Annotated in this window: 52 protein-coding genes, 1 tRNA gene and 1 pseudogene (1 of these 54 only partly in view); 25 read left to right on the top strand and 29 right to left on the bottom strand. The window is 66.7% G+C overall.

All coding sequences use genetic code 11. The annotated features are described in order from the left end of the window. The 3 genes in view from HPC46_RS18565 to HPC46_RS18555 are tightly spaced (at most 37 nt apart) and all read left to right on the top strand, a layout consistent with a single transcriptional unit that may run on beyond the window. On the top strand, positions 1-159 hold the 3' end of the coding sequence (locus HPC46_RS18565) for a TldD/PmbA family protein (RefSeq protein WP_179472530.1). 1356 nt of this gene lie to the left of the window's left edge; the window shows 159 of its 1515 coding nt (coding positions 1357-1515); its start codon lies off the left edge, out of view; it ends in the stop codon at positions 157-159. Between the two features lie 37 nt (positions 160-196). Continuing rightward, the gene (locus HPC46_RS18560; protein WP_179472528.1) at positions 197-1558 is read left to right on the top strand and encodes a metallopeptidase TldD-related protein; all 1362 of its coding nucleotides are present in this window, start codon (positions 197-199) and stop codon (positions 1556-1558) included. A gap of 7 nt (positions 1559-1565) precedes the next feature. Beyond that, positions 1566-2414: a carboxymuconolactone decarboxylase family protein gene (locus HPC46_RS18555; RefSeq protein ID WP_179472526.1), complete on the top strand. Its 849-nt coding sequence runs from the start codon at positions 1566-1568 to the stop codon at positions 2412-2414. On the opposite strand, the gene HPC46_RS18550 is transcribed toward HPC46_RS18555, so the two are convergent. Both HPC46_RS18550 and HPC46_RS18545 read right to left on the bottom strand, forming a co-directional pair. Further along, positions 2411-2974: a histidine phosphatase family protein gene (locus HPC46_RS18550; protein WP_179472524.1), complete on the bottom strand. Its 564-nt coding sequence runs from the start codon at positions 2972-2974 to the stop codon at positions 2411-2413. The genes HPC46_RS18555 and HPC46_RS18550 overlap by 4 nt on opposite strands. An 11-nt stretch (positions 2975-2985) precedes the next feature. After that, complete coding sequence (locus tag HPC46_RS18545; RefSeq protein WP_179472522.1) at positions 2986-4032, bottom strand: threonine aldolase family protein; 1047 nt, start codon at positions 4030-4032, stop codon at positions 2986-2988. A 49-nt stretch (positions 4033-4081) separates the two neighbouring features. Between HPC46_RS18545 and HPC46_RS18540 the strand changes: the two genes are divergently transcribed. From HPC46_RS18540 to HPC46_RS18520, 5 genes are all read left to right on the top strand, one after another. Continuing rightward, positions 4082-4155: transfer RNA gene (locus tag HPC46_RS18540), tRNA-Ile, on the top strand. A 164-nt stretch (positions 4156-4319) separates the two neighbouring features. Then, a complete protein-coding gene (locus HPC46_RS18535) occupies positions 4320-5042 on the top strand; it encodes a DUF4189 domain-containing protein (RefSeq protein ID WP_179472520.1) in 723 nt (240 codons plus the stop codon). 156 nt (positions 5043-5198) lie between these two features. Next, positions 5199-6335: a zinc-binding dehydrogenase gene (locus HPC46_RS18530; RefSeq protein ID WP_179472518.1), complete on the top strand. Its 1137-nt coding sequence runs from the start codon at positions 5199-5201 to the stop codon at positions 6333-6335. Positions 6336-6361: 26 nt separating this feature from the next. Continuing rightward, a complete protein-coding gene (locus HPC46_RS18525; protein WP_179472516.1) occupies positions 6362-9175 on the top strand; it encodes an ATP-binding protein in 2814 nt (937 codons plus the stop codon). Positions 9176-9272: 97 nt separating this feature from the next. Continuing rightward, entirely contained in the window at positions 9273-9929 is a 657-nt protein-coding gene (locus HPC46_RS18520; protein ID WP_179472514.1) for a hypothetical protein, read from the top strand. Positions 9930-9992: 63 nt separating this feature from the next. Here the strand turns inward: HPC46_RS18520 and HPC46_RS18515 are convergent, their stop codons facing one another. The 5 genes from HPC46_RS18515 to HPC46_RS18495 form a co-directional block, all read right to left on the bottom strand. Next, entirely contained in the window at positions 9993-10658 is a 666-nt protein-coding gene (locus HPC46_RS18515) for a hypothetical protein (RefSeq protein WP_179472512.1), read from the bottom strand. Positions 10659-10731: 73 nt separating this feature from the next. After that, entirely contained in the window at positions 10732-14103 is a 3372-nt protein-coding gene (locus HPC46_RS18510; RefSeq protein ID WP_179472510.1) for an ATP-binding protein, read from the bottom strand. Next, complete coding sequence (locus tag HPC46_RS18505) at positions 14096-14800, bottom strand: DUF4194 domain-containing protein (RefSeq protein ID WP_179472508.1); 705 nt, start codon at positions 14798-14800, stop codon at positions 14096-14098. The genes HPC46_RS18510 and HPC46_RS18505 overlap by 8 nt, the downstream gene beginning before the upstream one ends. Then, the gene (locus HPC46_RS18500) at positions 14797-16293 is read right to left on the bottom strand and encodes a DUF3375 domain-containing protein (protein WP_179472506.1); all 1497 of its coding nucleotides are present in this window, start codon (positions 16291-16293) and stop codon (positions 14797-14799) included. The genes HPC46_RS18505 and HPC46_RS18500 overlap by 4 nt, the downstream gene beginning before the upstream one ends. Positions 16294-16520: 227 nt before the next feature. Then, entirely contained in the window at positions 16521-16961 is a 441-nt protein-coding gene (locus HPC46_RS18495) for a nitroreductase/quinone reductase family protein (RefSeq protein ID WP_179472504.1), read from the bottom strand. Positions 16962-17053: 92 nt separating this feature from the next. Between HPC46_RS18495 and HPC46_RS18490 the strand changes: the two genes are divergently transcribed. Then, positions 17054-17623 carry a TetR/AcrR family transcriptional regulator gene (locus tag HPC46_RS18490; RefSeq protein ID WP_179472488.1) on the top strand — a complete coding sequence of 190 codons (570 nt, stop codon included), beginning with the start codon at positions 17054-17056 and terminating at the stop codon, positions 17621-17623. On the opposite strand, the gene HPC46_RS18485 is transcribed toward HPC46_RS18490, so the two are convergent. The 7 genes from HPC46_RS18485 to HPC46_RS18455 form a co-directional block, all read right to left on the bottom strand. After that, the gene (locus HPC46_RS18485; RefSeq protein WP_218894358.1) at positions 17616-20501 is read right to left on the bottom strand and encodes an MMPL/RND family transporter; all 2886 of its coding nucleotides are present in this window, start codon (positions 20499-20501) and stop codon (positions 17616-17618) included. The genes HPC46_RS18490 and HPC46_RS18485 overlap by 8 nt on opposite strands. A gap of 43 nt (positions 20502-20544) precedes the next feature. Continuing rightward, positions 20545-23406: an MMPL/RND family transporter gene (locus HPC46_RS18480; protein WP_179472486.1), complete on the bottom strand. Its 2862-nt coding sequence runs from the start codon at positions 23404-23406 to the stop codon at positions 20545-20547. 188 nt (positions 23407-23594) lie between these two features. Next, positions 23595-23981, bottom strand: coding sequence for a DUF2237 family protein (locus HPC46_RS18475; protein ID WP_179472484.1), 387 nt, complete (start codon positions 23979-23981; stop codon positions 23595-23597). Continuing rightward, positions 23974-24720, bottom strand: a complete 747-nt coding sequence (locus HPC46_RS18470; protein WP_179472482.1) for a TVP38/TMEM64 family protein — start codon at positions 24718-24720, stop codon at positions 23974-23976. The genes HPC46_RS18475 and HPC46_RS18470 overlap by 8 nt, the downstream gene beginning before the upstream one ends. Further along, complete coding sequence (locus HPC46_RS18465; protein WP_179472480.1) at positions 24721-25533, bottom strand: acyl-CoA thioesterase; 813 nt, start codon at positions 25531-25533, stop codon at positions 24721-24723. After that, positions 25530-26021, bottom strand: coding sequence for a winged helix-turn-helix transcriptional regulator (locus tag HPC46_RS18460; protein WP_179472478.1), 492 nt, complete (start codon positions 26019-26021; stop codon positions 25530-25532). The genes HPC46_RS18465 and HPC46_RS18460 overlap by 4 nt, the downstream gene beginning before the upstream one ends. 74 nt (positions 26022-26095) lie before the next feature. After that, positions 26096-27724, bottom strand: coding sequence for a glycoside hydrolase family 183 protein (locus tag HPC46_RS18455; RefSeq protein ID WP_179472476.1), 1629 nt, complete (start codon positions 27722-27724; stop codon positions 26096-26098). 303 nt (positions 27725-28027) lie between these two features. On the opposite strand from HPC46_RS18455, the gene HPC46_RS18450 reads away from it, so the two are divergent. Beyond that, entirely contained in the window at positions 28028-28309 is a 282-nt protein-coding gene (locus HPC46_RS18450) for a hypothetical protein (RefSeq protein WP_179472474.1), read from the top strand. Here HPC46_RS18450 and HPC46_RS18445 read toward each other — a convergent pair. After that, positions 28293-28766, bottom strand: coding sequence for an SRPBCC family protein (locus HPC46_RS18445; protein WP_179472472.1), 474 nt, complete (start codon positions 28764-28766; stop codon positions 28293-28295). The genes HPC46_RS18450 and HPC46_RS18445 overlap by 17 nt on opposite strands. A gap of 91 nt (positions 28767-28857) precedes the next feature. Here HPC46_RS18445 and HPC46_RS18440 point away from each other — a divergent pair, with 91 nt between their 5' ends. Further along, positions 28858-29982, top strand: a complete 1125-nt coding sequence (locus HPC46_RS18440) for a phosphotransferase family protein (protein WP_179472470.1) — start codon at positions 28858-28860, stop codon at positions 29980-29982. Between the two features lie 2 nt (positions 29983-29984). On the opposite strand, the gene HPC46_RS18435 is transcribed toward HPC46_RS18440, so the two are convergent. The 3 genes from HPC46_RS18435 to HPC46_RS18425 form a co-directional block, all read right to left on the bottom strand. Beyond that, positions 29985-30272, bottom strand: a complete 288-nt coding sequence (locus tag HPC46_RS18435) for a hypothetical protein (protein WP_179472468.1) — start codon at positions 30270-30272, stop codon at positions 29985-29987. Positions 30273-30391: 119 nt separating this feature from the next. Further along, a complete protein-coding gene (locus HPC46_RS18430) occupies positions 30392-33277 on the bottom strand; it encodes an MMPL/RND family transporter (protein WP_179472466.1) in 2886 nt (961 codons plus the stop codon). After that, positions 33274-33705, bottom strand: a complete 432-nt coding sequence (locus tag HPC46_RS18425) for an MmpS family transport accessory protein (protein WP_179472464.1) — start codon at positions 33703-33705, stop codon at positions 33274-33276. The genes HPC46_RS18430 and HPC46_RS18425 overlap by 4 nt, the downstream gene beginning before the upstream one ends. A 316-nt stretch (positions 33706-34021) precedes the next feature. On the opposite strand from HPC46_RS18425, the gene HPC46_RS18420 reads away from it, so the two are divergent. Continuing rightward, a complete protein-coding gene (locus HPC46_RS18420) occupies positions 34022-34360 on the top strand; it encodes a DUF732 domain-containing protein (protein ID WP_036423077.1) in 339 nt (112 codons plus the stop codon). A gap of 6 nt (positions 34361-34366) precedes the next feature. Then, positions 34367-34822: an SRPBCC family protein gene (locus HPC46_RS18415; protein WP_179472462.1), complete on the top strand. Its 456-nt coding sequence runs from the start codon at positions 34367-34369 to the stop codon at positions 34820-34822. A 20-nt stretch (positions 34823-34842) separates the two neighbouring features. On the opposite strand, the gene HPC46_RS18410 is transcribed toward HPC46_RS18415, so the two are convergent. Genes HPC46_RS18410 through HPC46_RS18385 form a run of 6 tightly spaced genes read right to left on the bottom strand, consistent with a single transcriptional unit; the run spans position 34843 to position 40976 of the window. Beyond that, positions 34843-35583, bottom strand: a complete 741-nt coding sequence (locus HPC46_RS18410) for an SDR family NAD(P)-dependent oxidoreductase (RefSeq protein ID WP_179472460.1) — start codon at positions 35581-35583, stop codon at positions 34843-34845. A gap of 23 nt (positions 35584-35606) precedes the next feature. Beyond that, positions 35607-36038 (bottom strand): hypothetical protein, encoded by a 432-nt coding sequence (locus tag HPC46_RS18405; RefSeq protein WP_179472635.1) that lies wholly within the window; start codon positions 36036-36038, stop codon positions 35607-35609. A gap of 30 nt (positions 36039-36068) precedes the next feature. After that, positions 36069-37661, bottom strand: a complete 1593-nt coding sequence (locus HPC46_RS18400) for a dipeptide ABC transporter ATP-binding protein (RefSeq protein ID WP_179472458.1) — start codon at positions 37659-37661, stop codon at positions 36069-36071. Next, complete coding sequence (locus HPC46_RS18395; RefSeq protein ID WP_179472456.1) at positions 37658-38515, bottom strand: ABC transporter permease; 858 nt, start codon at positions 38513-38515, stop codon at positions 37658-37660. Before HPC46_RS18395 ends, HPC46_RS18400 begins: the two co-directional genes overlap by 4 nt. Next, entirely contained in the window at positions 38512-39456 is a 945-nt protein-coding gene (locus HPC46_RS18390; protein ID WP_179472454.1) for an ABC transporter permease, read from the bottom strand. The genes HPC46_RS18395 and HPC46_RS18390 overlap by 4 nt, the downstream gene beginning before the upstream one ends. After that, the gene (locus HPC46_RS18385) at positions 39453-40976 is read right to left on the bottom strand and encodes an ABC transporter substrate-binding protein (protein WP_179472452.1); all 1524 of its coding nucleotides are present in this window, start codon (positions 40974-40976) and stop codon (positions 39453-39455) included. Before HPC46_RS18385 ends, HPC46_RS18390 begins: the two co-directional genes overlap by 4 nt. 174 nt (positions 40977-41150) lie before the next feature. Between HPC46_RS18385 and crtI the strand changes: the two genes are divergently transcribed. The 9 genes and pseudogenes from crtI to HPC46_RS18340 all read left to right on the top strand — a co-directional run bounded on the left by crtI (position 41151) and on the right by HPC46_RS18340 (position 50227). Beyond that, positions 41151-42665 (top strand): phytoene desaturase family protein, encoded by a 1515-nt coding sequence (gene crtI, locus HPC46_RS18380; protein ID WP_179472633.1) that lies wholly within the window; start codon positions 41151-41153, stop codon positions 42663-42665. Between the two features lie 2 nt (positions 42666-42667). Continuing rightward, on the top strand, positions 42668-43600 hold the full coding sequence (locus HPC46_RS18375) for a phytoene/squalene synthase family protein (RefSeq protein WP_179472450.1): 933 nt from the start codon (positions 42668-42670) through the stop codon (positions 43598-43600). Between the two features lie 12 nt (positions 43601-43612). Next, a complete protein-coding gene (locus HPC46_RS18370; protein WP_407665520.1) occupies positions 43613-43762 on the top strand; it encodes a hypothetical protein in 150 nt (49 codons plus the stop codon). After that, positions 43759-44088 carry a lycopene cyclase domain-containing protein gene (locus HPC46_RS18365; RefSeq protein WP_179472448.1) on the top strand — a complete coding sequence of 110 codons (330 nt, stop codon included), beginning with the start codon at positions 43759-43761 and terminating at the stop codon, positions 44086-44088. Before HPC46_RS18370 ends, HPC46_RS18365 begins: the two co-directional genes overlap by 4 nt. Next, complete coding sequence (locus HPC46_RS18360; RefSeq protein WP_179472446.1) at positions 44079-44780, top strand: class I SAM-dependent methyltransferase; 702 nt, start codon at positions 44079-44081, stop codon at positions 44778-44780. The genes HPC46_RS18365 and HPC46_RS18360 overlap by 10 nt, the downstream gene beginning before the upstream one ends. Further along, entirely contained in the window at positions 44777-46312 is a 1536-nt protein-coding gene (locus HPC46_RS18355) for an FAD-dependent oxidoreductase (protein WP_179472631.1), read from the top strand. Before HPC46_RS18360 ends, HPC46_RS18355 begins: the two co-directional genes overlap by 4 nt. Beyond that, positions 46309-47307 (top strand): Rieske (2Fe-2S) protein, encoded by a 999-nt coding sequence (locus HPC46_RS18350; RefSeq protein ID WP_179472444.1) that lies wholly within the window; start codon positions 46309-46311, stop codon positions 47305-47307. The genes HPC46_RS18355 and HPC46_RS18350 overlap by 4 nt, the downstream gene beginning before the upstream one ends. A 44-nt stretch (positions 47308-47351) precedes the next feature. After that, positions 47352-48421 (top strand): annotated as a pseudogene (locus HPC46_RS18345) (NAD(P)H-dependent amine dehydrogenase family protein). A 93-nt stretch (positions 48422-48514) separates the two neighbouring features. Then, entirely contained in the window at positions 48515-50227 is a 1713-nt protein-coding gene (locus HPC46_RS18340) for an Hsp70 family protein (protein WP_179472442.1), read from the top strand. Here the strand turns inward: HPC46_RS18340 and HPC46_RS18335 are convergent. Genes HPC46_RS18335 through HPC46_RS18325 form a run of 3 tightly spaced genes read right to left on the bottom strand, consistent with a single transcriptional unit; the run spans position 50219 to position 52567 of the window. Further along, positions 50219-51331, bottom strand: a complete 1113-nt coding sequence (locus tag HPC46_RS18335) for a class I SAM-dependent methyltransferase (RefSeq protein ID WP_179472440.1) — start codon at positions 51329-51331, stop codon at positions 50219-50221. The two genes, HPC46_RS18340 and HPC46_RS18335, sit on opposite strands and share 9 nt — an antisense overlap. Position 51332: 1 nt before the next feature. Next, positions 51333-51572 (bottom strand): Loki-CTERM sorting domain-containing protein, encoded by a 240-nt coding sequence (locus HPC46_RS18330; protein WP_179472438.1) that lies wholly within the window; start codon positions 51570-51572, stop codon positions 51333-51335. A gap of 47 nt (positions 51573-51619) precedes the next feature. Further along, complete coding sequence (locus HPC46_RS18325) at positions 51620-52567, bottom strand: SDR family oxidoreductase (RefSeq protein ID WP_179472436.1); 948 nt, start codon at positions 52565-52567, stop codon at positions 51620-51622. 65 nt (positions 52568-52632) lie between these two features. On the opposite strand from HPC46_RS18325, the gene HPC46_RS18320 reads away from it, so the two are divergent. From HPC46_RS18320 to HPC46_RS18310, 3 genes are read left to right on the top strand one after another with little or no spacing between them, the layout of a single operon-like run. Next, positions 52633-53307, top strand: coding sequence for a TetR/AcrR family transcriptional regulator (locus HPC46_RS18320; RefSeq protein WP_179472434.1), 675 nt, complete (start codon positions 52633-52635; stop codon positions 53305-53307). Positions 53308-53321: 14 nt separating this feature from the next. Beyond that, positions 53322-54059: an SHOCT domain-containing protein gene (locus HPC46_RS18315; RefSeq protein WP_179472432.1), complete on the top strand. Its 738-nt coding sequence runs from the start codon at positions 53322-53324 to the stop codon at positions 54057-54059. A 20-nt stretch (positions 54060-54079) separates the two neighbouring features. Then, entirely contained in the window at positions 54080-55228 is a 1149-nt protein-coding gene (locus tag HPC46_RS18310; protein ID WP_179472430.1) for a zinc-binding dehydrogenase, read from the top strand. Here the strand turns inward: HPC46_RS18310 and HPC46_RS18305 are convergent. Together HPC46_RS18305 and HPC46_RS18300 are read right to left on the bottom strand one after the other, a co-directional pair. Further along, positions 55225-55848 (bottom strand): MBL fold metallo-hydrolase, encoded by a 624-nt coding sequence (locus HPC46_RS18305; protein ID WP_179472428.1) that lies wholly within the window; start codon positions 55846-55848, stop codon positions 55225-55227. The genes HPC46_RS18310 and HPC46_RS18305 overlap by 4 nt on opposite strands. Continuing rightward, positions 55845-56930 carry an S-(hydroxymethyl)mycothiol dehydrogenase gene (locus tag HPC46_RS18300; RefSeq protein ID WP_179472426.1) on the bottom strand — a complete coding sequence of 362 codons (1086 nt, stop codon included), beginning with the start codon at positions 56928-56930 and terminating at the stop codon, positions 55845-55847. Before HPC46_RS18300 ends, HPC46_RS18305 begins: the two co-directional genes overlap by 4 nt. Positions 56931-57072: the final 142 nt, after the last annotated feature.

Genomic DNA, 57072 nt, shown 5'->3' with positions numbered 1-57072 from the left:
ATGGAAGCCGTCGGCGGGCCGTCCACGTGGCGCCTCGGTGGGGCGTTCAACTGCGGCAAGGCCCAGCCTGGTCAGGTCGCCGCGGTCAGCCACGGCTGCCCGTCGGCGTTGTTCCGCGGTGTGAACGTGCTGAACACCCGTGAGGAGGCCGGTCGATGAGCGCCAGCGAAGAGACCAAATCGGGGTGGAGTCGCGCATGATCCCCGCGCAGCAGGTCGTCGAACTGGCGCTGCAGGCCGCCACCGTCGACGAGACGATCGTCATCGTGACCGATACCGCCGAGGCATCGCTGCGGTGGGCCGGCAACTCGATGACCACCAACGGCGTCTCGACCACCCGTACGACCACCGTGATTTCCGTTGTGCGCAAAGGCGATACCTCGCATACCGGCGCAGTCCGCAGCAGCGACGTCAACCCGGCCGCGATCCCGGTGTTGGTGGCCGCCGCCGAACACGCCGCGCACGCCGCCCCCGACGCCCGCGACAGCGCACCGCTGTTGAGCGGCAACGGAATCCCCGACGACTGGAACGCCCCGGTGCCCGAGACAGGTGCGGCGGTGTTCGCCGATGTCGCCGAATCCCTGTCGCGCGGATTCGGACGCACTGACCGGCTCTACGGCTACGCGCATCACGTCGTCGAGACGACGTTCCTGGCCACCTCGACCGGGATCCGCCGGCGCTTCACCCAGCCGACCGGAACCGTGGAGGTCAACGCCAAACGCGACGGCGCCAGCGCGTGGGCGGGAGTGAGCACGCCGTGGTTCGTCGACGTGCAGACCGATGCCCTGCTCGACGATTTGGCGCTGCGGCTGGGCTGGGCCGAGCGGACCGTCGAGCTGCCCGCGGGCCGCTACGAGACGCTGATGCCGCCGTCGACCGTCGCGGACATGATGATCTACCTGGGCTGGTCGATGGACGGCCGCGGCGCCGAAGAGGGCCGCAGCGCGCTGTCGGCACCCGGCGGCGGAACCCGAGTGGGGGAGCGACTCACAGACCTGCCGCTGACCATGTACTCCGATCCGTTCGCGACGGGCCTGCAGTGCGCGCCCTTCGTCGCGGCGGCCAGCGGCTCGGAAACGGTGTCGGTGTTCGACAACGGCATGGACATCGGGCGGGTGGACTGGATCCGCGACGGCGTCATCAACGCGCTGGCCTACCCGCGGGCCGCGGCCACCGAGTTCGGCACCACGCCCGCGGTCCCGGCCGACAACCTGCTGATGACCGGCGGCAGCGCCGAACTCGCCGACATGGTGGCGGCCACCGAACGCGGCCTGCTGCTGACCACGCTCTGGTACATCCGGACTGTCGATCCGACCACGCTGCTGCTGACCGGGCTGACCCGCGACGGCGTCTATCTGATCGAAGACGGCGAAGTCACCGCGGCGGTGAACAACTTCCGCTTCAACGAGAGTCCGCTGGATCTGCTGCGGCGGGCCACCGAGGCAGGCGTCGCCGAGCAGACGCTGCCCCGCGAGTGGGGCGACTGGGCGACCCGTGCAGTGATGCCGACGCTGCGAATCCCCGACTTCCACATGTCCTCGGTGAGCCAAGCGCAATAATCGGCAGATGGCCGACGATCTTGACGCAGTCCTCACCCAGCTGGTCGTGCAGTCCCCAACTGCCCAGCAGCGATTGGTGGGTTTGATCCGCGCGACGTGTGGTGCGACGTTGTCGCTGACGCCGCTGCCCGCGCAGATGCCGGTGAGCGCGCCGGAGACCGACGCCGAGAAGGTGGTGGCCGAGTTCGCCGAGCAGTTCAGCGTCGATGTGTCCGCGATCTCCGATCGCCAGCGGGAGTCGCTGACCACGGCGCTGGGCGCGGGGACGTTCGGTGCCGTTGCGCAGATGTTTTTCGCCGACTTCCTGCCGCGGGTGCGCAATGGCTTGGAGGTGCTGGGTTTGCCGGTGGACTGGGTGCCCGAGAATCCGGTGTGGGACCCGAATACCGACGCCGCCGATGTGCTGTTCAACCAGCTGTTGCCCGGAGTGGCGCGGCTCAAGTCGCTGGACCCGGTGACCACCGAGGTGGTGCGGCTGCGCGGTGCTGTCGCACATGACTGCCGGCTGTGCAAATCTCTGCGCGAGAGCACCGCACTGGACGCCGGCGGTAGTGAGTCGATGTATGACGACATCGAGCACTTCGAGTCCTCCGAGCTGTTGAGCGATGCGCACAAGGCGGCGCTGCGCTACGCCGATGCGCTGATCTGGTCGCCGGCGCGGATCAGCCCGGCGGTGGCTTCCGGTGTGCGGGAGCACTTCTCGCACGAGCAGGCCCGCGAGCTGACGCTGGACGTGATGCGCAACGCGAGCAACAAGATCGCGGTGTCGCTGAAGGCCGACCAGGCCCGTGTCGCCGAGGGCACCGACCGCTACGTCATCGATGCGGACGGCCAGACGGTGTTCGCCGAGCTTTAATCCGGCTTCTGGTCGTATTCCTCGACGCGCCAGACACCGTCGACGCGGCTGAGTTTGTTCCAGCACGCGGTGCGCTGCGGGGCGTCGGTCAAGGTGGTGTCGAGCTGGGCGAGGAGCGCGCGGTTGAAGGCGTCATGCGAGACGAGAACCACAGGGCCGCCGTCGTGTTCGTTGACCAGAGCGGTGAAAGCGGTCAGTGCCCGCTGCCGGACAGCCTCCAACGGTTCCACTCCCGGTGCGTTGTCGACGCTGCCGTAGCGGGCGATCACCTCGGCGCGCTTGGCTCCGGTGTGCGGGCCGTAGTCGCGGTCGTTGAGCCGGATGTCGACGCTGGCGGGCACCCCGGCCGCGTCGGCGATCGCCTGCGCGGTGGCGACGGCACGCTGCAGCGGACTGCTGATCACGGCGGCCGGTTGCTTGCCGGCCAGTGCGGCGGCCAGCTTCCGCGCCTCGGCGATGCCGACCTCGTCGAGCGGCGGGTCGCTGAGCCCGCGCATGCGGTCCTCGGCGTTGAATGCCGTGCGGCCGTGCCGTGCCAGATACACCGTGGTCACTGGCATCCCGTCGCTCCTTAGATGATGCGGTCCTGCGCTTGCGCCAGCGCTCGCAGAGCGGCGTCGACGTCGTCGGCGGTGGTGGCCCACGAACAGACGAACCTTACCGCCGGCTTGTGCGGGTCGGGAGCGTGGACGGCGAAGTGCTCTCTGACCACTTCGAGGGCCTCGGCCGGGACGTCGACGAACACCTCGTTGGCTTCGGTCGGGGTGCTCAGGTGCAGGCCGAGGTGGGTGATGCCGGTGCTGAGCCGGGCGGCCATGGCGTTGGCATGGGCGGCGGCGTCGAGCCAGGTGCCGTCGGCGAGCATGGCATCGAATTGCGCTGAAACGTAACGGTGTTTGCTCGCGAGATGGCCGATCTGCTTCTGGACGAATTCGATGCCGGTGAAGTGTTCAGGGCGGCGGACCAGGATCGCGTCGCCGAACAGCATGCCGTTCTTGGTGCCACCGATGGTGACGATGTCGGCGTCGCCGACGGCCTGAGCCGGTGGGACATCAAGGGCGGCAACCGCATTGGCGACGCGGGAGCCGTCGACGTGCACCAGCAGGTCGAGATCGTGGGCGTGGTCGATGAATTCGGCGATGGCGTCGGGTTGCCAGAGCCGACCGTTCTCGGTGGACTGGGTGATGGTGACGATGCGCGGTTGGGAGTGGTGGACGTCGCCGCGACGGGTGATGCGGTGGGTGAGCAGGGCGGGGTCGATGATTCCGTCGTCGCTGGGCAGGGCGAGCAGACTGGCGCCGGAGACGAGGGTGGGACCGCCGGCCTCGTCGAGCAGGCTGTGGGCGATATCGCTGCAGAGGATCTCGTGAAAGGGCCGGACGGCGGAGGCCAGGGCGATGATGTTGGCCCCGGTGCCGGTGAACGCGAAGAGCACGTCGGCGCCGGGGGAGTCGAAGGTCTCCTTGACCCGCTCGATGGCGCGCGCGGTGATCGGGTCGTCGCCGTAGGACGTGGTGGTGCCGTCGTTGGCGGCCAGGATCGCGTCGAGGGCCTTCGGGTGTGCGGGGGCGGCGTTGTCGGAGGCGAAAGCGCTGGACACGGCGGGCACCCTGTCCATGATGTCACTTGCGCCACGTGGGATCATGGTGGCCGCGAAAAGCACGCAAGGGGCGGTAGCTCAGTTGGTCAGAGCCGGGGACTCATAATCCCTTGGTCGCGGGTTCGAGCCCCGCCCGCCCTACTTCAGAGGTGTATGACCTCGGCTGATGCTTGCCTGGCGGATAGGAAACCCTGCCCTCGAGCCGGCGGATTCTGGCTTCGTGGCGATTACCCGGCCTGTTGCTGAGCGCGACTATTGCCGCAGCGGTGAACAACAAGGGAACCGGCCAAACTCAAGGAAAGAACATGACAACCACCTATCAGAACCGTGCCTGTTGGCCCGGTCAAACCATCGCCGCGATCCTGCTGACCGTGGCCGCAACCGTCGTCGGAATGGTGGGCGCAGCTCCGCAGGCACATGCAGCCAACCAATACATCGCCCTTGCTCTCGGATACATCAACGAGAATCCGCCCGTCACGATGGCAGGCGGCTCGGCGATCAGTGGCACCCAGGATCAGGCGGCTCAGGGAGCACTGACGAACTGTGTCAATAACGGTGGGAGCCACTGTGTGAGCGTGGTTATCGGCACGAACGAGTGCGTAGCGGCCGCGTCGAACGACTACGGCGAAGAGGTCGGTGCTACGGGCGCCTCGGTTGCCGCGGCTTCGAGCAATGCCAAAGCCAAGCTCCAGAACCAGACCGGCGCGAAGGTCGTCGTGTCGGGCTGTGCGAATGGCTCCACCACGCCGCCGCCGAACGACCCGCCGCCACCGCCGCCCGCGCCGAAGCTGGGACCGACCGTCTCGTTCAACAACATCATCGGTGGCATCGAGGCTCACATCACCGACCGCAGTGGAGTGTCGTCGCAGTGCACGTACGCGACGGACAACTACAACCGCAGCTTCGCCTTGCCCGCCAACGCGAAGTACGACCTGAGGATCGTCCCAGCAGTTCCGCGATTCCGGAACTGGACCGTCACGATCACATGTGACAACGGCACAAGCACGACGGTGTCGACGTACTTCTGAGTACCGGCGTAGCCGTTGACCCCACAGCCCGGGCCGTCATGCTGCGGCCCGGGCTGTCAGGGATCCGGCTCACCAACCAAGCCGGGAACATTCCGTTCGCCGTGCCGAGTTCCTATCGTTTGAGCATCCGCGAAAACAAGGAACGAGGCGTCGACGATGACCGCAGAACTCCCCGACAAGGCCCTAGAACTGCGTTCGCTGGTCACCTCCGCGGGCACCCTCGAACTCTCGCTCCACGAGGTCGACGTTCCGAAGCCACAGGACACCGAGGTGCTGGTCCGCATCGAGGCCTCGCCGATCAACCCCTCCGACCTCGGACTCCTCGTCGCCAGTGCCGACATGACGAAAGCAGAAGTGACGGGCACCAAGGGCCGTCCCGTCGTCACCGCCCCCATCGCAACACCACAAGCCTTCAAAGCCCGCCTCGATCAATCCCTTCCGGTCGGCAACGAGGGCGCGGGCACCGTGGTGGCCGCGGGCAAGTCCGAAGCGGCCCAAGCACTGCTCGGCAAGACGGTCGGCATCGCCGGTGGCGCGATGTACTCCCAATACCGGGCCGTTGACGCCAGAGCCTGTCTGGTCCTGCCCGACGGCGCCACCGCCCGAGACGGTGCGTCATCGTTCGTCAACCCACTGACCGCACTTGGCATGACGGAAACCATGCGCCGCGAAGGACATTCGGCACTCGTGCACACCGCCGCCGCGTCGAACCTCGGGCAGATGCTCGTCAAGCTCTGCCAGAAGGACGGCATTCCACTGGTCAACATCGTCCGCAAACCCGAACAAGATGAGCTGCTGAAGAAACTCGGCGCAGAGCACGTCCTCAACTCGACGTCACCGAATTTCACCCACGACCTCGTCGAGGCCCTCACCGCAACCAAAGCCACCCTGGCCTTCGACGCCACCGGCGGTGGCACGCTCGCCAGCGACATCCTCAACGCCATGGAAGAGGCGGCCAATGCCACCGCCGCCGAATACTCCAGATACGGCTCGGACGTCCACAAGCAGGTCTATATCTACGGCGCACTCGACACCAGCCCCACCATCCTCACCAGGAATTTCGGCATGGCCTGGGGCATCGGCGGCTGGCTGCTGACCCCGTTCCTCGCCACCGCCGGGGCCGACACCATCGCGCGGCTGCGCGCCCGGGTGTCCGCCGAACTCACCACCACCTTCGCGAGCAACTACACCCGCGAGGTGTCGCTGGCCGGCATGCTCCAACCCGACGCCTTCGGTGAATACGTCAAGCGGGCCACCGGGGAGAAGTTCCTCGTCACCCCGCAGGATGAATAAGCCGCCCGCCAGCCGTTTCGACACTCATGACGGTGATCAGCCACCCCAGACTGGATTCGCCGCCGTCACTACTATCGACAGCTGTGAACCTTCGTGGTCGGGACCGCGAATGCCAGACCCTCGACGCGCTGATCGCCCGCGTGCGCGAGGGCTCACAGGTCCTGGTCCTGCGGGGGGAAGCCGGCGTCGGCAAGTCCGCGCTCCTCGACTACGCCGTGGCCCGAGCGGAGGGCTTCCGCATCCTGCGCGTGGTCGGCGTCGAATCGGACATGGAGCTGGCTTTCGCCGGCCTTCAGCAACTGTGTGCGCCCCTGCTCGACCACCTCGACGACCTGCCTGAGCCGCAGCGCGCGGCCCTCAACGTTGCTTTCGGGCGCGGGCTGGGTGCAACCCCCGACCGCTTCCTCGTCGGACTCGCGGTGCTGAGCCTGCTGGCCGCGACCGCGCAGGCCCAGCCGCTGCTCTGCGTCATCGACGACGCGCAGTGGCTCGACCAGGTCTCGGTGCAGACCCTCGGCTTCGTCGCGCGACGGCTGCTGGCCGAACCCGTCGCCGTCCTCTTCGGTGTCCGGGACCGGCCCGATGTCCTGGCCGATCTTCCCGAATTGCTGATCGAGGGGCTCTCCGAGGCCGACGCCAGGGACCTGCTCGACGCGGTGATGCTGGCCGGCATCGATCCGCGTGTGCGCGATCGGATCGTCGCCGAGACCCGCGGCGTCCCGCTGGCCATCTTGGAGGTGCCCCGCAGCGCGTCGGCGACCGAGCTCGCCGGCGGATTCTGGATATCGGGCAAACGGTCGTCGACCGCCGCCATCGAAGAAGGTTTCGTGCGCCGGATCCAGGCCTTGCCCGTCGAGACGCAGCGGCTGCTCGCCGTCGCCGCCGCCGACCCCACCGGAGACGCCGCGTTGTTCCTGCGGACCGCCGCAGCGCTGCACGTCGTCGTCGACGCGCTCGGCCCCGCGGAAGCCGCGGGAATCATCGAATTCGGCCCGCGCATGCGCTTCTGCCACCCGCTGATGCGCTCGGCCGCCTACCGCGCCGCGGACCTGCCCGACCGGCGCGCCGTCCACCGGGCCCTCGCCGAGGCCACCGACCCCCAGGCCGACCCCGATCGCCGGGCCTGGCATTCCGCCAACGCGGCCCTCGGCCCCGACGACGCCGTGGCCGCCGAATTGGAGGCGTCGGCCGGCCGGGCCGCGAGCCGAGGCGGGGTGGCTGCGGCGGCAGCGTTCCTCGAACGTGCGACGACTCTGACCGCCGATGCCGAATTGCGCGGCGCCCGCGCCATCGCCGCCGCCCATGCCAAACGGGAGGCGGCCGAACCTGAGGCCGCCCGTGCCCTGCTCGCCATCGCCGAGCTGGCGCCGCTGTCCGATCTGCAACGTGCGCGAGTGGTTCGGATGCAGGCGCAGCTGCAGTTCGCAAGCAGCCGGGCAGGCGAGGCGGGTGCTCCCCAGACCGGTGATGCCGCGGCGTTGTTGCTGACGGCGGCACGTGGTCTCGACGGCCTCGACGACGAGTTGGCCCGTGAGACGTACCTCGAGGCGCTGACCGCCGCCATGTACGCAGGCCGGCTGGGCGAGCCCGGACTACTGGCGGAGATCGCCCAAGCCGGTCGCGACGCCGTGGCGCACGTCGACGAGCCGCACCGCCCGATCGACCTCCTGCTCAGTGGTATGACCAGCCGTATCCTCGACGGGCCGGGCCGTGGTTCGACTCATCTGAGTGCCGCGCTGGAATCGTGGAATGCGAACGCGCAGAACCAAACCGGACCCGCGCAGTACTGGCCGTTCCCCATCGCCCAGGAATCCGCGGCCCACGAGCTGTGGGACGACACGGTGCTGCAGCACATCGCCTCCGACATGGTCCGGCGAGCCCGCGACGGCGGCGCGCTGGCCGTGCTGCCCTCGGCGCTGGTGTACCGCGCGGGTGTGCACGTCTACACCGGGGAATTCGCCAAGGCCGCAGCCCTTCTCGAGGAAGCCGACGCCATCACGGCGGCGACCGGCCACACCCCGATGAAGTACCACTCGCTGACCCTGGCCGCCTGGCGCGGTGTGCCCACCGAAGCGGTCGAGCGCATCGAAGCCGCCGCCGCAGACGGCCTTGCCAAGGGCGAGGGCCGGTTGATCGGCGTCAGCAGCTTCACCGCGGCCGTGCTGTACAACGGCCTCAGTCATTACGACGAGGCACTCAAGGCCGCCCAGAGATGCTGCGAATACGAAGATCTGGGCTTTCACGGCTGGTGTCTGTTCGAACTCATCGAAGCCGCGGTACATAGCGGCGACCGGCAGTCCGCGGAAGCCGCGCTGCCACGCCTCGAACAGCGACCAGGAAGCAGCGGAACAGACTGGGGTTTGGGTGTGGTGGCCGCCGCCCGTGCGTTGTTGGCTGACGACGATGACGCCGAGCGGCTCTTCGTCGAAGCCCTCGAGCGCCTCGAGGCGGCGCACATCGAGCCTCATGCCGCCCGGGCCCGCCTGTCTTATGGCGAGTGGTTACGCCGGATGAACCGTCGCACCGATGCGCGCGCACAGCTGGGCGAGGCCCACGCCTCGTTCACCCGCATGGGCGCCCAGGCATTCGCCGAGCGGGCGCGTCGCGAACTCGCGGTCGTCGGCGAGAACGTGCGCAAACAGCCCGTGACCTCAGGAAGTGAGCTCACCACACAGGAGGCGCAGATCGCGCGGCTGGCCGCCGAGGGCCACACCAACGCCGAGATCGGCGCGCAGCTGTTCATCAGCGCGCACACCGTCGAATGGCATCTGCGCAAGGTCTTCGCCAAGCTCGGCATCACATCACGCAGGCAGCTGCGCCGTACCGCGGTGGCCGGGTAGTCATCGATCCAGCAGGAAACAAGGCTTTTCGTCCACCTTGTCGTTTACGCTCACTCTGGCCCTCCAGCGGGGGGTGGCCAGAATGGAGCGCGCCGTTATGAGTCCTGTCAGCACGCGAGCAATCGTCCGGGTCACGGCGGCCGCCGCGGTGCTCGGATTGGTCGTGGCCGGTTGCGGCAAGGACGAGGAGAAGTCCACGTCCACGTCGACGAGCACCTCGACCTCGACGTCGACGAGCACATCCACGGAGACCACCACCAGCGCTGCGGCTTCGACCCCCGCGGCTGCGGCCAACTACGAGTCGCTGCTGATCAAGGCCGCTGACATTCCGCAGGTCGGAGAGGCACCCTGGACCGGCGATGCGCCGAAGACCACCCTGGACCCCGCGCCGCCGGATGTCACCCAGACCTTCTCGTCAGGCACCAACGCCATCAACGTCTCGATCATCATCACCGACGACGCCGCACAGGCCGCCACGGCACTGACCGGCGCCGCCAACAGCGTGCCGTCCCAGGTGACCGGCACCGCTGAGCCGCTGCCGGCGGTCACCCCCGACGCGACCGTCACCATCGGCACCTCGCCGGACGGAAAGTCCGCCATGGCGGCACTGCTGTTCACCGTCGACCGGACCGTCGCGGTGATCGTGTTCGGTAGCGCCCCCGGCGACCTCAACCCGGTGCCGAAGGACTACGCCGAGGCCGTCGGCAAGGCCCAGGTCGCACAGATCCAGTCGGCTCTGCCCGAACTGAAGTGACATAGAGAAAGCCAGGGGCTCTGTGCCCCTGGCTTTTTCATGCCCGGACCCGGTGCACTGGACTCAGATCCCCGACTTCGACGGCCCTCGAAAACGGCGGAACCGCGCATTCAAGCTCGGTGGCAACGCCTGGCTCAGGGGTGGGTGAGGCGTCACGGGGATCGGCATCGTCCGGTCCTTGGCCCGAATCACAACCGGCACGTCAAGCATGTTGCCCAGCACGCGGATCTCCCGTTTGGCCTGCTCCCGGGCAATGAACAACAGGTCGAGCGGATACCAGAGCCCAACCCACGCCACGACCAGGAACACCCCGTTCCCGAGTAAACCCTCGACGACGTCGCCCATGATGGGCCGGGTGAAGGCGTACGACAGCGCGATCCCGATCATGAACAGCAGGGAGCCGCTGAACAGCGCCCGCTTGCCCTGCCGCCAGATCAGGTTGTGTTCACGGATGGCCCGGCGCATGCGCAGCTGGCAGTAGCGGCGCACGGCCAAGACCACGGTCGCAGCCGTTTCCTCGGGGACCTCGTCGGCGACGTTCAGCACGATGCGCTGCTCTGGCATGATCCGCCGCTGCGCCAGGAATCGTTCCACCAGTTCGTCCATCCCGCTGTCGATGCGATGGGCACCGGATATCAGATCGCGCGGATCGACCGAGAACAGCTCGTCGATGGTGTCGAGCTCGATCACCACATCCGCCGGAGGCACGCGCGTGCTTGGCAGCTTCATCGCGCACCTCCCGCCAGGGCTCCCACCGCCCTGTGGCGAATAGTACGACCGACGAGCCCGGCGACCGGGCGGATTAGACGGTCGCGGGCACCCGCTCCCGCGCCGCCGAGCTGCGCATCTCGGCCCGCAACGAGGTGAAGTCCGAAATCGTCTTGGCCGCAACGGTGGCCACCGGGCGGGCGTTGCGGCTCGTCGCCTCCGTCTTCGACACCATGATCACGCTGTCGATGTAGGGCTGGATCGTGGTGGCGTTCTGCACGGTGGCCACGATGACAAGTTGGAAGCCGAACTTCCGGAACGCCTGCAGCGCCTGCTGGGCGAACTGTGGATCCGACTTCGAGAAGGCCTCATCGAGCATCAACTGCGCGAAAACCGGCTTGTTGTCCGAACTCTCGGGGTTGGCGAGGTTGAAGCTCAGGGCGCCCGCGAGGCAGAACGCCATCAGCTTCTCCTGTTCGCCACCGGAGTTGTCACCGGCATTGCTGTGCGTGCGGATCAACTCCTCGGTGCGGACATCCCACTCCGCGCAGTCGAAGGTGAACCGATTCCGGACATCCAGCGCGTCACGCGTCCACGCCTTGTCCTCTGGTGCGGTCGACGCCAGCCTGTTGCGCAGCCGGAGAATGTCGGCGTACTGATCGAGGATCGCCTGCTTGTCACCCAGGCCGACCTCGGCGATGCGCCGGGAGATCGCGCGCACGATCTCGGTCAGCTCGGCGACCGCGGTCAGGCTGCGGGGCGTCGCACGCAGCGTCAACCGGGTGCCGTTGTTGAACTCGACGGCACCCAGACCGGTGTTCACCCGGTCGATCTGTTCACTGATCCGCCGGGTCTCCTGCTCGGCCACCCGGTGCAGGGTGAGGATCGCGTCGGGTGCCTGTTCGGTGACCAGCCGCATCATTCGCTCGTAAGCCTCGGGCAGCTCCCGCTCGTCGATGTGCCGGCACAGCGCGACATAGTCGTGCACCCGCTCGTCGAAGACGTCGCTGTCGTTGGGGATCGCGTCGGGGAATGCAGTGTCGAACGTGTTGAGGATGCGCGCGAGCTCGTCGTAAGAGCGCCTGCGACTTTCCCGCAGCTGCTCGCGTTCCTTGCGGATCGTGTTGAACACTGCCTCGCGGTGTGGCTCGGGATTGAGCACCTCCAGCGACACCGGCACGTCGGCGGCGTAGCGATTCAGCAGCTCGGTCAGCGGCTCCGATACGAATGGGGGAGCCAGCCGGTCCTGGAGATCGAGCAGCTGCGTGCGCCGGGCGTCCAGATCGTCGCGGCGGGTCTGGATCGCACCGCGGCGGGTCATCAAGGTCTGGATGTCCTCCCATACCTCGTCGGCGCGGGCGTTGAGCGCCTCGATGTCGGGATTGTCGGCCAGCAGCAGTTCGTACTGCTCGCGCAGCCGGTCGGCATGCCCGTCGGCGGTTTCGCTGTCGACCTGATTCCACTGCGGGAACTGGTCGCAGATCGCCTTGCACGCCGCGGACCGATCCCGCCACTGCTGCCGCCTGGCCGCAATCTCATCCGCGGCCCGCCGCGCCTGCTGGTAGGCCTCCTCGGCATTGGCCAGATCGACCGTCAGCGCGTCGATCTTGGCGGTGACCTCACCTTGGAAGATGTAGTCGGACTGCCGCAGCGGACGCCGGTCGTCCTTGATGGCCAGCCGGTCGGAATCCTTGTACAGCCCGGCGTCGGTGACTGCACGCCGGAAGCGGGCGAACACATCCGGGGTGTCCACGCAGATGTGGTCACCCGCCGCGGCGATGACATCGGCGGCCTCGGCCGCGCAGGGGTGAGTCGGATCGACCAGGAACAGCTTGCCGGCCAACGTATTCGGGTCGGCTTCGACCGGGTCCGCGCCGACGAGGGAGGCCCGTACGTGATGCAGCTGCAGCCGGCCGCCCATGTTCGTCTCGTTGACGAACCGTAGCACCGCCGAATACTGCTCGTCGGGGACGAGCAGCCGCAAGCCCACGCCACGCAGCACCTTCTCCACCGCGACCCGCCACCGGCTCTGGTCGGGCCGAAGGTCCATCAGTTCGGCGATGTAGGGCAGCTCGCTGGGGTCGATTCCGACTGCGGCGCAGATGTGTTCGCGCATGGTGATCGCGAACTCGGGCAGGGCCGAGCCGACCTGTTCGACGCGTTTGAGTTCCTTGGCCGCATCGTCACGGGCGATCCGCGCGGCCTTCTGCGCGTATTCGGCGTCGGTGGAGGCCTCCCGGCCCCGGTCCAGTTTGGCCAGCAGTTCGGTCACCTGGGTGCTGAGTTCCTCACGCAGATTCCAGAACTCGTCGGCGGTGTCCGGGATCTCGATGTCCTGTGCCTTCAACATCGACTCGTAGGCCGCGCGCCGCCGCTCGACCTGCTCGGCCTGCGCCTCGGCGCCGGCCACCTGCGACTGCAACGGTCCCAGGTTGGCGCTCGATCCGCTGATCTGCGCGTTGAGTGAATCACCCTCGGCCTTGGCGAGATTCAACTGCCGGGTGACGTCCTCGTACTCATTGCCCAGCTGGTCGATGGTGGTGTCCAGCGACGCGATCTGCGGGGCGCACTGAGCCAGCCGGACATGGTCGGTGTACGCCCGCACCATCGGCTGGTCGACCAGGTCGATGATGCCCAAGTCGGAAGACTCCGAGGCGTAGCGCTGCTGGATCTTCTCGATGTCGCCGAGGATCTTGCGCTTACGCTGGGCGACGGCCAGCAGCTCGCGGGCCTCCACCAACGGGTCGATCTGCTTGAGTGCGTCGGGCAGCCGGGTCAGGCTGCTCGGCTCGTCGAGCATGAACTCTCGGACGAACTGTTCAAGCCCGCCAACGCTTTTCAGCGACTTGGCCTTACCGAGCAGCTGCTGGGCGGCGTCGGAGGCGCGGATGCCGATCGTGGCGTACAGCTGTGCCAGGTACTGCGATTCCACCTTGGTGGAGAACCGCCACTCGTCGGCCTTGAATACGCCGGAATCGAAACGTCCTGCCGCCCAACGGTTGCAGACATCCTCGATATCGCGTTCGCCGTCGGCCAGCACGAAGCGGCTCGACGAATCCGAACGGGACTCGCCGGTCAGCCATTTCAGCACCAGGCCGGTGACCGTGCGTCCGGTGTTGGAGGTGTAGCTGACGGCGATGGCCGACCATGCGGTGCCCTCCCCGCGTAGGTACATCACCTTGCTGGTGCCACCGTCGCTGCGCTGCCCCCACGCTCCGCGCACGTACTTGTCGACGGTGCGCCGGCCGGCGCTGGAACCGGCGGCAGTGTTGTCGCCGGAGGCGTTGAAGTTACGCCGGTTGAATGGCAGGAAACCGAGCGAGATCGCGTCGAGCAGTGAGGATTTCCCGCTGCCGGACGCACCGGCGATCAATGCGCCACCCTCGCTGAACGGGATGTCGTGATACCCGTCGAACACACCCCAGTTGATGACCTGCAGTCGCGACAAGTGGAACTGTTCAGCCATCAAGCTGGGTCTCCTGGTCCTCGCGCTCCGGTGCGGCGCCGCCGGACAGCAGCAGTTCGAACTGCTGCTGCAACTCGGCGATCACCGAAGCGGTCATCACGGCGTTGATCACCGGGCTGACGGTGTAGCTGTCTTCGTCGTCGCGGGTCTTGCGCAGGATCTCCAGCCCGGCCAGGCGCGCGATGGCGGCGTCGATGCGGGCGGTGAAGGTGACGGTGTCGCGGTCGACATCGTTGAGCACCCCGGAGAACAGCCCGTGGATCTCGTCGCGGCTGATCAGCACCGCTTGCCCGCCCGCTGCGCGCGTCATCTGCGCCAGGTGCAGAGCCAGGATGGAGTCGTAGGTGCCCAGCGGCTCACGGCGCAAAAGCTTGGCGCCCCTGGCGGATTCGTAGCGAGCCTGCTCGATGAACGCGATGTCGGTGCCGTCCACGATGCGCAGCATGAGGTCGAGCTCGGAGAGCCGCACCGACAGCTGCGCACGGTATTCGAGCACCCAGCTGTAGAGGTCTTGGTCAGCCTCGGCGCTGATGTAGCGGCGAGTCAGCAGCTGCTGCAAGGCCCAGCAGGCACGGTCGGGCAATTCGCTGACATCGCCATCGAAGCGCGGCCGGCGCTGATGCGGCGTGCGAGCGGTCTGATCGACCTGGGGGAGTGAACTGAGGCCGCTGATGTCGACATCGGAAATGCTCGTCATGCGCTGGCTCCCAACAGGCTGGAGATCGGTTCGGTGAACACCAGGTGTGGAACCTCCATCTCGCGGTCGCGGCCGTCCAGCGACTGGAACCGCACGGTGACCGACTCCGGTGCCGCGGTGTCTGTTTGGGACGGCTGTTTGAGCGCCCAGGACCACAACACGATGACATGACCCAGATACGCTCCGTGCCCTTGGGCGGACAACATCTCCAGCGCGTCGGGCAGCGACAGCCGTCCGCCCCCGTCGATCGCGGTATTGATCATTTCCGACATCGCCGGCGCGTCGACCTGGGTGGTGAGCGCGGCAAAGCTGGACAGGTCGAGCTCGCCTTCAGAAGCCTGAGCCGGCTTGGGCGGCGTGAGATCACCGATCCGGAAGCTCAGTGCGCCAACCGAACTGATCGTGTGCCGGGCCAGCGGGAGTTCGATGTCGAGGCGCGAGTCGGTCAGCGAGCTCTTGAGCAGTGCGCGGGCCGCGCCGATCGCGTCGCCCAGCTGGCGGGCCACACCGCGGCTCTGTTCCAAGGTGCCGAACGCGGTGAACCGCTTGACCCGCTGAGCGCAGCGCTGCTGGATGCGCTCCACCTCGTCGATCTGCTGGCCGACGAGCTCGAAGAAGCCGGCCATCACCTTGCGCAGCGCGGGGTCCAGGGCGGGCAGGGCGTGGGCGACGGCAAGCACGTCGGCCTCGAACTCGGCGCGCTGGTCGGGATCGTTGATCATCCGCAGGAAAGCGCGGTGCGAGTCGCGGCCCTGGGAGTCCCACGCGGCCTGGTAGTCGGCGTACATCTGCCGCTGCCGGTCGCGGTATTCCAGGTTGGAGTCGATCGGCTCGTCCAGGGCCGCGGTGGCCCGCTCGATCATCGTCCCGTACTGGCCGATGTCGGTGATCAGCCGTTCCATCTGCAGGGCGATGGCGTGGGCTTCGTCGTACATGTCGGTCATGTCGACGTCGGCGGAGCGGTCGCCGAGGTCCTCACCGCGTTCCAGCGCGTCCAGTTCGGCCTGCAACGCGTCGATCTCGGCCTGGAGGCCGGCGCGGATGCGGACCGGGTCGTTGCCGACGCGCAGGGCGACCTGCTTGAGGCGGGCGGCGATGCCGTTGATCGACCCGCCGGTGGCGATGGTGTCCTGGCGGCGCAGGCCGCGCAGGAAGTCCAGCGCACGCCGTGCGTCCTGGGTCAGGTAGCAGAGGTTGCGCTCGACACCGGTGCGCTGGTCGGCCACCCGGTGCAGCCAGCCCTGGCTGGCCCAGCTCTTGATCAGGCCCAGGCCGGATTGTTCGCCGCCGGGCCGGCCCAGGTCGTCGAGGTCGCGTTCCAGGCGCACCACGAGTTCGGTCTCACCGATCACGCCTTCGCTGAGGTGGCGCTCCATCAGGGTGGCGTAACCGCCCAGGTTGAGTGTGGCCAGCAGCCGGATCGTGGGGGAGCCCTGGATGTCGCGATTGATGTCGAGGAGGTCAGCGGCCGACACGGTGATGTCGTCGTCCACGCAGCTTCCCCCTCGATGTAGTTGGTCGGACGGTCCAAGATAAGTGATCGCGGGGACATCGGACGACGCCCGTGCGGGGGTGTCGTGAGTCGATTGAAAAAGGTCTGCCACACGTGTCTCAGGAGTCCCGCGGGCCACAGAACAGGCTCCACGAGCGTGCGCTCGGGTACGCCCGCGGCGGCGTGTCGCGTACCGACGCGCACACTCGCCGGTTGGCGGGCGCTGGGTCAGTCGATGAAGTCGATCCGCACACTGATCGGGTCGGATTGCAATGCCTTGAACGTCGCGGTCACGAGAGGCGACAACATCGGGGACGTCGCAAAGGTCCGTGCTCGCGCGGCCGGGTCGTCGTCGGGAACGAAACGTGCTGTACCGCTTCGCCATCGATCGCCCTGCCGGATGCGGACATTGGGGTCGTCGGCAACATTGAGCGCCCACCCGGACCGGCGCCCGTGCTGGGAGATCACCCACGCTCCGGTTCCGTCGAAGCGAGCCGACACGGGCACCGGCCGCCAGCGGCCTGACTTGCGGCCCATTGTCTGCAGTTCTGTGGCGAACGTGGTGCGCAGGCCGAGGCGCCCGAGCAGTGCTACGGCCGGATTGGCGACGTAGCGGCCGACGAAGCGTTCGCGGCGAAATTTTCGCAGTGCCTGATTGGCCGTGCTCATGATGGTGTCCTCTCGCGATCGAGTAGACCGATCGATCTACTGTGATGTGACGATAGTAGACTGATTGGTCTAGTGCAACGACGGAGGCGCAGATGTCTGCTCGGCAACGCTTGATCGAGACCACGGTCGCGCTCGTGCGCCGGCGCGGGGTTGGCAGTGCGAGCGTCTCGCAGATTCTGGAGAACAGCGGTCTGGCGCGCCGGACCCTCTACCTGAATTTTCCGGACGGCAAGCCCGAATTAATAGCCGCAGCAACCGAATCCGCCGCGGCTGGGTTTACCTGGATGCTCGAAGAGATGGTCGCCGAAGGTGATCCGATCGCCTCCGTCGATGCGTTCGTACGGGCGTGGGAGGGCGCCCTCGCCGAGGGCGATTTCTGCGCCGGATGTCCCATGGTTGCCGCCATCTTGGGGGGTGCGGAGGCGCCTGCCGCCGCCCGGGCCGCGGCGAACGCTTTCGCGCAGTGGATACGGCTCATCGCCGGTCCGCTCGAACGAGCCGGACTCGGGCCGGAGTCGGCCGAGGATCTCGCCACCACCGTCGTCGCGACAATCGAAGGCGCCGTGATCATGTCGATCGGGGTTCGCTCGCCGATTCCGTTGCAGCGTGCCGGCCGTGATCTGGCCGTGCTGATCGAGGCGAAGCTCGCGAGACCTACCTGAGCAAGGCGCCGTGCGGCCGCTCGGCCAGCGGCCTGCGCCGCACGATCCTCGGCCACCAGAACCACGGCCCCATCAACGCGGCGATCGACGGTGTCATGAATGCCCGCACCACGAGCGTGTCGAACAGCAGGCCGAGTCCGATCGTCGTCCCGACCTGGGCCACCACGATCATGCTGGACAGTGACATCGCCATCATCGTGAACGCAAACACCAGACCGGCCGCGGTCACCACCGAACCGCTGCCGCCCATCGCGCGGATGATGCCGGTGTTGATGCCCGCCGGTACCTCCTCTTTCATTCTCGCGACCAGGAGCAGGTTGTAGTCGGCGCCGACCGCCAACAAGATGATGACCGCCATCGCGATCACGACGAATTGCAAAGGCATCCCGAGGATGTGCTGCCACAGCAGAATCGACAACCCGAACGACGTTCCCAGGGACAGCACGACGGTGCCGACGATGACCGCTGCCGCGACCAGGCTGCGGGTGATCAGCAGCATGATGATGAAGATCAGCGAGAGCGCCGCCAGTCCGGCGATCCGTAGGTCGTAAGAGTTGCCGTCCTGCATGTCTTTGAATGCCGACGCGGTGCCGCCCAGATAGACCTGCGAGCCTTCCAGCGGCGTGCCCTTGATGGCCTCGAAGACCGCGGCCTTGATCGCGTCGATACGGCTCATGCCCGCCTCCGACATCGGGTCGTCCTCGTGGGAGATCACGAACCGGGCCGCGTGGCCGTCGGGGGAGATGAAGTTCTTCATGCCCCGCTTGATGACGTCGTTGTCGAAGATCTCCGGCGGGGCGTAGAACGTGTCGTCGTTGAACGAGTCGTTGAATGCCGCGGCCATGGCCGAGGAGTCCTCGTTCAACGCCGCCATCTGATCCTGTATCCCGGACTGGCTGGCCTGTAGCGTCAGCATCATGATCCGCATCCGCTTCATCGACTCGATCGTCGGCTCCATCAGCGAAACTATCTGCGGCATAATGGAATCAAGCTGATGTAGGTCGGGCAGCAAATTCTGGATGTCGTCGCTCATCGTGTCGACGCCGTCGAGTGCGTCGAAGGTCGACCGAACCGCCCAGCACAGCGGAATGTTGTAGCAGTGCGGTTCCCAGTACAGGTAATTGCGGATCGGGCGGAAGAAGTCGTCGAAGTCGGCGATGTGGTTGCGCAACTCCGCGATGTCCAGCGCCATCTCGTCGGTCTTGCTCACCAACCCGTGCATGGTGCCGCTCAGCTGTTCCATCACAGTGATCATCTGCGTCATCGTGTTGATGGTCTTCTGCATGTCCTCGCCCTGCACCAGCATGTCGGCCATCCGGTCCTGCATGTAGGACCGGTTCATCGTCTGCAGTGAGCCGCTGATGCTCATCTGGGCCGGAATTGTGCTGTATTTCAGCGGCTTTCCGTCAGGGCGGGTGATGGATTGGACGCGGCCGATGCCGGGCACTCGGGTGACCGCCTTGGCGATCCGGTCGAGCACCAGGAAGTCGGCCGAGTTTCGCAGGTCCTGGTTGGTCTCGATGAGCAGCATCTCGGGATTCATCCGGGCGGCGGGAAAGTGCCGCGCGGCCGCCGCGAGTCCCTGGTTGGCGGGCATGTCGGCGGGCAGGTACTTGGCGTCGTCGTAATTGGGCCGGTAGCCGGGGATGGCCACGAGACCGATCAGCGCGACCATGACCGTCGCGAACAGAACACCCGCGGGCCAGCGCACCACAAGTGCGCCGAGCTTGCGCCAGAACCGAATCCGCATGGCCCGCTTGGGCTCCAGCAGCCCGAAACGGCTGGCCACCGTGACGATGGCCGGGCCGAGTGTGAGCGCCGAGACCACCGCCACCACCATGCCGATGGCCAGTGGGACGCCCAGCGTACTGAAGTAGGGCAGCCGGGTGAACGACAGGCAGAAGGTCGCGCCGGCGATCGTCATGCCCGAGGCCAGCACCACATGGGTGGTGCCACGAAACATCGTGTAATAGGCCGACTCTCGGTCCTGGCCATCGACGCGGGCTTCTTGGTAACGGCCGATGAGAAAGATGGCGTAGTCAGTGGTGGCGGCGAGCGCAAGTGGCACCAGGATCTGCGTGACGAACGTCGTCAAGCCGATCACGTTGTGCCAGGCCAAAAATGCGACGACACCCTGCGTCACCGACAGGCCCATGACGAGGATCACCAGGACCAGTCCGACGGTGACGACCGAGCGGTAGAAGAACAGCAACATGAAGATGATCACCGCGACGGTGGCGATCTTGACCACCTGGATACTCTTGGCGCCCTCCAGCAACTGGTCGGCCTGCATGGCCGAGCCCCCGGTCACGTAGGCCTTGACGCCCGGCGGTGCGGGCAGTCCCTTGACGATCTGCTGGACCGCTGCGACGGACTCGTTTCCGAGCGACTCACCTATGTTGCCGCCGAGGGCGACCTGTACGTAGACGGCTTTCCCGTCGGCGCTCAGCGCGCCGGCCTCGGTGAGCGGATCACCCCAGAAGTCCTGGACGTGCTTGACGTGGGTGGGGTCGGCCCGAAGCTTGGCGACCATGTCGTTGTAGTAGCGGCGCGCGTCCTCGCCGAGGGGGTTGTCGCCCTCCAGGACGATCATCGCCGCGCTATCGGTGCTGGATTCCTCGAAGACCTTGCCCGAGCGCATCATCGCGATCACCGCCGGAGCGTCCTTCGGCGACACCGACACCGCGCGTTCCTGGCCGACCACATCGAGCGACGGGACGAACACGGTGAGAATGCCGATGAGGACGAGCCAGCCCAGGATGATCGGGATCGCCAACCGGCGAATCCAGGTGGCCACCCCCGATCGCGGCGGCTGACCAGCGGAGACCTCGTCCCGCCTGTGCGGCGCCTCGATATCAGTCCCCACGGCGACAGTCATAGCAGATGGCGAGGCGTCCGGGGGGACGTCGATCAGATCGGGATCAGCGGAGCAGCTCGCCGTGCGGTCGCGTGGACAGCGGCTTGGGCCGCACGATCTTCGGCCACCAGAACCAGGGACCCATCATTGCGGCGATCGCCGGTGTCATGAATGCCCGCACCACCAGGGTGTCGAACAGCAGGCCCAGACCGATCGTCGTGCCCACCTGGGCGACCACGACCATGGCGCTGACCGACATCGAGATCATCGTGAACGCGAACACCAGGCCGGCCGCGGTCACCACCGAACCGCTGCCGCCCATCGCGCGGATGATGCCGGTGTTGATGCCCGCCGGTATCTCTTCCTTCATTCTCGCGACCAGGAGCAGGTTGTAGTCGGCGCCCACCGCCAACAGAATGATGACCGCCATCGCCATCACCATGAACTGCAGCTCCATGCCCAGGATGTGTTGCCACAGCAGCACTGAGAGTCCGAAGGACGCACCGAGCGAGAGCACCACGGTGCCGACGATCACCGCCGCCGCCACGATACTTCGGGTGATCAGCAACATGATGATGAAGATCAGTGACAGCGCGGCCACACCGGCGATCAACAGGTCGTACTCGTTGCCTTCCTGCATGTCCTTGAACGTCGACGCGGTACCGCCCAGATAGACCTTCGAGCCTTCCAGCGGTGTGCCCTTGATGGCCTCGAAGACCGCGGCCTTGATCGCGTCGATTCGGTCGATCCCGTCGGCCGAAAGCGGGTCTTCCTCGTGGGAGATGATGAACCGCGCCGCGTGGCCATTGGGGGAGATGAAATTCTTTATGCCGCGCTTGAATTCGTCGTTGTCGAAAATCTCCGGCGGCAAGTAGAACGTGTCGTCGTTGAGCGCGTCGTTGAACGCCGAGGCCATTGCCGACTGGTTTTCGCTCAACGCGGCCTGCTGATCCTGCTGGCCGGCCTGGGTGGCCTGTTGGGTCAGCATCATGATCCGCATCCGCTTCATCGACTCGATCGACGACTTCATCAGCGGAACCATCTGGGGCATAATGGCATCCAGCCGGTGCATATCCGGCAGCAGCTCCTGGATGTCGTCGACCATGGTGTCGACCCCGTCCAGCGTGTCGAACACCGAACGCGTCGACCAGCACAGCGGAATGCTGTAGCAGTGCGGTTCCCAGTAGAGGTAATTGCGGATCGGGCGGAAGAAGTCGTCGAACTCGGAGATGTGGTTGCGTAGCTCGGCGATGTCGAGATACATCTGGTCCATCTTGGTCACCATGTCGTGCATGGTGCCGGTCATCTTCTCCATCAAGTTGATCATCTGCGTCATCGTGTTGATGGTGTCTTGCATCTGCTCGCCCTGGACCAGCATGTCGGCCATGCGGTCCTGCATGTAGGAGCGGTTCATCGTCTGCCCGGTGCCGCCCATGGCGATCTGAGCGGGAATCGTGCTGTACTCCAACGGCTTTCCGGCCGGGCGGGTGATCGACTGGACTCGGCCGATGCCCGGGACCTTGGAGATGGCCTTGCTGATGCGCTCGATGATCAGGAAGTCCGATGAATTGCGCAGGTCCTGGTCGGTCTCCAGCAACAGCATTTCGGGGTTCATCCGGGCGATCGGAAAGTGCCGCTCCGCCGCGGCGAACCCTTCGTTGGCGGGCAGGTCGGCAGGCAGGTATTTGCGGTCGTTGTAGTTCGGCTGGTAGCCCGGCAGGGTGATCAGACCCACCAGCGCGATCATGATCGTCGCGAACAGGATGCCGGCCGGCCACCGCACCACGAGTGCGCCCAGCTTGCGCCAGAACCGGATCCGCATCGCCCGCTTGGGCTCCAGTAGGCCGAAGCGGCTGGCCACCGTGACGATCGCGGCGCCGAGCGTCAGCGCCGAAACCACCGCGACCACCATGCCCACCGCGAGCGGCACGCCCAGCGACTTGAAGTACGGCAACCGGGTGAAGGACAGGCAGAAGGTCGCGCCGGCGATCGTCATACCGGAGGCCAGCACCACGTGCGCGGTGCCGTGATACATCGTGTAGTAGGCCGACTCTTTGTCTTCCCCGATCGAGCGGGCCTCTTGATATCGGCCAATCAGGAAGATCGCATAGTCCGTCGTCGCGGCTATCGCCAGTGTCACCAATAGCTGGGTCGCGAATGGCGACAGACCTATGAGGTTGTGATAGCCCAGGAACGCCACCGCGCCGCGGGTCACTGTCAGACCCAGAATCAACATCACCAGAACCAGCCCGACGGTGACGATCGACCGGTAGAAGAACAGCAACATGATGACGATGACGGCGATTGTCGTGATCTCGATGATCCGGATGCTCTTGTCGCCGGCGAGCTGCTGATCGGCCTGCAGCGCCGGACCACCGGTCACGAAAACCTTGACGCCCGGCGGCGGCGACAGGCCCTTGACGATCTTCTGGACCGCCTCGACCGAGTCGTTGCCGAGTGTCTCGCCCATGTTTCCGGCCAGGGCGACCTGCACGTAGACGGCCTTCTGGTCGGAGCTCAGCGCGCCCGCCTCGGTGAGCGGATCACCCCAGAAGTCCTGAATGTGCTGCACATGGGTGGTGTCGGCCCGCAGCTTGGTGATCATGTCGAGGTAGAACTGGCGGGCGTCCTCGCCGAGGGGCTTGTCGCCCTCCAGGACGATCATCGCCGAGCTGTCGGAGTCGGACTCTTCGAAGACTTTGCCCGAGCGCATCATCGCGATCACCGACGGCGCGTCCTTGGGGGACATCGAGACGGCCCGCAGCTTGCCGACCTCTTCCAGCTGCGGAACGACCGAGTTCAGGACGACGATCAGGCCGATCCAGGCCAGGATGATCGGCACCGCCAGCCGGCGGATCCACTTGGCCACAAACGACCGCTGCGGCTGGTCGGCGCTGACCTCGCGCTCTACGGTCGGCGTGCTCACCAAGCCCCCTTGGCTCGACGTCCGGCAATTTACTTAGACAGTTTTACCAGACGCTGCGTCTTGTTTGTCAGGCGAGGTAACGAGGTTCTTCAGATCGCCGGGTGCAGCGGCGCGCAGGCACTTGTCGGCACTGGACGGCAACTACGTCGTCAACGGCGTGTGGCCGCCGGCCAACGGCTACTTCTAGATCACAGACTGCCGATGTCGTCGGGCACGTCGACGGCGTACTCCTGCAATGTCTCCAACGGGACGACCTCCAACGTCCGTTCGTGGGTGCAGGCCAGCACCACCGGCGCGGCATGCCCATCGGTGTGGGCGCGCAACCAGTTCAGTGCCGTGACGCACCACCGGTCGCCGGGGGTCAGGCCGGGGAACCGGTATTGCGGCATCGGAGTCGACAGGTCGTTGCCGATCGAGCGCTGGTGTTCGAGGAAGTCGGCGGTCACCACCGCGCAGATGGTGTGCCGGCCGGCGTCCTCCGGGCCGGTCGAACAACACCCGTCGCGATAGAACCCGGTCATCGGGTCGGTACCGCAGGGTTCGAGGGGACCGCCGAGCACATTGCGATCAGCCATGTGACTCAGTATCGCGTGACGGGGGAAGCGATGAGGCTCGACCGCCATTTTCGTGTCGGCCACGGCGACGCCAGCCACGGTAACCGCGGTGGGCGGCGAATGCTCCGATGATCGCGGTGATGCACCAGATCCCGACGGCGACGTAGGCAAGCGGCGAGGACAGATCCGAGATCGACGCCCCCAACGCGGTGTACACGAAGGCTCGCGGTGCCGATCCGATGAAAGCCCCGATCGCCATCTGCCACAACGGCATTCCGAACGCCCCGAACGCGTAGGACGCCAGCGCGTCGGAGATGCCCGGCACGAACCGCTGACCCACGACCGCCCACAGGCCGCGGCGCTGGATCTGCGCGTCGATGCGCCCCGACCAGTCCGGCCCGATCAGTACCCGGGCGCTGTCCCGGCCGGCGCGGCGACCGAGGAGGGCGGCGATCATCGCCGTCGACACCGTCGACCCCAGGGTCACGAACGTGCCGAGCACCGGCCCGAACAACACACCGCTGCCGGCGGCCAAGAGCGGGCCGGGGACGAACACCGCGGCCAGTAAAGCCGAAATCGCGAGATACACCAGGGGAGCCAGCGGCCCGGTTGAGGCCACCGCATCGCGAATCTGTTCCACGTCGATGATCCGGGACACCGCCACCAGATAGAACAGGCCGAGCAGGAACGCGACGAACAGCGCGAGCCGCAGGATGTGAGGCCATCGGCGGGCAACCGGTGGATCGTTGTTCTCAGCCACTCAGTCTTTGTAGTAGACGATCTGGTGGCTTGTCGCCAGCAGTGTCCCGTCCCGGCCCCAGATCTGCGCGGCCTGGTCGAAATAGCCGCGCGCAAAGCGCTGCGCCTGCGCTGTGGCCAGCACGTAGTCGGTGCCCTGTGCGGCCAGCTCGGTGCCGTCGACGTGGAAGTAGGTCGTCAGCGAGACCGTGCCCGCGGGCAGCATCCGCCCGCGGCGCAGGAACACCCTCGGGTAGAACACATCGGCCAGGGCGCTGAGCGCGGCGAAGTCGAGCGCCCGGGCCGGACGCTGCCGCACCCACAGCGTTGTCGTGGACGAGGCGCTCTCGGCGGGCTCGGTGGGCACACCGCCGGCCACGTAGTGCATGTCGTAGTTGCGCATCCACGGGACCGGTCCGGGAAGTGTTGTGTGCGCGACGCTTTCGGGATCGGGAGCGTCGGGCATCGTCGCTTCGGTGTCGGACCACGCGTCCCGGCGCAGCCCGAACACGGCGGTGGCGGTCGTGGTTGGTCCGTGCTCCTGAGTCACCTCGGCGGTCCAGTGCTGGTTGGTCCGGTTGGTGCGGACGGGCCGCACCGCGATGTCGAAATCGCCGTCGGTCACCGCGGCGAGATAGTTGACGGTCAGCGCGACGGGTTCGCCGATCCGGTCCGGGTGCTGTTCGATCGCCCGCACGATCGCCGCGGCGGTCACCCCGCCGAACGGGCCGACCATGTTCGCGAACTCTGGGGTGGTCTGGGCGGAGTGGTGCCCGATTCCATTGTCGGTCAAGCTGATTGCCGTGTCGAAGGCGTGGGCGGTGGTCGTGGTCATCGGATCGTCTTTCCGGTCTTGGCGGGCCGCGCACCAGGGCCGGGTCGTGGCTCGGTGTCGTAGGCGGTCAGGGGAGTCTGGTCGACGCTGCAGCGCAGCGTCAGTTCGACGGGATGGCCACAGTCGCGGTGGGTGACCTCGACCGGCGGGCCGGCCGGGTCGGCCGCCCATTTGTCGCCCCACTGCATCAGCGCGATCACCGCGGGCAGCAGATCGCGGCCTTTCTCGGTCAGCCGGTATTCGTGGCGTTCCCGTTGGCCGGCTTCCTGATACGGCTCCCGTCGCAGCACGCCTGCGGCCACGAGGGTGGCGAGCCGGTCGGTCAAGACCTGGCGGGGACAGCCGATGCGGGCCTGGAATCGTTCGAAGCGCCGTGCGCCGTAGAACGCCTCACGCAGGACCAGGAGCGTCCACTTCTCGCCGACCACGTCCAGTGCCCGCTTGACCGAACAGTTTTCGGCACTGATCAGGTCGCGGGCGGCGGACATGACGGCCAGCCTAGCAGAGTCTCAAATCCAGACTCAGATGGTGCGGCGAACGTCACTCGTGACGTTCGGGACGGTCAGACCAGTGTGGCCTTCAACGAGGAGAGGTCGGTCTTCATCAGCACGACGTTGTAGTTGCCCCACAGCGACATGTTCCAGTACAGGGTGCTCTCGTCGGGATCGCCGTTGCTGTCGACCAGTTTGCCGGTGCCCGACCACGGGTGGATCATCGGCGCGTACAGACCCGGGTACGTCGCCGAGGTCGCCACCGTGATCGGCGCCGACCACTGCCCGTTGGGCTCGTCGGCGTAGCGCAACTTGACGTTGTTGTTGCCGTCGCCGTACATCATCACGTACTTGCCCAGGTAATCGTTGTACTGGACCGACATCTCGCTGACATTGCCGCCGGTCTTGGCGCCGAACAGCCCGCCGAGCGTTCCACCCAACACGTTGGGGTTGTTGGCCCAGTCGATGATGGGCCCGAAAAGCCCTGCGGAACGGGTGGAATCGCCGACGATCGGGGTGGCGGCGACCGGCTTGCCGGTCACCCAGTCGTTGCCGTTCCAGTACTGGTACTTGGCGAGGTTGTTGACATCGCCGACGGCGACCCGGGACAGGTAGGCCGAGCCCGCGCGTCCCGACGGCGTGCCGAATGCGTAGAGGTACTGAGTCTCGCCCTCGGCGACCTGGTCGGCGGGCTGAAGGACGTAGGCCGCCTGCTGGAAGTTCTGGTTGCCGGGGACGTACGGCTTGGTCGAGCCGAACCAACTCGCCGAGCGGATGGTCGAGGGCACCAGGACCCACTTGTCGGTGTCCTGGTCGTACATCGAGATCGCCGAGTAGTTGGTGGTCCACCGGCCCGGGGTGTCCCAGGACTTGACCGACATGTAGTTGACGTACTGCTGGTTGTTCAGCGAGATGGCGGAGGTGGGGATGACCGTCACCTCGGATCCGAAGAACGGGAACAGCACACCCGAATTCCGCGGGATGAATTGGTAGGCGTAGCCGGTTTGCATCAGGCTCAGGCCGTTGGTCAGGTTGTTGTCCTTGCTGAGGAGCAAGACGTTCGAGCGCCAGTCGCCGGTCATGTTCGGCCCGCTGAAGGTGTCACCGAAAGCAAGCTGGATATTGCCGGTCAGACCGTTCTCCCACATGATCCCGAGATCGGTGCCCCAGATCCCGAACCCCTTGGTGTTGTTGGTCTGTGGCCAGCCGATGCCGGGGTAGGCGGTGTTGGACTGGCCCGTCACCCACCCGACCGGATACGACGGGATCGTGGTGGGCGCCGCGGCGGTCACCACGGCGGCGGACGAGACGCTGGCTGCGGCCGTCGGCGTGATCTCGCGCCGGCCCGATGTCGCGAGCCCGGTACCGACCAGGTTGAGGCCGACCGCAGACAGCAGCCGGTTCGCCGCCCGTGCCGGGCTGGGCTTGACCGCGGCCGCGACAGCCTTGGTGGAGCCGGCCGTGCCGGCGACGCTGGGCGCGGTGGTCTTCTTCGGGGTGCGCGCCGAGCTGCCGGTCGACTTGGGCTTGGCCGGAGCCGACGAGCCGGTCGCCGACTTGTGTGCCGAGGCACCCGAATCGCTGGACGCCTCGGCCCAGGCCATTCCGGCTCCACTGAGAATTGCTGTTCCGATGCCGAGGGCCACCGCCAGGCCGCCGAGGCGACCCACATACGCCGAGGCATTATTCGTCGAACTCATCACCATCTCCCCTTGGTATGAGCTGACGGTACCGCATCTGGCAAACCTCATGGCTCACTCTCGTCACGAGTGCGCAAACAAATTGCCCGCTCAAGCGGTTGCGAGATGCCAGCGCGCCGATGCGATCACGGCGATCGGGGTAAGACGTCGGCGAATCGTGACGCGACCGTGACTCGGACACGAGGAAACTCCAGGGGATTGCCATTTCGACGAATCCCTGGAATGATCTCTTTCTCGAACAGGCATTCAGGCCTATCTAAGGCCCCCGGCGAGGGCGAGTTCGCCACTTTGAAGAGGAATCTCATGAATTCGCCCATTGTTGGTGCCCGTATTGCCGCCGTTATCGGCGGCGCCGCTCTCATTGCCACGGCTTCGTTTGTGTCGTCGTGCAGCAAGACCGAGAACCAGGCTCCGTCCCCCTCGACGTCGACGGTCGCGCCGACGACGAGCAGTCCGCCGGCGACGCCCACCGAGAAGGTGATGAGCCCGACCGACGGCAACAAGTTCTCGCCGTCGGTGGTCGCACCCCCGGCTCCGACGGAGTCCGGCGGCAACCACCATCACGGACTCAACGGGACGTCGTAAGCTCCCGCGCGATCGCGGCGTGATAGCGGTCGATGTTGGCGGGGTTGACGATTCGGAAGAAGCCGTCCGGCATCGGAGAGTTCTTCGGCGCTTCGATGGTCATCGTGCGGGTGAACAACGTGATGCCTTCACCTGGTGTCGTGAAGTGATACTGCACGGTGATCCTGCCGTCCATGCCGCCGTTTCCCTCGCGATCATGGCCGAGCCGGCCCACCGAGTTGAACACCCACAGCTTGGGCCGTACCGCGATGGCCAGATGCCAGGTGAAGATGCGGTCGGAATCGGGGCCGCCCTCTTCCCAGGTGTCGCCCACCGCCAGTGGCAGCGAGTCGAGCTTGCCGACGTAGTTGCTTCCGGGATACGTCTTGGTCCAGTTAGCCGGATTGGTGACGAAGTCATACAGCGTCTCGGGTGACTGGCTGAAGGCCGTCTCCGAGCTCGTGGTCACGATGCCCAATTGCGTTGCCTTTCTTGTCTGCTGTGTGGGAAGTTTACACATTCGCGTAAATTTGTAACTGCAGGGCGTCGGCTGAGGGTATGGTCCAACGGTGCGTTCGGTTGTGCGCTTCGGCGCCCACGTTGGCCGCGGTGTGCGGCGCCTTGCCCTTGACAGCGCATTGGGTGGTAGACGGTCGTTTCCGCGCCGGATCGGCGACCTCACACCCGCGGCACTGTCGGCGATCTTGGGTCGGCGTGTCGAGTCGGTGACCCAGCTCGACGGCGCGGCAGGCACTTCGAGCCGCGCCCGCCTCGCGCTGCGCGGCGAGGGCGTGCCGTCATCGGTCTTCGTGAAGATGTCGGCTGCCGGCGCCGGGATCAGGATGTTGGGGGAGCTGGCCGGGCTCGGCGAGACCGAGGCCCGGTTCTATCGCGAGCTGGCGCCCGAGCTGGGTGCCGGCGTTCCGCGTTCGTACGGTTCGGCGTTCGACAGCCTGACCGGTCGTTTCGTCGTCGTACTCGAGGACATGTCCACCACGCCATGCCAGTTCCCGGACACGCTGCACCCGCTGGCGGCCGATCAGATGGCACAACTCGTCGAAGTACTGGCCGGTGTGCACGCGACGTTCTGGGGCCGGTTGCCGCAAAAGTCCGGTGGCGGTGGGCAACTCGGCTGGCTGATGGCACCCGCAGATGACCCGGCCAATCTCATGACGCCCGCGGTGATGCGGATGTCGGCGCGTCGGTTGGCTGCCAAGACGTCGATACCGGTACACGCCGGCCGCTACATCTGGGAGAACTTTCACGCCGCCACCGCTGCGATCGACAGCGGTCCGCACACCGTGCTGCACGGCGATTCCCATCCGGGGAACACGTACTTCCGCGACGGCAGGGCCGGGCTGCTGGACTGGCAGGTCGTCCGGCGCGGCCATCCGTCCCGCGACCTCGCGTATGCGATCGTGCTCGGAACCCCGGTCGGCGAACGGTCACGTGTCGAACGTGATCTGCTCGACACCTATCGCAGCGCGCTGGCCGCCCAGGGCGGCCCGCAACTGGACCGCGACGAACTCTTCACGCGCTATCGGCAAGCCGTTGTGCACCCGTATGTTTCGGGCCTGGCCACCGCCGGCCTCGGCGGGATGCAGGACGACGGCGTGGCGCTCGAGGGCCTGCGGCGGGCAGTGACGGCCTTGGCGGAACTCGATACCGTCGCCGCGCTGCAACGCAGTCGCTGAGACTACTTGGGGCAGTTGATGGTGACGTACGCGAGACCTTGGGTGCCCGCCGACCCCGCCGTGTTGATATCGGTCACGGTGCACTGTGACAGCGGGGAAAGCGGGGCGCCGTTTTCGTACTGCAACTGCACGTCGTAGCCTGCGGCGTCGAGGTCACCGATGGTGGCGGCAGCGGATTCCGAGCCCGGCTCAGGGATGTTCGGCGGATCGGCAACGGCCAACGGGGCCAAGGCAATCGAGGTGCAGACGGCGATCAGCAGCGGTGCGACGTAGCGCGGTTCGAGCGACATCGGGGTCCTTCCTGGACGGCCGGCTCATAGGGCTGCCGTCAAGGATGACAGCAAAGTCATGGCCGGACTTGCCGCTGTGCGAACGGCGGCTGAACAGGTTTCGAACAGCCGACGACCCGTCAGGTCTGCGGCGGCGTGCTCGCGTCCACCGACGGGCGATCCGTCGACTCCTTCGGTTCGGGCCATGGCTGCGGCATCGGGCGCTGACGCACCCGCTGAGGCCACCAGAACCACTTGCCGAGCAAGGCCGCGATCGAGGGCGTCATGAACGAACGCACCACGAGTGTGTCGAACAACAGGCCCAGCGCGATCGTCGTTCCCACCTGACCGCCGACGCGCAGCGGGCTGATCGACATCGAGGCCATGGTGAAGGCGAACACCAGGCCGGCCGACGTCACCACCGAACCACTGCCCGCCATCGCCCGGATGATGCCGGTGTTCAGCCCGGCGTGGATCTCTTCTTTGAACCGCGCCACCAGTAGCAGGTTGTAGTCCGAGCCCACCGCCAGCAGGATGATCACCGCCATGGCGATGACCATCCAATGCAACGGTTGGCCCAGGATGTGTTGCCACAGCAGGACCGAGAGTCCGAACGAGGCGCCGAGCGAGAGCACCACCGTGCCGACGATCACCGCCGCTGCCACCACGCTTCGGGTGATCACCAGCATGATGACGAAAATCAGGCACAGGGCGGCGATTCCGGCGATCATCAGGTCGTAGTTGGCGCCGTGCTGCATATCCTTGTAGACCGATGCGGTGCCGCCCAGATAGACCTTCGAGCCCTCCAGCGGGGTGCCCTTGATCGCCTCGAATGCGGCGTTCTTGATCTTGTCGATGTGCGAGATGCCTTCCGGCGTCGCGGGGTCTCCTTCATGGGAGATGATGAACCGCACCGCTTTTCCGTCCGGTGAGACGAACATCTTCAGGCCGCGCTTGAACTCCGGGTTGTCGAATACCTCGGGCGGCAGATAGAACGAGTCGTCGTTCTTCGACGCGTCGTACGCCTGCCCCAACGCGGTTGCGTTGGCCTGCATCGCATCCATCTGATCCTGGAGGCCGCCCATCGTCGACTGCATGGTCAGCATCGTCGACTTCATGGTCTTCATGGTCGCGATCATCGGCGGCATGATCTCGACCATCTTCGGCATCAGCACGTCGAGCTTGTCCATGTCGACGACCAGTGCGCCGAGATCGTCACTGAGAGTGTCGATTCCGTCCAGAGCGTCGAAGATCGACCGGAAGGAGAAGCACAGCGGGATGTCGTAGCAGTGCGGTTCCCAGTAGAAGTAGTTGCGGATCGGCCGGAAGAAGTCGTCGAAATTGGAGATCTGGTCCCGGATCTGGTTCGTGTCGGCGACCATCTGCTTGGTCTTGCCGACCATGCTGTGGGTGATCCCGACCATCTCTTTGGTCAGCGCCAGCATGCGCTCCATGGTGTCGATGGTGACCTGCAGCTCGTCGCCCATCTTCAACATGTCCTTCATGCGGTCCTGCATGTAGGACATGTTCATCGTCTGGTTGGTGCCCTGCATGCTGATGATGAACGGGATCGAGGTGTGCTCGATCGGCGTACCCAGCGGACGGGTGATGGTCTGTACTCGGCCGATACCCGGAATGTGGAAGACCGTCTTGGCAATCCGGTCGACGACCAACATGTCGGCCGGGTTGCGCACATCGTGGTCGGTTTCGACGAGCAGCAGCTCGGGATTCATCCGGGCTTGCGGGAAGTGCCGGTCGGCGGCCGCGTAGCCCTGGTTGGCCGGAATGTCGTCAGGCAGGTAGTTGCGGTCGTTGTAGTTGGTCGTATACGACGGCAGCGCGATCAGCCCGATCAATGCCAACGCGATCGAAGCGACGAGGATCGGTCCGGGCCAGCGGACCACGGCGGTTCCGACCCTCCGCCACATGTGGGTGTTCATCTTCCGCTTGGGCTCGAACAGCCCGAATCGGGCGCCGATCGAGATGACGGCAGCGCCGAGCGTCAGTGCCGCGAGCACCACCACCAACATGCCGATGGCCAGTGGGTAGCCCAGCGATTGGAAATAGGGCAGCCGGGTGAAGTGCAGGCAGAAGGTCGCGCCCGCGATGGTCAGGCCGGAGCCCAGGATCACGTGCGCGGTGCCGTGGTACATCGAGTAGAAGGCCGTCTCACGGTCTTCGCCGGCCAATCTCGCTTCGTGGTAGCGGCCGATCAGGAAGATCGCATAATCGGTGGCCGCCGCAATCGCCAGAGTGGCCAGCAGGTTCACCGCGAAGGTCGACAGACCGATGATCTGGTAGTTGCCGAGGAACGCGATGACTCCCCGGGCGGCGGTGAGTTCGGTGAACACCATGACCAGCACGAGGATCACCGTCGTGATGGACCGGTAGACCAAGAGCAGCATCACGAAGATGACGATGATCGTGACCAGTTCGACGGTCCTGACGGCCGAGTCACCGACGTTGTGCTGATCGTGGCTCAATGCCGTTGGACCCGTCACGAAAACCTTGATTCCGGCCGGCGGCGGATTCGCGTTGACGATCTTCTGCACCGCATCGATCGACTCGTTGGCCAAGGCCTCACCCTGGTTGCCGGCCAGATAGAGCTGGACGTAGGCGGCCTTGCCGTCGGCGCTCTGCGAGCCCGCGGCGGTCAGCGGATCGCCCCAGAAGTCCTGGATGTGTTCGACGTGTTTGGTGTCGGCGCGCAGCTTCTGGATCAGGTTGTCGTAATAGTGGTGCGCCTCGGCGCCCAGCGGCTGGTCGCCTTCCAGCAGCACCATCGCGCTGCTGTTGGAGTCGAACTCCTGGAAGGTCTTGCCGACCTGCTTCATCGCCTTCATCGACGGCGCGTCTTCGGGCGCCAGCGACACCGTGTGCTCTTGGCTCACCTGTTCCAGCGAGGGCACGGCGACGCTGAGGACGACGACGAGCCCGAGCCACAGCAGCACGATCGGCACCGAGAACGCCCGAACGAAACGGGGGATGAGCGGGTTCTTCTTGGGCGGGCTCTGGAGATCGGTCATGCGGACTTCACCAGGCAGAAGGTCTGGGCGTTGACACCGGTCGAGGTCTTCTCGTCTTTGAGCACACCGTCGACCAGGATGCGGCAGCCGATGGTGTCGGTGTCGCCCTGAGCCACGATATTGGCGCTGGCAGCCGGTGCGGTCGTGGTGAGCGTCAGCGACCAGGGCAGCGTGATGTCACGCGCGATCTGCGGCTGGGCGTCGAGGTCTAGGTAGTTGATGGTTGCCACCGCGCCCTCGGGGCCGAAGATCTGATACGTCACCTGCTTGGGATTGAACGGTTTGGTGTCATTGGCCAGGCCGCTGCCCGGCCGCGTGAGCTCCGTCTTGCCGAAGACGCCGTGCAGGCGGACGACGCCGAACGCCGCCACGGCGACAACGATGAGGATGACCAGCGGTATCCATGCCCGCCTCAGTGCCTTGACCATAGGATTCCCCGACGAGATTACGACGCCGGCACGGACAGCGCGATGACTCCTTCAGCGCCGTTCGTGAGCGCGGCCGTCCGTCTCATCTCAACCCCATTTTCTTTCGCATCGCGTCGCGACAGCTTAGCTGATTTAACGTAAGAGATTAGCTCACTTAAGTGATCGGACGATACCCCGCGGTAGCGTCGGCATTCGCTTCCCCTCATGCATTCGTGCCCGAGCTCACACCGGGCCTGCAATGAGATTCACGCTTCACAGGGGCAAATGTGCGGGATGGCTCTTGCCGCAGTGTTTAGCTGTCCTACAATCTTGTGCCATGAACGTTACGAGGCTTGCCATGGCCGCCGTTGCGGCCGTCGCGGCGCCGATCGTCCTGGCCGCGCCGTCGCACGCCGATCCCGACACTGATTTCGCCAATCAGCTGCACACCTTCGGGATCTACGGGCCTCGCGACTACAACGCCTGGATCGGCAAGATCACCTGCAAGCGCCTGGCCACCGGGCTGGACAAAGACACCTATTCGTCCGCCAAGTTCATCCTGACCAACCTGCCGCTGAACAGCACGCAGGGCCAGGCGATCCAGTTCCTCGGCGCCGCGATCGCCACTTACTGCCCGGATCAGGTCGGTGTACTGCAGCGGGCGGCTGTCCAGTAGTTCGCGATGGCCGGTCCCGTCGATCGCGTCCTGGATGAGGACGTGCCCGGCTCACCCGCCGATGTTCGGGCCCACTACGTCGATCTGAACAACATCCGCGACGTGCACCCGTTGGTGGTGTCGGTCGAGAGTCTGTCGCGCACCGATACCGGCGACGGCTACGTGCAGGTCTACCGCGTGCGCGACCGCATCCCGCTGGGAATTCTCACGCTGCCGATCACCTACACCGCGCGGCTGGAGGTGCCGTCGGCCGGCCCGGTGCTCACCCACGCCCGCCAGTTCCCGGCGGTTCGGCTGGACTCGGTGGTCTCCTTCGATCCGATACCGGCCGGCACCCGGCTGACCGAACGGATCCGGTTCACGGCGCCGTGGCCGCTGCTGTCGGTCACCGTGCGCCAAGCGGTCGAAGCGCACAAGGAGATGCTGAGCGGTATCCGCCGGCACTTCGAGCGGACGAGTTAGGTTACCGGGTCGCCCCCTCGTCAGCCCGCCGTCTTGCCGTTGTCGACGTTGTACACCGCGCCGTGGATGGTGACGGCATCGTCGCTGGCCAGGAACGCGATCACCTTTGCGACGTCGACCGGCGCCATCATCCCGCGGGGCGCGGCGATTCGCATGATCAGGTTCCAGTCGGCGTCATCGGGGGTTTTGAACTCGGTTACCTGAGGGGTCAGCATCCCGCCCGGGCAGATCACGTTCACTCGCAGCTGCTCCTTGGTGTACTCGATCGCCAAGGCCTTGGTCATCCCGACCAGTCCGTGCTTGGCGGCGCAATACGCCGCTGAATAGACCTCGCCCTCGATGCCGGCGATCGAGGCGACGTTGACGATGTTGCCGCCGACCTCCAACAGGTGCGGCAGCGCCGCCCGGATCAGGTAGAACGGCCCGTTGAGATTGACCGCCAGGTCGTAGTCCCAGTCCTCGTCGGTCACCGACGTGGTGTTGCGCATCTGGTGGAAACCCGCAGCGTTCACCAACACATCGAGCCGGCCGAACCGTTCGATGCACTGTGCGACCGCGTCCCGGCAGGCCTGGGCGCTGGTGATGTCGACCGATCCGTACGCACCGCCGGGGACTGATTCGAACACCGTCGCCATCCGGTCGGCGTCGCGGGCGATGCCGAACACAGTCGCGCCCCGCTCGGCGAACAACTGCGCCGTGGCAGCGCCGAGTCCCGACGATGCGCCCGTCACCAGCGCGACCTTGCCATCCAGCTGTGTCATTGCCCGACCCTTTCTCAGGTGGGTCAGACGTGTACGTCCCTCAGTCCCACCGCGTTGCGAAGTCCCGAGCAGTTGTAGCACCCGACACACCCCACGCAGTCGGTGCATCTCACACAGCCCAGACACGCCGTGCAGCGCCGGCACGCGACGCAGGCCACGCAGGCGACGCACTTGCGCAATCGCACCGACAGAACCGACAGCACGCTGCCGGCGATGAGGGCGCTGCCCGCGGTGGCGACCGAGCCGACGACGAGGGCGCTGCCCGCGGTGGCGATCGAGCCAACGATGGCGGCACTGCCGGCGGTGGCGATCGAGGCGTTGACCGCCGCGCTGCCGCTGGTGGCGATGGATCCGGCCACCACGGCGCTGTTGACGGTCGCGACCGAGCCGGCTACGACCACGCTGTTGGTGGTGGACACCGAGCCGGCGACCGTCGAGGGCTCGGGCGGGTGCATGACGGCGAGAGTTCTCACGCGACGAGCATGTCAGCTGGCGGCCGGTCGTGCCGGGGGTACGGCGGCAAGCAATGTGCGGGTGTACTGCTGCTCGGGTGCGGACAGGAGGTCGGCGGCGGGCCGGTACTCGACCGCGGCGCCGTCGCGCAGGACCAGCACGTCGTGGCTCATCTGTTCGACCACCGCCAGGTCGTGCGCGATGAACAGATAGGTCAGCCCGAACTCTCGCTGCAGGTCCGTCAGCAGGTCCAAGACCCGGGCCTGCACCGAGACGTCCAATGACGCCGTCGCCTCGTCGAGGATCACCAGGTCCGGCTCGGCCGCCAGCGCGCGGGCGATGCTGACCCGCTGACGTTGGCCGCCGGAGAGCTCGTGCGGATATCGCGAGGCGAATTCGGCGGGCAATCCGACCAGGTCCAGCAATTCGGCGACCCGTCCGGTCCTGGCCTTACGGTCTCGTCGGATCCTATGCACCACAAGGGGTTCGGCGATCGATGTGCCGATTCGGGCGCGCGGATCCAGAGCCGAGAACGGGTCCTGCAGGACCAGACTGATCCGCCGCCGCAGCGCCTTCACATCGGTGCCGCGCACCCCGAGAATGTCCGTCCCGTCCAGCGTTGCCGTGCCCGAGGTCGGGGTGACCAGTCCGGTCAGCGCGCCGGCCACGGTCGACTTTCCCGAACCCGATTCGCCGACCAGGCCGAGTGTGGTGGCGCGCCGGATCTGGAAGGACAGATCCCTGACGGCGCGCTTCCCGTCGAATTCGACGTCGAGGCCGTGCACATTCACCAACACCGGGGCATCGGCGGGTGCCGGCTGCGGGCCGCCAGCCCCGATCAGCGGACGGGCGTCGAGCAGTTCGCGGGTGTAGGGGTCGCGCGGCCGGTCGAATACGTCCAGGATCGGAGCCTCTTCCACGGCGCGGCCGTCGCGCATCACCGCGACGGTATCGGCCACCTGGCCCACCAGGCCCAGATCGTGGCTGATCCACACCACCGCCGCCCCGACATCGCGCTGCAGGTCCTTGATGAGTTCGACGATCTGCGCCTGGGTGGTCACGTCCAGCGCCGTCGTCGGCTCGTCGGCGACGAGAAGTTCGGGATCGCACGCCAAGGCGATCGCCACCATGACCCGTTGTCGCTGCCCGCCCGACAGCTGATGCGGGTAGCTGTCCAGGCGGCGCTGCGCATCGGGCAAACCGACGGCTACGAGCAGTTCAGTGGCTCGCTGCCGGGCTTGCCTGCGAGTCGGGTTGCGATGCGCCTGAAGGGATTCGGTGATCTGGCGCTCCAGAGTGAGCAGGGGATTGAGCGACGTGCCGGGGTCCTGGAAGACGAACCCGATCCGGTCGCCGTGCACGCGGCGCAGCACCCGGGCTTTCGCACCCACCAGCTGCGTGCTGGCCGAATCGCCCGTGCCGGCAAGCTCACTGGAGCCGGTCGTCACCGCGCCCGGGGTGTCGAGCAGTCCGGTCGCCGCCAGTGCGGTCATGGTCTTGCCCGACCCGGATTCGCCGACAATGCCCAGCGTCTGCTCGGGATCGACGTCGAAGGACATGCCCCGCACGATTTCTCGCCGCCCGACCCGCACTCGTAGATCGCGCACGCTGAGCACCGGAGTCATCGGCTGAGCCCCGCTTCCGTGGAGGTGCGCTGCCTGGGATCCAGCACATCGCGTAACCCGTCGCCGAGAAGATTGAACGCGAGCACGATCACGAAGATCGCTGCGCCGGGCACGACCGCCACCCACCACGCGAGTGTCACGAAGCCCTGTGAATCGAAGATCATCCGGCCCAGCGAGGGTTGCGGCGGTTGCAGGCCCAGCCCGAGGAACGACAGCGCCGCTTCCGACAGGATCGCGAAGGCCAGCGACAGCGACGTCTGCACGATCAACGGTCCGATGATGTTGGGCAGCACATGGCGGATGAGGATGTAGCGGTGTGGGGTGCCCATCGAACGCGACACCGCGACATAGGGCTCCACCCGGACGCCCAGGGTGCTGGCCCTGGCCACCCTGGCGAAGATCGGGGTGTAGACGATGCCGATGGCCAGCATGGTGGTGGTCAGGCCCGGCCCGAGGATGGCCACGATCGCCAACGCCAGCAACAGAACTGGAAAGGCGAACATCACGTCCACGCACCGCATCACCACGGTGTCCAGCCATCCGCCGCGATAACCGGCGACCAGGCCGACACTCACGCCGACTACCAATGCGAATGCGACGCTGACGACGGCCACCTGCAGTGAGGCCCGGGTGGCGACCAGCACCCGCGAGGCGATGTCACGCCCCAGCTCGTCGGTGCCGAACCAATGGAGGCCACTGGGTGGTTGCAGCGCGTTCGGCACGTCGACGTCGTTGACGCCCGCCGGGGCCAGCCAGTGCGCGCCGAGGGCGGCCGCGAGTATCGCCAGCAACAGCGCCGCGCTGATCGCGGTGACCGGATTGGCCAGCAGTAAACGCCAGTTCGAGATCCTCATGACAGCCGGATCCGTGGATCGACGACCGCGTAGAGGACGTCCACCACCAGGTTGATGAGCAGGAACAGCGCAGCGATCAGCAGGACCGCGCCCTGGATCACCGGATAGTCGCGAGCCGCGACGGCGTTGTAGGTCAGCCGGCCCAGCCCTGGCCAGGCGAAGACCACCTCGACGACGATGACGCCGCCGAGAATCGTCGCCAGCTGGATGCCGGTGATCGTCAGTATCGGAACCATTGCGTTGCGCACGATGTGCCGTGATGTGACGACCGTGGGGGCAAGCCCTTTGGAGCGTGCGGTGCGCACGTAGCCGGCCGCAGCCACCTCGAGCACCGCCGAGCGGACGTAGCGGGTCATGATCGCACCGGCCACCAGCCCGACGGTGAGCCCCGGGAGCACGATGTGGCGCAGCCAACCACCGGGGTCAGCCAGCAGGGGCCGATACCCGGACGTTGGCAACCAGCCCAGCGTCGACGCGAACAGTCCGATGAGCAGGATTCCCATCCAGAAATCGGGGATCGAGACGCCGAATTGGCTTGTCACCCGGACTATCCCGTCACCGAACCGGCCCCGGTGCAACGCCGAGAAGATGCCTGCGGGCAGCGCAATGACCAAGGCGATCAGGATGCCGACCACCGCCAGCGACATCGTGGCGGGCAGCCGCTCCAGAAGTGTGGTCGTCACCGGGTCACCGTTGCGGAAGCTCACGCCGAGATCCCCGGTCAGCGCCGAGCCGGCGTAGGAGAAGAACTGTTCGATCAGTGGCCGGTCCAGGCCGCTGGCCGAGTGCAACGCGGCATACGCCTCCGGGGTGTAGCGAGTGCCCAGCGCGATGCGCACCGGGTCGCCGGGAACCACATGCACCAACCCGAACACCACGACCAGAACACCCAGAAGCACCACCGCCGAGTACAGCAGCCGCCGCACCAGGAACCGGATCATGCGCCACCTCCCGTCGTCAACTCGGCGGTGCGGAAGCGGACCGCGCCGTCCCGGCGGGCCTCGTAACCGGTCAGATTCGTCGTCCAGGCCTGGATGACCGACGGGTTGTACAGGAAGATGTAGCTGGCCTTGTCGGCGATGATCGTCGCCGCCTTGGCGTAATCATCTTGCCGGGCAGGGCGATTGATCTCGGTGCGCGCGGCGTCCAATAGGCGGTCGACTCCCGCATCGGAGAACTTCTGCGCGTTGCTCGAGCCGCCGGTGTGGTGTTGCGCGTAGTAGAAGTCGTCGGGGTCGATATTGCCCAGCCAGCCCATCATCAGCATGTCGAAGTGGCCGCTGTTCTGTTCGTCCAGCCACGTCGCGAAGTCGACAGTGCGGATGTTCACCGTGATGCCCAGTGCCGCAAGATTGTCGGCGATGATCTGCGCGGCGGTGACCGTCTCGGGGTATTCGCTGGTGACCAGCATGTCCAGGTTCTGGTGGTCGACCCCGGCGTCGGCCAGGAGCTCTTTGGCTCGGTCGACGTCGTGGTGGTACCGGTCGTAAGGGGTATACCACGGGTTACCTTGAGGAATTGCAAGCTGATTCGCCGTCGCAGTGCCGTAGCTGGTGGCCTGGACGATCGATTCGCGGTCGATGCCGTAGGCGATCGCCTGACGGACGCGGACGTCGTCCCAGGGCTTGCGCGCCTCGTTGAGCGCCAGGTACCAGTAGTCGTTGCCCGGGGTGACAGCCAGATGGATCGAGTCGTCACCCTTCAACTGCTCGACACGCTGAGGCGGAATCGCATCGGTCCAGTCGATCTCACCGGCCTGCAATGCCGACAGGGCCGTCGACGGCTGTGAGATGAATCGGAACGTGACACCGGAGACTCTTGGCGCGCCGGCCCAATAGCTCTTGTTCGCGGTCAGGGTGATGGAGTCACCGCTTTTGCGGCCGGCGAATGCGAACGGTCCGGTTCCGACCGGATGCGTTGCGATCTGGCCAGTTTCAACGTTGTGCCGTTGCACGATCGCCATGCCTTTGAACCCGCCTAGGTTGGTGAGCAGGTTGGGCGTGGGCCGCCGCAGCGCGATGACGACAGTTCCCGGATCCGGTGCGCTGATATCCCGGACGGCGTTGAGCTTGTCGACATTGGCCAGCTTCTCGTCGATGATCCGCCGGTAGGAGTACACGACATCGCCGGCGCGCAGTGGTGAGCCGTCGTGCCAGGTGATCCCGGGGCGCAGCGCAAAGGTCCAGGTGAGTTGGTCGGGGGAGACCTGCCAGGACCGGGCCAGCGCGGGACGCATCTCGAGGTTGTCGTCGGGCTCGACGAGGGTGTCGAACACGTTCTCCAGTACCTCGAACGAGAAGTAGGCGGTGCTCCTCTGCGGGTCGAGTTGGTCGGGCTCCCCGGCGATCGCCGCGGTCAGACCTGCCGACTGCCCGCCCAGATCCACTCGCTGACCCGACGAACACGCCGCCAGTACCAGGAGAACCACGAGGGCAGCGGTGAGGGCCGCTGGTCTTCTCATCGGTCGACGACTTTCCCGAACCGCTGATGTCCTAAACGTCGAGCTGCGATAATCGGCGCGGGTCATGGGCAGGAGGGGACATGGTTACCGCCGTTCGCTCGCTGGACGCCCTGTGACGCGCGCAGATTGCATCCGCGCTCGCCTGGGTATCGCCACGTGGTGCCCGCCAGACTGATGCGTACCGTCCCGGGCGCAGCCGACCACGTCGTCGTGGTCGGCGCCGGGTTGTCCGGGCTCTCGGCCGCGCTGCAGCTGGCCGGTCGCGGGCGTTCCGTCACCGTCGTGGAACGCCAGCCATTTCCCGGCGGCCGCATGGGCCAGGCCGATATCGCCGGCTATCGCATCGACACCGGTCCGACCGTGCTGACCATGCCCGACATCATCTCCGACGCGTTCGCCGCGGTCGGTGCGTCGATGGCCGACCATCTCGACCTGGTGCCCGTCGAACCGGCCTACCGGGCGACCTTCGCCGACGGCAGCTCGCTGGACGTCCACCCCGACCCCGCCGCCATGGCCGCCGCCATCGAGGATTTCGCAGGCTCCGAACAGGCCGCGGGCTATCTGCGGCTGCGCGACTGGCTCACCCGGCTGTACCGGCTGGAGTTCGACGGCTTCATCGCGGCCAACTTCGCCTCACCGCTGTCACTGCTGACCCCGCAGTTGGCCCGGCTGGCTGCCATCGGTGGCTTCCGCGGTTGGGAGCCGATGGTGAGCCGGTTCGTCTCCGACGAGCGCGTGCAGCGGATTTTCACCTTCCAGGCGCTTTACGCCGGCGTGCCGCCGCAGCAGGCGCTGGCTGCCTACGCGGTGATCGCCTACATGGATACCGTTGCCGGCGTGTACTTTCCGCGCGGCGGCATGCGCGCGGTCCCCGAGGCGATGGCGACCGTCGCCGCCGCGTCCGGTGTGCAATTCCGCTACGGGTCGACGGTGACCGCGCTGGAGCGCAGCGGCTCGCGGGTGACGGCGGTGCGCACCGATAACGATCGAATTGCCTGTGACGCAGTCATTCTCACCACTGAGCTGCCGCTGACCTACGAGTTGCTCGGACGTACACCCCGGCGGCCGATCAGGATGCGTCCCGCGCCGTCGTCGGTCGTCGCCCACGTCGGTGTCCCCGCTGTCTGCGAGCGCCTCGCGCATCACAACATCAGCTTCGGGGGCAAGTGGGCCGGCACGTTCGACGACATCATCCGGGACGGCGTGCTGATGAGCGATCCGTCGTTGCTGGTGACCAGGCCGACCGCGGGGGACCCGAGCCTCGCACCGCCCGGCCGGGACCTGCTCTACATCCTTGCGCCCGCGCCGAATCTGCAGGTGGGCGTTGTCGATTGGGATACGGTCGGGCCGAGCTACGCCCGCGAAGTGGTGGCCACCGCGACGGACCGGCTGATACCGGGAGTCGACACCGAGGTTCTCGACGTCGTCACGCCCGCCGACTGGGCACGGCAGGGGATGGCCGCGGGCACGCCATTCGCGCTGGCGCACACGTTCTCCCAGACCGGCCCGTTCCGGCCCGCCAACATGATTCGCGGCATCGACAACGCCGTGCTGGCCGGTGGGTCGACCGTGCCCGGTGTCGGCATACCCACCGCACTCATCTCCGGACGGTTGGCCGCCGATCGGGTCACCGGAACCGTTCCCGACCGCTCAGCCAAGCACACCATCGTCAGCTCGGAAAGCAGGTAGTGATGATCCACACCGAGTTACACGCAGCCGGCATCGACGATCCTCAACTGTGCGAGTCCTACCGCTGCTGTCGGCGTCTCAACGCCGAGCACGGCAAAACGTATTTCCTGGCCACCCGGCTCCTGGCGCCCTCGCAGCGGCCGGCGGTGCACGCGCTGTATGGCTTCGCGCGCTACGCCGACGATATTCTCGACGACATGGACGCCGACGCCAGCATCGCCGAGCGCGAACAACGCCTGGATCAGTTGTCGGCCAACTTCTTCAGCGGCACCGTCGATGAGACGGAGCCGGTCCTGGCAGCCGTGTTGCACACCGCCCGCACCTACCGGATCCCCCTGGAGCTGTTCGACGATTTCCTGACCTCGATGCGGATGGATCTGACCGTCACCGACTATCCGGACCGTGCGGCCCTGAATCGCTACATGCGCGGCTCGGCGGCCGTCATCGGCCTGGAAATGCTGCCGATTCTCGGGACGGTCGGGTCCGCGGACGAAGCCGCGCCGTACGCCGAGGCGCTGGGCCAGGCCTTCCAGCTGACAAATTTCCTGCGTGACATCGACGAAGACCTGGAACGCGACCGCGTCTACCTGCCCGCTGACGAACTGGCCGCATTCGACGTCGACCGCGACGTGCTGAGCTGGTGTCACCACCACCGTCAGACCGACGCCAAGGTGCGCCGGGCGCTGGCCGCCCAGCATGACATCGCCCGTGCGGTCTATCGGGAAGCCCGCAAGGGGATAGCGCTGCTGGCCCCGCAGTCGAGACCGTGTGTGGCAACGGCGTTCACGCTGTACTCGGAGATACTCGACCGGATCGAGGCCATCGACTTCGCGGTGTTCAGCCAGCGTGCCTCGGTGGGCCTCGGACGGCGCCTGCAGGTCTTCGCCGCCGGCCTGATCCGGGCCCACCGCGCTCGCCGAAGCGGTGCGGCCTGATGGATCACTGGGGTGTACCGCCCACCGCGACGGCTGCTGTTGTCGGTCGGCCCCGTGGCGGCCGTGTTCGTCATCTGGGACGCCATCGCCATCGCCGGGCAGGTGTGGACGTTCAACCCCCGCTTGAGCGCGATCCTCGCCACGCTGCGTGGCCGACGATGACCGGGTTCGGCTACACCCTGCTGGCCGTGCTCGCGGTCGTCGTGGTCGTCGCGCTGGAACTGACCGTCTTGCGCACCGGGTTGCTCGGCAAAATCGAATACCGGATCTCCTTTGCCATCGTGATCGCATTCCAGGTCATCGTCGACGGATGGCTGACCAAGCTGTCGGCTCCGATCGTCATCTACAACGAGCAGCACAGCACCGGGATCCGATTCCCATGGGACATCCCCGTCGAGGACTTCCTGTTCGGCTGGGCGATGGTGACTGCTGTACTGCTGCTGTGGGAGAAGCAGCGGCCCAAGGATCGGGATCAACCATGGCCATAGACGTTCCCAGCGCGTTCGACACTGGCGCGCACGCCTACGACAAGTTGGTCGGTGCCAACCCCGGCTATCACGACCATCTACGAATCTCGGCTCGGCGAATGCGAATTCGGGACGGCGGCAGCGGGATGCGCCTCCTGGACGCCGGGTGCGGAACGGGTGCGTCGACGGCCGCTCTGCTGGAGGCCGCTCCGCGCGCCGAGATCGTCGCCGTCGACGCCTCGGCGGGCATGCTGGCCGAGGCGAGCGCGAAACCGTGGCCGGACACGGTCCGCTTTGTGCACAGCCCGATCGAATCCATCGCGGGCGCCGGTGTGCACGGCCCGTTCGACGGCATCTTCGCCGCCTACCTGTTGCGCAACCTCGCCGACCCCGACGCACAGCTGCGGGCATTCCATCAGCTGCTGCGTCCGGGCGGGACGCTGGCGGTGCACGAGTACTCGGTGCGCGATTCGCGTGCGGCCACCGCCATCTGGAATGCGGTCTGCTGGGGAATCATCATCCCGTCGGGCTGGCGGCAGACCCGGGACAGCGCGCTCTACCGGCATCTGTGGCGCAGCGTGAACGCGTTCGACGGTGCCGCGGCGTTCCAACGGCGCTTGGTAGCAGCGGGTTTCACCGGTGTGCACAGTGAGACGATGAGTGGTTGGCAACGCGATATCGTGCACACGTTCCTGGCGGATACGCCGCGATGATCGACGGCCGCCGCGTCACCCATCCGGCGCCCGGCGGGGCGCCGCATGCCAGAACTCTGCCGCGCACGCCACATGTCGTTGTGGTGGGGGCCGGCATCGCGGGCCTGGCGGCGGCGACCGGACTCACCGAACGTGGTGTCTCCGTCGAGCTTCTGGAGCGGCAAGACTATCTCGGTGGGCGGGTCGGCGGCTGGACCGAGCAACTTCCCGACGGCGCCCAGGTGGCGAACAACCGCGGCTTCCACGCGTTCTTCCGGCAGTACTACAACCTGCGATGGTTGTTGCGCCGCACCGATCCCGAGCTCGAGCGGCTGCGGGCCGTCGAGGACTATCCGCTGGTCGACGGCGAAGGCCGGCGCGACACCTTCCGCGGGCTGCCGAAGACCCCGCCATGGAACGCGCTCGCCTTCGCGTTGCGCAGCCCCACCTTCCGGATGCGGGACCTGATGCGGCTCAACGCTGTTGCTGCCGCCCCGCTGGCCGCGGTATCGGTACCGGACATCTACACCCGTCTCGACGACCGCGATGCCGAGACATTCTTGACCGACATCAACTTTCCGGCGGCCGCCCGCCACCTCGCGTTCGAGGTGTTCGCCCGCAGCTTCTTCGCCCGCCCCGAACGGCTCTCGGCGGCCGAGCTGGCGACGATGTTCCACATCTACTTCCTCGGGTCGAGCGAAGGTCTGGTATTCGACGTCGCCGAATCGAACTTCGACACCGCCCTGTGGGAACCGTTGGGGCAGTACCTGATCGAGCACGGTGTTCGGGTGCGCCGGGGGGTGGCGGTCGAGTCGGTCACACGCGGCGGCACCAAGATACTGCAGGTGCGCGATTCCACCGGAGCCACGATCGACGCCGACGGTGTGGTGTTGGCCACCGATGTCGCTGCACTGCAACGAATCGTGGCCGCCTCGCCGGGCCTTGGCGACGAGGGCTGGCGTCACAACGTCGCCCAGATGCAGACCGCGCCGCCGTTCATGGTGCAGCGACTGTGGCTGGACCACCCGGTGAGTCCCGACCGGCCGGCCTTTCTGGGTACCGGCGGTCTGGACCCTGTCGACAACATCAGCGTGGTCAGCAGCTACGAAAGCCAGGCCGCGCAATGGGCTCGCGCACAACACGGTTCGGTCGTGGAGGTGCATTCCTACTCGGTGGGTGACGCGCCTGCGGTCGAGACCCTTCGTGAGCGCATGCTGGCCCGGCTGCATCAGCTCTACCCGGAGACCGCGGCGGCCGGCATCGTCAAGGAGACACTGCTGGTCCGTGACGACTGCCCGTTGTTCTCACCGGGCTCCTTCGCCAGCCGGCCGACGGTCGACACGCCGGTTCCCGGCCTGCTGCTGGCCGGAGACGGCATCCGCATCGACTTGCCGGTCGCGCTGATGGAGCGTGCCGCCACCACCGGGTGGACGGCAGCCAACCACCTGCTGGCCGGCTGGGGGATTTCCGGGCACACCCTGCACACCGTGCCGGTGCACGGACGCTCTCCGCTATTGCGGCGGCTGGCCAGCCGGGAAAGGCGCGCGTCATGAGCTTCCGATCACGGATGAAAACCATTCCACTGCAAGTCATCCCGAAGGTGCAGTGGGCCCGCCAGCGGCCCACCTACCGAGATGCCCAGCCGGCATTGATCAACGCGGCCCTCAAGCGCGCCGAGGCCCGGCCCAGCGGCAACTGGTATGTCTTCGGCGCCAGCACCGATATCCGCGCGGGCCGGCCATTCGGCACCCGGGTCGGCGGGTTGGAGATCGTGGCGTGGCGCGATCAGCAGCGGCAATTGCATGTCGGGCCGGCGGCCTGCCCGCACCTGGGAGCAGACCTCACGAAAGGGAAGGTCGACTGCGGCAGCCTGATCTGCCCGTGGCACGGCCTGCGGCTCGGCGGTGGCCGCGAGTTCGGCTGGAAACCGTTGCCCGCGTTCGACGATGGTGTGCTGGCGTGGGTTCGGCTGGACAAATTCGGCGGGGAGCCGGCACTGGACGCACCAGTCATCCCGGCCCGCCCCAGCGGGGCGCGGTTGGCAACGGTGGCCCGGCTGGACGGTGTGTGCGAACCGTCCGACATCATCGCCAACCGGCTCGACCCCTGGCACGGCGCGTGGTTCCATCCGTATTCGTTCACCCAACTGGACGTGCTCAGCGCGCCCGCGGTCGACGCACGTGAGGACGCCGACCGGTTCCTGGTGGCGGTCACGTTCCGGATGGGGCGCCTGGGTGTGCCGGTGATCGCCGAGTTCACCGCGCCGGAGCCGCGAACGATCGTCATGCGGATCGTCGACGGCGAGGGCACCGGCAGCGTCGTCGAAACCCACGCCACCCCGCTCGGGCCGGGGCCCGACGGGCGCCCGCGGACCGCGGTGATCGAAGCCGTCGTCGCGCAGTCCGACCGCACCGGCTTCCGGCGGTCGCTGCGCGCGGCCCCGCTGATCACTCCGTTGATGCGGCTGGCTGCGACCCGGCTGTGGCGTGATGACCTGGCCTACGCCGAGCGGCTCTACGCGCTGCGCGACCGCGGGCCCACGCACTGAGACAACCGCCCTACCTCGTGCGACGCCGCGCCTAGGCTGCTTCCATGGCGAAGCGAATTGTGATCTGGGGTACTGGATTTGTCGGCCGGATGGTGATTCCGGAAGTCCTGGCGCACCCCGAATTCGAGCTGGTCGGGGTCGGGGTCAGCAATCCGGCCAAGGTGGGTGTCGACGTCGGGACGATCTGCGACATCGGCGATGTCGGCCTGGCGGCCACCGACGACGTCGACGCGCTGATCGCATTGAAGCCCGATGCGCTGGTGCACTACGGGCCGACCGCGGCGCACGCCGACGCCAACATCGACCTGATCTCACGCTTCCTGCGGGCCGGTGTCGACGTGTGCTCGACCGCCATGACGCCGTGGGTCTGGCCCAAGATGCACCTGAACCGCCCAACTGGATCGACCCGATCACCCAGGCCTGCGAGGCCGGCCAGTCGTCGTGCTTCACCACCGGAATCGATCCCGGCTTCGCCAACGACCTGTTCCCGATGACACTGATGGGACTCACCTCGCAGGTGAAGCTGGTCCGCGCCTCGGAGCTGCTGGACTACACGAACTACGAGGGCGACTACGAGTTCGAGATGGGCATCGGCCGCGAACCCGAGTTCAAGCCGCTGCTGGAGAACTCCGACATCCTGGTGTTCGCCTGGGGGGCGACGGTGCCGATGATCGCCTACGCCGCCGGCATCGAACTCGACGAGATCACCACGACCTGGGAGAAGTGGGTGACCCCGACCGAGCGCAAGACCGTCAAGGGCGTCATCCCGGCCGGCAACGTCGCGGCGGTGCGCTTCACCATCAACGGCGTCTACCGGGGCGAGACCCGGATCCAGTTGGAACACGTCAACCGGATCGGCCAGGACGCCGCCCCGGACTGGCCGTCGGGCACCCAGGACGACGTCTACCGAGTCGACATCCAGGGCACTCCCAGCATCTTCCAAGAAACCGCGTTCCGGTTCACCGACGGCTCAGGGCGCGACGCCGCCACAGCCGGCTGTTTGTCCACTGGCCTGCGAGCTCTCAACGCCGTACCGGCCGTCAACGACCTCCCGCCGGGGTGGGTCACCCCGCTGGATCTGCCCCTGATCCCGGGTCGCGGCACCATTCGCTGAGTAACGTCCCGCCGTTTCGGATCGACACTTTCAGTGAATCCGTAGATCGGCGCTGGGGGTCCCCGCATGCCGCGGGATCCCGGATTGGACGACATGACAGACCCAACGCGGCCGGCGGTCGGCCTCGCGGTCGGTGCGACGACATTGACCGCGGTCACACCGGACAATTCGGTCACCAGGTCACCGGTGATCACGCTGCCGAACGGGGTGGTCATCGCCGACTTCGTCGACCGCGTCGGCGACCCGGTCGGGATCGTCGCCTCCGACGGCTCCGTGCACCACGCGGAGACTTTGCTCGCCGAGTCGCTGCGGGGCCTCGCGTATGCCGCCACCGAGGGACGGCCGCTGCCGCCGGCCACCGCGATCACCTATCCCGCACACTGGCGCACCGGCGCCGTCGAGGCACTGCGCCGTGCGATCCGGCAGATCCCCGAATGGTCGGCCGACGAGCCGTTGTTGATCCCCGACACCGCCGCCGCGGTGACGGCGCTGGCCGCCAATCCCGGGCTGCCGACTCGCGGTGTGGTCGCCCTGTGCGATTTCGGTGGCAGCGGAACGTCGATCACTCTCGTCGACGGCGGTCAGCCGATTGCCCCGACCGTGCGGCACCTCGACTTCTCCGGCGACCTGATCGACCAGGGCCTGCTGGCTCACGTCGTCGCCGAACTGTCGGCCGGCGGTGCGCTGGATGTCACCGGCACGTCGGCGATCGGCTCGCTGACCCGGTTGCGCGCGCAGTGCCGGGCGGCCAAAGAACGGCTCTCGACCGTCACGGTCACGGCGCTGCCCGCCGAACTGCCCAACTTCCGCGGCGACGTGCGGCTCACCCGCACCGAACTCGACGACGTGCTGGCCCGCCAGCTGGCCGAGTTCGTCGCCGTTGTCCGGGACGCCCTGGAACGGTCCGGGGTTCGGCCTGCCGACCTCGCCGCCGTCGCGTCGATCGGTGGAGGCGCCGCCATCCCGGTCATCACCACGACGCTGTCCCAACACCTGCGTGTTCCGGTGATCACCACCCCGCGCCCGGCGTTCACCGGAGTCATCGGCGCCGCACTGCGTGCATCGCGGGGTCCGGCCGACGACAGCGCGACCGCGATGGCACCCCCGGTCGCCCCTTCCGCGCCCATCGCGCCCGCCGAACACGCCCCGGCCTCCGGTGTCGCGCTGGCCTGGTCCGAGGCGGCCGACGTGCCCGACCTGTCGCCGCTGGTCGAGCCGGTACCGGTGCCCAGCGCCCGCCCGATGATGGAATTCGAGCCCGAGCCCACCGATGCGTCGCGTGCCGACGATGCCGCACCGGCCTGGTATCGCCGCCCGTTGCCGGTGGTCGCCGCCGCGCTGGGTGTCATCGTCTTGGCCGGCGCCGGGACGGCCGTCGCGCTGACCGCCGGCAGCGACACCGCTCCGGTCACGCCCACGCCCAGCATCACGTCCACCCCGCAGGCCGCACCGGCGCCCGCCGCCCCGAGCAGCGACCCGACGGCGGCACCCGTCCAGAACCAGGCGGTGCAGCAGGAGCCCCAGGCGCCGGCGCCGCGGACGGTGTATCAGCAGGCGCCTGCGCCGGTCACCCAGACTCAGGTGGTGCAGGCCCCGCCGCCCCCGCCGCCGGTCACCGAGACGCAGACGACGACCGTCGTCACCACCGAGGTGTCCACGCCGCCGCCGGTGACTCAAACGGAAACGGCGACGGTTGAGCCGTCCCCGTCGCAGCCGCCCCAGCAGCCGAGGTACATCCCGACGATTCCGCCGATCCCGACGATTCCGGGTCTGCCGCAGATCTTCATCCAGCCGCAGTCAGGCTGAGCGGCGCCGCTTGCCGAGCGCCGCGATGGCCAGCGGGATGGGCATCGGCGCCGGTGCCGCGGCCAGCGCAGCGCCGACCGCGGCCGTCAGATCGTCGACGAACTGCCTGCGCCGACTGCTGCGCCGGTCCCGACCACAACTGGCGTCCGCGTCGACGTCCACCGCGGCAGCGAGCATCGGGAACATCGAAGCACGAAGAAACTCAGCCCAATTCGCGCCGAAGGCCCGCTCGTCTTTGTCGGTCTGGAACTGCGACCAGAACCGGTCTTCACCGTTGACCATCTCGAAGTGCTCGATCTCGAGGCCCTCGAATCGTCCCGACGGATGAAACGGCGCCCGAAACGCCGCCTCGTCGCGCCCGGTCGACGGGATCGACATGCGGCGCATTTCGTCGCCGGTGATCAGACCGTCGGCGACGAATCGGCTCAGCGCTGTCATGATCGCGTCGTACGCCGGCGCGAATCCCGATCGGCCGTCGGGTTCCAGCCCGACGGTCAGCACGACGATCTGGCCGCCGGGTGCCAGTTCGCGGCCTCGGAAGGCGATGAAGTCGCGCCAGTCCTCGGCGGCCTGGCGCCGGTAGGCGCGGCGCGCTTCTTCGTCTGCGCTGTAAGAGATCTCGACGTGGTCGGGGATCGGCATCGGGACCTTGCGCAGCCAATGGATGGCCCAGGACGTCCAGCCCAGCGAGATGCTGTCCGACGGCAGGATCTGGGTGTAGAACGAGCGGCCCACCACCGACGCGTAGGTGGCGGAGTCCTTCTTGAGGTAGCTGTCCTGGTCCTCGGACAGGGTGGAGAACAGCGCGGTGAAGTCGTTGCCGGGCACATCGGTGTGAGCGACCAGGATGGCGTGGTCGGAGCGAGTGCGCTTGCGGATGGCGGCGATCGCCGCGCTGATCGGCAGCAGCGAGTTGTAGCCCGTCGCCGCACCGTAGTCGGCGATGGCGATGGGCTGCGGGGCCCTCGGGATGGCGACGCTGCGAGCAGCCTCTTCGAAAATGGCTGTGGCAGGACGTAATCCGGCCGCCTGCAAGCGAGATGATTCGGTGTAGGTGTGGCTGTCTATCGGCAGGGGGCGGACCACGATGCTGGACTCGGGCATGTCAGTTCCTGCGGCGGCGGTGCAGCAACAGCCCGACCACGATCCCCACGACGAGCATCACGGTCAACAACAGCCACATCGGGTATTCAACGCTGATCCACAGGACGTGCACCCGCTGACGGGTGCGGTTCTGAGCGATGAATATCGCCGCCAGCACCACCAGGGTGATCGCCACCCAGTAGCGCAGCGCGAACCGCCGCATCGCACCCCCGGCGGGCTTGGCGACTTCCTCTGGAGCCATGACAACCTCCCGTTTGCCTGTAGGAGATTGACGCTAGTCGCTGTCGGCTAGTTCGTCGGATAACTCACGCCGGTGAGCTGTTCGGACAGCTGCCACAGGCGCCGGCAGTCTTGCGCGTCGGCGGCGCGGCCGGGGATCTTGGCCTCGGTGACCCCGCCGCCGGCGAACTCCTGGAAGCCGCGCGGACCGTAGAACTCGGCGCCGCGAGCCTTCGGGTCGGCCGCCGCATACAACACCGGAACGATGCCTTCGTCGACCTCCTGCCACATGAATGGCATGTAGCGCCAGCTGAACTGGTAGAAGCGCGCCAGTGCCGTCGGCTTCTCGCGGCCGTGCGAAGGCCCACTGATCTGCAGGTTGGTCTTGCACAGGCCGGGATGGGCGGCATTGGACATCACGCCCCAGCCGTGTTGGCGGCTGAGCCGGTCGAGTTCGAGGGCGAACATCAGCGTCGCGATCTTGGACTGGCCGTAGGACAGGTTGGCGGAGTAGCTGCGCTCGAAATTGGGGTCGTCGAAGTTGATCCGGCCGAAGCGGGCGGCCAGGCTGCTCAGCGATACCACCCGAGGATCGCCGGCGGCGCGCAGCAGCGGCAGCAGGTGAGCGGTCAGGGCGAAGTGGCCCAGATGGTTACTGCCGAACTGCAGCTCGAAGCCGTCGGCCGTGGTGTCGCGCTGCGGTGGCTGCATGACGCCGGCGTTGTTGACCAGGATGTCGATCGGCCGGCCCTCGGAATTCAGTTCCTCGCCGAGGGCGGCGACGCTGTCCAGCGACGAGAGGTCCAGGTTCTTGATGGTCAGTTTGGCGTGGGGGACGTGAGCGCGAATGTCGGCGATCGCCGCCTCGCCTTTGGCGCGGTTGCGGATGGCCATCACGACGTCGGCGCCGGCGGCGGCGAATCGCTTGGTGACGCCGAGTCCCAGCCCGCTGTTGGAGCCGGTGACGACGGCGAATTTCCCGGAGAGGTCGGGGATCGAGAGGGCGAGATCAGTCATGGCAGCGACGTTAACAGAACACCGGTCTGATAACAAGAGAACGTTGGTCTGCTAAATTGTCTGCTGTGACCTCGACGTTTCAGCGCGCCCGGCGGCCCGAGCAGTTCGCCGCCCGGCGCGCGGCGATCTTGGCGGCCGCCCGCAGCGCGCTGGCCGAGCGGGGCGTCGACGAGGTCACGTTGCGCGATATCAGCGAGCGGGTCGGGCTCGCGAAATCCAACGTGCTGCGCTACTTCGACACCAGGGAAGCGATCCTCCTGGAGGTGCTCGACGAGGAGTGCCGGGATTTCCTGGCCGAACTGTCGGACCGGCTCGGACAGCCGCGGGCGCGAAAATCCGGATTCGCCAACGAGATTCGGCTGGCCGGTATTCTCACCGACACTCTGGTGGAGCGACGGCTGCTGTGCGAGCTGCTCGGGGCGATGGCCGGGGTGCTGGAACGCAACATCGCGGGGGAGTTCGCCCGCGACTTCAAGGTGCGTGCCATGGGCAGCATCGCCGCGCTCTCGGAGTTGGTGGGCCGGCAGCTGCCATGGCTTCCCGAGGAGTTCGTGGCGTTCGTCGGGGAGGGCGCGCTGAGCCTGGTCGCCGGCATGTATCCGTTCTCGGTGCCGACCGAGCCGGTGCGCGAGGTGATCGCTGAACTCGGGTTTCCCGATCCCCGCGCGCGGTTCGTCGACGCGCTGCGGACCGGGCTGACGACCTGGCTGATAGGAGCCGCGGCGCAGAGCCCGGCGTGACACACTTTCTCACCATGGCCGGCACCAAGACTGTCTCCCGCATCCTGACGGTGTCCGGGATCGTCATGATGGCGGTCGGCGGCGTCGGCTTCATCCTGGTGATGGTGTTGAATGCCTTTGTACTGGACGAGTTCGACGCCTACGGTGAGGTGCCGATCCCGGGCTCGGGTCAGGTGCAGTTGCCCGCCGGACAGGCGCAGATCAGCTTTCACACGTCGGTGACCGGTTCCCCGTCGAGTGGATTTCCGTTGCCCGCCCTGAAGCTCAGCATCGTCCCCCCGGACGGCGTCGCCGACCCGGTCCTGACCGAAAACCACGGCACGCTAACGACTATCAACAGTGACACCCACATCCGGATCTGGACCGCCGAGATCCCCGCGGCCGGTACCTACCAGATCCACACCGATGGCCAGATGAACGGTTACATCAACCCGCGCCTGTCCTTCGGCAGGGAAAGCGACTACGACTACCTGCACTGGGTCTTCTTGGCGGTATTCGGATTCGGGCTGCTCGACATCATCATGGCGTTCGTTCTGCGCAAGCGCGGCAGGTCGCAGACGGTCGGAGTGATGGCGAATGCCCCGCTGGAGTCGTACCCACCGAGCACGTCGTATCCGCCTCGTGATCCGTACACGCCGTCGGATCAGGGCGTCCGCCTGGAGCAGCTGAAAACCCTGGCCGCTCTTCGCGATTCCGGTGCGCTGACACAGGATGAGTTCGACGCGGAGAAGCGCAGGGTGCTCGGCGAATAGCACGCCTACACTCGGTGGGTGTGAAGGCTGTCAGTTGTGTGCACGGAACCCTGTCGGTGGTCGAGATGCCCGCACCGCAACCCGCGGACGGCCAGCTGGTACTCGATGTCGCCAGTTGCGGCATCTGCGGGTCGGATCTGCATGCCAAGGACCATGCCGACGAAGTGAGCAGTAACACCCAGGAGATGGGCTACCGCGACTTCATGCGCAGCGACACTCCGGTGGTGATGGGTCACGAATTCTCCGGAGAGGTCGCCGCGTGCGGGCGAAAGACTCCGAAGGCCTTCAAGGTCGGAACGCGGGTGGTGTCCTTCCCGCTGATTCGGGCCAATGGCGGCGTGCACCTGACCGGGCTGTCCCCGCTGGCGCCCGGCGGCTACGCCGAGCAGGTCGTCGTCCAGGCGGCGATGACGTTCGCGGTGCCCAACGGACTGTCCCTGGACATCGCGTCGCTCACCGAGCCGATGGCCGTGGCGCTACACGCGGTGCGACGCAGCGACATCAAGAAGAGCGACACGGCTGTCGTGATCGGCTGCGGGCCCGTCGGTTTGGGGATCATCTGCCAACTCAGGACGCTCGGGGTCCAGACCATCGTCGCCAGCGATTTCTCGGCAGGCCGCCGAGCATTGGCGGCCCGCTGCGGTGCCCACGTCGTCGTCGATCCGGAGGTGGACTCGCCCTACGACAAGGCGGCCAAGCCGATCGACGCCCCCGCCCTCTACGAGAGGGGCATGAGCGCCATGGAGACGTTGCGGAAGCTACCCGGCTGGCAGCACGTCTACCGCGTCGCCGACGCGCTGGGCGCGGCGGGACCCAAGCGGCCGGTGATCTTTGAATGCGTCGGCGTACCCGGTGTGCTCGACGGAATCATCGCTGCGGCGCCGCTGAACTCGCGGGTGGTCGTGGCCGGCGTGTGCATGGCGGCCGACCAGCTGCGCCCGGCGATGGCCAACGCCAAAGAGCTCGACCTCCGATTCGTCTTCGCTTATACGCCACTGGAATTCCGCGACACCCTGCACATGCTGGCCGACGGCAAGCTCGACGCGTCCGCTCTGGTCACCGGCAAGGTGGGGCTGGACGGCGTGGCCGCGGCCTTCGAGGCATTGGGGGATCCCGAGGTGCACGCGAAGATCCTCGTCGATCCCCGCAGCACGGTGACGGTGCCTTAAGAGCCGCGCTTCACCCACTCGTCGTAGTTGACCAGTTCGTCGCCGATCCGGGTGGTGTCGCCGTGGCCGGTATAGACGACGGTGTCGGCGGGCAGCTTGCCGAGCTTGTCTTTGATCGACCCGAGAATGGTCGGGAAGTCGGAGAACGAGCGGCCGGTGGCGCCGGGGCCACCCTGGAACAGGGTGTCGCCGGAGAACACCGCACCCAGGGCCGGCGCATAGAGGCAGGTGGAGCCCGGGGAGTGTCCCGGGGTGGCAATGGCGTGCAACTCGATACCGTCGGCCTTGAGCACCTGGCCGTCTTCGAGGGTGCGGAACTCTTTGTCGCCGTGGGTCATTCGCCACAACATGTCATCGGCGGGATTCAGCAGGATCGGGGCGTCGAGGTCGGCGGACAGCTGTGGCGCGACGGTGATGTGGTCGTTGTGGCCGTGTGTGCACACCACCGCGACGACATGCCGGTTGCCGACAGCATCCTCGATGGCCTTGGCGTCATGCGCGGCGTCGATGACGATCACCTCGGAATCGTCACCGACGATCCAGATGTTGTTGTCGACTTCCCAACTGCCGCCGTCGAGTTCGAAGGTGCCGCTGGTGACAACGCGCTCGATACCACTCACAGGATCACCACCGAGCGCAGGACTTCGCCGGCGTGCATTTTGTGGAAGGCGTCTTCGATGGCGTCCAGTCCGATGCGTTCGGAGACGAATTTGTCCAGTGGCAGACGGCCCTGGCGGTAGAGGCTGATGAGGGTGGGGAAGTCGCGTTCGGGGAGGCAGTCGCCGTACCAGGAGGATTTCAGGGATCCGCCGCGGGAGAAGAAGTCGACCAGCGGCATGTCCAGACGCATGTCCGGGGTCGGAACACCCACCAGGACAACGGTTCCGGCCAGGTCGCGGGCGTAGAACGCCTGCTTCCAGGTTTCCGGGCGCCCGACGGCGTCGATGACGACGTCGGCACCGAACCCGTCGGTCAGGTCCTGGATGGTCTCCACGGCGTCCAATTCCTTGGCGTTGATGGTGTGGGTGGCCCCGAAATCGCGGGCCCAGTCGAGCTTGGTGTTGTCGGTGTCGACGGCGATGATCGTGCGGGCCCCGACCAAGGCGGCTCCGGCGATCGCGGCATCACCCACACCGCCGCAGCCGATCACGGCGACGGTGTCGTCGCGGCTGATGGCGCCGGTGTTGACCGCGGCGCCCAGCCCGGCCATCACCCCACAGCCCAGCAGGCCGGCGACGGCGGGGTCAGCTTCGGGATCGACCTTGGTGCATTGGCCTTCATGGACCAGGGTTTTGTCGGCGAAGGCCCCGATCCCGAGGGCGGGGGTCAGTTCGGTGCCGTCGGTCAGGGTCATTTTCTGGGTGGCGTTGTGGGTGTCAAAGCAGTACCAGGGGCGGCCGCGTTTGCAGGCGCGGCACTGCCCGCAGACGGCGCGCCAGTTCAGGATCACGAAGTCGCCCGGTTCGACGTTGGTGACCCCGGCGCCGACGGTTTCGACGGTGCCTGCGGCTTCGTGGCCGAGCAGGAACGGGTATTCGTCGTTGATGCCGCCCTCGCGGTAGGTGAGGTCGGTGTGGCACACCCCGCAGGCGATGACCTTGACCACCACCTCACCCGGGCCGGGGTCAGGGATCACGATGTCGACCAGCTCCACGGGCTGCTTCTTGGACCGGGAAATTACACCACGCACTGTCTGACTCATGGGTCAAACCCTAGCTGTACTTGGCCATGACGTTGGTAGCAGGCGTGTTGGCTTGATGTGAAGAGAACCTCCGGGTGGGGTGTGGCTTGTCTAAGGCCCACTTCCCACCGGAGGTTCTCGTGTCCCACCGTAATGCCCGTAC

The sequence above is a fragment of the Mycolicibacterium vinylchloridicum genome (assembly GCF_013404075.1).
In the GTDB taxonomy this organism is placed as follows: domain Bacteria; phylum Actinomycetota; class Actinomycetes; order Mycobacteriales; family Mycobacteriaceae; genus Mycobacterium; species Mycobacterium vinylchloridicum.
This window is presented reverse-complemented; position numbering and strand designations above follow the sequence as displayed.

Bases quoted from the DNA above. Each gene is read 5' to 3' on its own strand.
- HPC46_RS18510 (WP_179472510.1), bottom strand. From the start codon at position 14,103: ATGGCTGAACAGTTCCACTTGTCGCGACTGCAGGTCATCAACTGGGGT.
- HPC46_RS18485 (WP_218894358.1), bottom strand. From the start codon at position 20,501: ATGACTGTCGCCGTGGGGACTGATATCGAGGCGCCGCACAGGCGGGAC.
- HPC46_RS18385 (WP_179472452.1), bottom strand. From the start codon at position 40,976: ATGAGAAGACCAGCGGCCCTCACCGCTGCCCTCGTGGTTCTCCTGGTA.
- HPC46_RS18495 (WP_179472504.1), bottom strand. From the start codon at position 16,961: ATGAGCACGGCCAATCAGGCACTGCGAAAATTTCGCCGCGAACGCTTC.
- HPC46_RS18415 (WP_179472462.1), top strand. From the start codon at position 34,367: ATGGCCGGTCCCGTCGATCGCGTCCTGGATGAGGACGTGCCCGGCTCA.
- HPC46_RS18555 (WP_179472526.1), top strand. From the start codon at position 1,566: ATGGCCGACGATCTTGACGCAGTCCTCACCCAGCTGGTCGTGCAGTCC.
- HPC46_RS18515 (WP_179472512.1), bottom strand. From the start codon at position 10,658: ATGAAGCTGCCAAGCACGCGCGTGCCTCCGGCGGATGTGGTGATCGAG.
- crtI (WP_179472633.1), top strand. From the start codon at position 41,151: ATGCGTACCGTCCCGGGCGCAGCCGACCACGTCGTCGTGGTCGGCGCC.
- HPC46_RS18325 (WP_179472436.1), bottom strand. From the start codon at position 52,567: ATGACTGATCTCGCCCTCTCGATCCCCGACCTCTCCGGGAAATTCGCC.
- HPC46_RS18450 (WP_179472474.1), top strand. From the start codon at position 28,028: ATGAATTCGCCCATTGTTGGTGCCCGTATTGCCGCCGTTATCGGCGGC.
- HPC46_RS18530 (WP_179472518.1), top strand. From the start codon at position 5,199: ATGACCGCAGAACTCCCCGACAAGGCCCTAGAACTGCGTTCGCTGGTC.
- HPC46_RS18350 (WP_179472444.1), top strand. From the start codon at position 46,309: ATGAGCTTCCGATCACGGATGAAAACCATTCCACTGCAAGTCATCCCG.
- HPC46_RS18425 (WP_179472464.1), bottom strand. From the start codon at position 33,705: ATGGTCAAGGCACTGAGGCGGGCATGGATACCGCTGGTCATCCTCATC.
- HPC46_RS18520 (WP_179472514.1), top strand. From the start codon at position 9,273: ATGAGTCCTGTCAGCACGCGAGCAATCGTCCGGGTCACGGCGGCCGCC.
- HPC46_RS18315 (WP_179472432.1), top strand. From the start codon at position 53,322: ATGGCCGGCACCAAGACTGTCTCCCGCATCCTGACGGTGTCCGGGATC.
- HPC46_RS18375 (WP_179472450.1), top strand. From the start codon at position 42,668: ATGATCCACACCGAGTTACACGCAGCCGGCATCGACGATCCTCAACTG.
- HPC46_RS18430 (WP_179472466.1), bottom strand. From the start codon at position 33,277: ATGACCGATCTCCAGAGCCCGCCCAAGAAGAACCCGCTCATCCCCCGT.
- HPC46_RS18560 (WP_179472528.1), top strand. From the start codon at position 197: ATGATCCCCGCGCAGCAGGTCGTCGAACTGGCGCTGCAGGCCGCCACC.
- HPC46_RS18395 (WP_179472456.1), bottom strand. From the start codon at position 38,515: ATGAGGATCTCGAACTGGCGTTTACTGCTGGCCAATCCGGTCACCGCG.
- HPC46_RS18545 (WP_179472522.1), bottom strand. From the start codon at position 4,032: ATGGACAGGGTGCCCGCCGTGTCCAGCGCTTTCGCCTCCGACAACGCC.
- HPC46_RS18390 (WP_179472454.1), bottom strand. From the start codon at position 39,456: ATGATCCGGTTCCTGGTGCGGCGGCTGCTGTACTCGGCGGTGGTGCTT.
- HPC46_RS18355 (WP_179472631.1), top strand. From the start codon at position 44,777: ATGATCGACGGCCGCCGCGTCACCCATCCGGCGCCCGGCGGGGCGCCG.
- HPC46_RS18360 (WP_179472446.1), top strand. From the start codon at position 44,079: ATGGCCATAGACGTTCCCAGCGCGTTCGACACTGGCGCGCACGCCTAC.
- HPC46_RS18505 (WP_179472508.1), bottom strand. From the start codon at position 14,800: ATGACGAGCATTTCCGATGTCGACATCAGCGGCCTCAGTTCACTCCCC.
- HPC46_RS18400 (WP_179472458.1), bottom strand. From the start codon at position 37,661: ATGACTCCGGTGCTCAGCGTGCGCGATCTACGAGTGCGGGTCGGGCGG.
- HPC46_RS18475 (WP_179472484.1), bottom strand. From the start codon at position 23,981: ATGGCTGATCGCAATGTGCTCGGCGGTCCCCTCGAACCCTGCGGTACC.
- HPC46_RS18435 (WP_179472468.1), bottom strand. From the start codon at position 30,272: ATGTCGCTCGAACCGCGCTACGTCGCACCGCTGCTGATCGCCGTCTGC.
- HPC46_RS18420 (WP_036423077.1), top strand. From the start codon at position 34,022: ATGAACGTTACGAGGCTTGCCATGGCCGCCGTTGCGGCCGTCGCGGCG.
- HPC46_RS18405 (WP_179472635.1), bottom strand. From the start codon at position 36,038: ATGCACCCGCCCGAGCCCTCGACGGTCGCCGGCTCGGTGTCCACCACC.
- HPC46_RS18410 (WP_179472460.1), bottom strand. From the start codon at position 35,583: ATGACACAGCTGGATGGCAAGGTCGCGCTGGTGACGGGCGCATCGTCG.
- HPC46_RS18365 (WP_179472448.1), top strand. From the start codon at position 43,759: ATGACCGGGTTCGGCTACACCCTGCTGGCCGTGCTCGCGGTCGTCGTG.
- HPC46_RS18525 (WP_179472516.1), top strand. From the start codon at position 6,362: ATGACGGTGATCAGCCACCCCAGACTGGATTCGCCGCCGTCACTACTA.
- HPC46_RS18335 (WP_179472440.1), bottom strand. From the start codon at position 51,331: ATGCCCGAGTCCAGCATCGTGGTCCGCCCCCTGCCGATAGACAGCCAC.
- HPC46_RS18460 (WP_179472478.1), bottom strand. From the start codon at position 26,021: ATGTCCGCCGCCCGCGACCTGATCAGTGCCGAAAACTGTTCGGTCAAG.
- HPC46_RS18490 (WP_179472488.1), top strand. From the start codon at position 17,054: ATGTCTGCTCGGCAACGCTTGATCGAGACCACGGTCGCGCTCGTGCGC.
- HPC46_RS18465 (WP_179472480.1), bottom strand. From the start codon at position 25,533: ATGACCACGACCACCGCCCACGCCTTCGACACGGCAATCAGCTTGACC.
- HPC46_RS18330 (WP_179472438.1), bottom strand. From the start codon at position 51,572: ATGGCTCCAGAGGAAGTCGCCAAGCCCGCCGGGGGTGCGATGCGGCGG.
- HPC46_RS18550 (WP_179472524.1), bottom strand. From the start codon at position 2,974: ATGCCAGTGACCACGGTGTATCTGGCACGGCACGGCCGCACGGCATTC.
- HPC46_RS18535 (WP_179472520.1), top strand. From the start codon at position 4,320: ATGACAACCACCTATCAGAACCGTGCCTGTTGGCCCGGTCAAACCATC.
- HPC46_RS18300 (WP_179472426.1), bottom strand. From the start codon at position 56,930: ATGAGTCAGACAGTGCGTGGTGTAATTTCCCGGTCCAAGAAGCAGCCC.
- HPC46_RS18340 (WP_179472442.1), top strand. From the start codon at position 48,515: ATGACAGACCCAACGCGGCCGGCGGTCGGCCTCGCGGTCGGTGCGACG.
- HPC46_RS18455 (WP_179472476.1), bottom strand. From the start codon at position 27,724: ATGAGTTCGACGAATAATGCCTCGGCGTATGTGGGTCGCCTCGGCGGC.